The sequence below is a fragment of the Ensifer sp. GW823-FHT05D09 genome (genome assembly GCF_058795755.1).
In genome coordinates, this window is record NZ_JBXAIA010000009.1 from 110,916 (window position 1) to 166,899 (window position 55,984).

A 55,984-nucleotide genomic window follows, 5' to 3' on the forward strand; every position below is an offset into this window, starting at 1 on the left:
ACGAGGCCGGAGACGCCGCGCGGCAGCTGGCGGGCAAAGTCACGCGTGAGCAGGGACGGGGCTTTCACATGCAAGGCGAAATGCCGATCCCATACCTTTTCGTCGAAAGCATCGAGGCTGTCCTTCTTGAACAACGAGGCATTGTTGACGATCAGGTCGATCGGTCCGAGCGCACCGTTGACTTGCGCCATCAACGCGGACGTTTCCTGGGTGTCCGTAAGATCTGCCTTCACTGCAACGGCGCCGACGTCTTCTTTCGACAGTGAGGCCGCAAGTGCCTCGGCCTCATCGAGCGAGTCGTTCGCGTGGATAGCGACCGCGAAGCCGTGCGCCGCGAGGTCTTCAACTATAGCCTTGCCGATCCGTTTGGCGCCACCTGTTACGAGTGCCACCTTCAGTGCTTTCTTCAACGTTTCATCCCGCTTTTCGAATCTTCGTGCCAGCGGACGAAGATATAGGCAAGAAACGCCGCCCTGAAACTCTCCCTGATCAATCATTTCGCAAAAATTAATGGAATTCGCGTAAATTGTATTATTTTGAAGTTATATAGTATAGCTTTCGTTAATCTTGAATTATGGTTAATAAAATCCCTGTGGCGTGAAAGCAACATCAAACTTTGGACGTGATTGTGCCACTAAAATTTCACATTTTGGCTCTTGTGAATCCTCATTTGCTGGCCAATTTCAGCTCAACCGGGCGGGTTAATTGAAAGTTGTCCGATGTTTCATTGAGGGATCCCAACCCTTGGGGCATCGGTTCGTAAAGGAGAATATTTATGCGTACGCTCATCACCACCCTCATGGCTTCGGCCGTATCCCTCATCGCCTTCCAGGCCGCCCAGGCTGCAGACGCGATCGACGAAGTTCCGGCAGCTCCGGCAGCCGAGTACACCGAGCCGGCAGCCAAGAACTGGTCGGGCGCCTATGTCGGTGGTACCGCTGATTGGCACCATGGTCAGGCCGACGCGACCGGCAACAACACCGCAGCTGGTTTCGGTGGCGGTCTCTACGGCGGTTACAACATGCAGAGCGGCCAGATCGTATACGGCGGTGAAGCTGACGTCGGTTACTCCGGTCAGGACTCCACCAGCGGCGACCTGCGCATGAAGCAGGGCGTCAACGGCTCGCTGCGCGCTCGCGTCGGTGTCGATCTGAACCCGGTTCTGCTCTACGGTACGGCAGGTCTCGCCGTTGGCCAGGCAAAGGCATCGAACTCGGCTGGCTCGGACAAGAACACCATGGTCGGCTGGACCGCTGGTGCTGGTGCCGAAACTTTCGTCACCGACAACATCACCGCACGCGTCGAATACCGTTACACCGACTACGGCTCGAAGGACTTCAACGTTGGCGGTACCAACGTATCGTCCGGCTACGACGAGCACAGCGTCCGCGTTGGTATGGGCGTCAAGTTCTGATCGGCTTCTGCCGGATCAAGGAAAAGGCCGGGGAGACCCGGCCTTTTTTTATGCCTTGAATTTGGAATATTCAGGAAAGTGCTTCTCGAATTTGCTCGGCCAGTTCTTCAGCTTGGCGCGTCCCCGCTGCCATTCTCCGCTGAAGCGCAGCTCGACGTAGCGAAGCAATGCCGCGAGCGCGAAATGCCCGGCATGCAGCTTGGCTCCCGTCTTGGGCAGGTTTTCGTTCAGGTGGTCGAGGCCGCGTTCGACCTTGGTCCACTGCATGTCGATCCAGGGCTGATGCACCTTTTCCGGCGGGTGGATGCGCTTCTCGTAGACGATGGCCAGCAGGCAGTCACAGATGCCGTCACACAGCGCCTCGAGAATGTCGACGTCGGTGCGTTTCCCGCCATTCTTCGGGTAGAGCTTGCCCTTCGTTTCCCGGTCAATGAAGTTCATGATCGCACGGCTGTCGTAGATCGATTTGCCGTCGCCGGTGATCAGCGTCGGAATCTTGCCGAGCGGATTGCTGCCGATAAGCTCAGGCGAGTTGGCATTGGTGTCGGTCAGGGCGCTCTCCACCGCAAATCCGGCATAATGCGCAGCCATGCGGACCTTGTTGGAGTAGGGGGACGTGGGCGAGTAGAGTATTTTCATCGAGCATCTTTCCCTTTCGCGCATGGCTCCCGCATCGAAAAACGGAAGGCCAGGCGCTGTTTCAAAATAGCAGGCCCCGTATGGTGCCCCCGGCATCGACGTAAAGCGCGTAGCGATCTTTCAGATCCGCTTGGCGCGCTTTAAGTTCTTGTCTTTACGCATGTCGCTATCGCAAAACCGCGGCACACTTTTGCGCGACATGCTTTAGGATGCCGACGGCAGGATAACGGTGTCCCTTCGGCAGGCCTGGCGATCGACTTCCGGGCAGGGGCGGAAATTCAGCCCCTTGTCGAAGCAGATCCTGATTTCCTCCAGCCGCTTGCCCTCGCAGGTAACAGCGACCGCGTTGGTCGTCATGCCGGGATTTCTGGCCACGAAGCCCGCCTCTATCGCGCTGACGGAAAGCGAATTCTCCCGACGCGGTGTACTGAGTTCCTCCGGCAATACGACGCGCTCACGCGCCGCCCGGGTGACGGCGAAATAGTCCTGCTGGCTGAGACCAGAGCACGTGCCGTGCTTGCGCCATTGGTGCCCGATCAGCCCCATGGACGGGATAAGGTCGAGATACTGGCGGCCAAGTGTCTCCGGTACGCGATCCGATTGCCGCGTCGGGCAGAAATCGGGGTAGCCTCGGTCGTTCTGCGGCCACAGCCCATGCACGATCAGCCCGCGATTGCTGCCTATCTTGCATTGACCGGTTTTGCCGGACGGGTCGTTGTCGTCGCACCATGTTGGCGACCAGGAGAGTGAGAGAACATAGAAATCAAAGCCCTGGCCAACAGGGATGACAGCATCGGCTTTTGCTTGGTCCGGAGCTTGTGCCGGTGGCTTCTTCTGCGCGCTGTCGTCGCTGCAGCCCGCAAGTGCCAGCGCAAAGAAAAGCGCCGGCAGGAGCCGGCGCTGTCGGCAATGCGTTGGCATGATCAGCGAAGCGAAGCGCAATGGGCGCCGTAGACGTACCAGGGATCAAGCCCGCCGACGCAGAATTCGATACTGCGGCCGATACCGGCAAAGCCCCAGTTGCGCTCGATAAGGTAATAGAGCGATCGCTGTTCTCCGTCGGTCATGACGGCTGTTGCGCGGCAGTATTCGCGCTCGACGCGGTGCGTGTAATCCCGCAGCTCAAGCCGGTTCTGGCCCATGTTGCGAATCTCGGCAATCGAGAGATTGGCGTGCAGATAGTTCGCAGCCCTGTACTCGAACCGCGAGGTGATGAAACCGAGAACCGAGGCGTCGCCACAGACGCCTGCGCTATAGGACGTCGGCTGGTCGCGGTAAGTCCCGAGATAGTCGGCCGCCGTGGCGGCGGGCGCCGTCGCGGCGGCGAAGGAAAGCGAGGCCAGAAGCGTTGCGGCGAGCTTGCGAGTCATGGGCGTCTCCCTGGATCGTCTCGCAAGATTGCGGCTTTCTGAGCCTTTCAGTCAAGGGGCCGGGTTGCTGCTTCTTCTCCACGCAGCCAGAAGCAGCGCGATGACGCAAAGCGGTCCTGTCCGAGCCGGGTTTTCAGGAAGGGCAGCAGCACGTCAAGTTCGCCTTTGAGCGTGAACGGCGGGTTGACGATGATCAGGCCCGAACCCGACAATCCGGTGGTTTCGCGGTCGCTGCGCACCGAGAGCTCGGCGCAAAGCATCTTCGGGATTTCGAGCGCCTTGAGCGCCTCATGAAACGCCTTGATCGGGGCGTTCTTCTTCAGCGGATACCACAGGCAGAAGGTGCCGCCGGCAAAACGGCGATAGCCCTTGGCGAGGCCGTCGGCCAACCGCTCGTATTCGCCCTCGATCTCGAAGGGCGGGTCGACGAGGATCAGCCCGCGCTTTTCCTTTGGTGGCAGGTGAGCGCCAAGCGCCAGCCAGCCGTCAAGCTCGGTGACGCGACTCTGGAAGTCGCCGTCAAAGAGCCGGTGCAGCGTTTCATAGTCATCCGGGTGCAACTCCATCGCCGACAGACGGTCCTGAGGGCGAAAGAGCATGCGGACCAGCTTCGGAGAGCCGGGATAACGCGTCAGCTCCGAACCGGGGTTCATCTCGCGAACGGTGGCGAGGTAAGGTTCGAGGATTGCGGCGATCGGTGCCGGAAGGTCGCCCTCGAGCAGCCGGCCGATACCGTCGCGCCATTCACCGGTCTTTTGAGCCTCTTCGCTCGACAGATCATAGAGGCCGATGCCCGCGTGGGTATCGAGGACCCGGAACGCCTTCTCTTTCTGCTGGAGATAGGTGACGAGCCGGGCCAGCACCGCATGCTTGAGAACATCGGCGAAATTGCCCGCGTGGTAGATATGCCGATAGTTCATGAGGGCCGCCGATGGCTGTTATCAATTGTTTCGATGGATGGGCGTTTGGCTCTTTGAGCCCGATTGTCGATGCCATATAGAAAAGCCATGAACGTTGCGACCCCCATCAAAGCAGAAAAGTCGATCGGCCACTCCGTCTGTCCGCACGACTGTCCCTCGGCTTGCGCACTGGAAGTGGATCTGACCGCCGAAGGCCGGATCGGACGCGTGCGCGGCGCCGCCGCCAACACATATACCGCTGGCGTCATCTGCGCCAAGGTCGCGCGCTATTCCGAGCGCATCTATCATCCCGACAGGCTGATGGTGCCACAGCGTCGCGTCGGCCCAAAGGGCGGCGGCAACTGGCAGGAGATTTCCTGGGAGGCGGCTCTCGACGAAATCGCCGACCAATTCGTCAAGGCCGAGCAGAAGCATGGGGCCGAGGCCATCTGGCCCTATTTCTACGCCGGCACCATGGGCCAAGTGCAGCGCGATTCCATTGACCGCCTCCGCCACGCCAAGCGCTATTCCGGCTTCTTCGGCTCGATCTGCACCAACATGGCCTGGACCGGGTTCTCGATGGCGACCGGTTCGCTGCGTGGTCCCGACCCGCGTGAGATGGCGAAATCCGACTGCGTGGTGATCTGGGGGACGAATGCGGTTGCCACCCAGGTCAACGTCATGACCCACGCGGTCAAGGCCCGCAAGGAACGCGGGGCCAAGATCGTTGTCATCGATATCTACGACAATCCCACGGTCAAGCAGGCGGATATGGGCCTGGTGCTGAAGCCGGGCACCGACGCGGCGCTCGCCTGCGCGGTGATGCATGTCGCTTTCCGCGACGGTTACGCCGACCGTCCCTACATGGCGGAATTCGCTGACGATCCGGCCGGGCTCGAAGCACATCTGGCATCGCGCACGCCGGAATGGGCATCGGCGATCACAGGTCTTTCCGTCGAGGAGATCGAGGCGTTCGCCAGACTCGTCGGCACGACGCCGAAAACGTTCTTTCGCCTCGGCTACGGCTTCACTCGCCAGCGCAACGGCTCGGTGGCGATCCACGCGGCCGCCTCCGTCGCCACGGTGCTCGGTTCGTGGAAGCATGAAGGCGGCGGCGCGTTTCATTCCAACAATGACATCTTCAAGCTCGACAAGCGCGAGCTCATCGGGACAGCGTTTCATGACCCTGATGTGCGCATGCTCGACCAGTCGCAGATGGGCCGGGTGCTGACCGGCGATGCCGAGGCGCTGCGCCATGGCGGCCCGGTGACGGCGATGCTGATCCAGAATACCAATCCGGTGAATGTCGCGCCTGAGCAACGGCTGGTGAAACGCGGCTTCCTGCGCGACGACCTCTTTGTCGCGGTGCACGAGCAGTTCATGACCGACACGGCGCAGCTCGCTGATATCGTGCTGCCGGCGACGATGTTCCTGGAACATGACGACCTTTATCGCGGTGGCGGCCACCAGCATATCCTGATCGGGCCGAAGGTTGTGGAGCCGCCATCGACCGTGCGCACCAATCTTTTTGTCATCGAGGAACTGGCCAGGCGCCTCGGCGTGGCAGATCATGCCGGCTTCGGCTTGTCCGAGCGCCAGCATATCGACCTGCTGCTCGCCAACTACGGCATCGGCTACGAAGAGATGAAGCGCGAGAAATGGCTCGACTGTCAGCCAGCGTTCGAGGACGCGCATTACCTCAAAGGCTTTGGCCATCCCGACGGCAAGTTCCGCTTCAAGGCGGACTGGACCGGCACACCGGCGCCGAACCGCCCGCCCAAATCTATGGGCTTGCAGGGGCCGCATGCGGCGCTGCCGGAATTCCCTGACCATGTTGACCTGATCGAGGTTGCGGACGCGGACCATCCCTTTCGTCTGGCCACATCGCCGGCCCGCTCCTTCCTCAACTCGACCTTCGCCGAGACCCCGTCTTCGATCCAGAAGGAAGTCCGTCCGCTCGTGATGATGCATGCGGATGATGCCGCGTCGCTCGGTGTCGGCGACGGTGACATCGTCAAGCTCGGCAATCAACGCGGCGAGGTGCGCCTGCATGTCACAGTCGGTGGCGGCGCGCGCCGCGGTGTGGTGATCGCCGAAGGCCTGTGGCCGAACGGCGCCCATCTCGACGGCGAGGGCATCAACGTGCTGACCGGTGCCGATGCTGTTGCACCCTATGGTGGCGCGGCCTTCCACGACAACAGGGTCTGGGTCCGACCCGCCCCCTAGCCACGGGATGCATCGATGAGCGGCGACCATCAACATGCGGATGTCAGCAACACGCCGGTCTCGCGCCTCTGGGGTGCGCTCGGGCTTACGGGCGGCTTCATGCTGGCCGAGGTCGTCGGCGGCATTCTGACCGGCAGCCTGGCGCTGATCTCGGATGCAATGCATATGCTGACCGACGCGGCCGCTCTTGCGATCGCGCTGGTTGCCATCCATGTCGGCCGCCGGCCTTCCGATCTGCTGCGCACCTATGGATATGCCCGCTTCGAGATTCTCGCGGCGGCCTTCAACGCCTTGCTGCTGCTCGCCGTCGCCTTCTACATTCTCTACGAGGCCTGGCAGCGCCTGTCGCTGCCGCAGGAGATCCAGTCCGGCGGCATGCTGCTGATCGCCGTCGTCGGCCTCGTGGTCAACCTGATTTCGATGCGGCTTCTGACCAGCCACAAGGAAGAGAGCCTCAACGTCAGGGGTGCCTATCTCGAGGTCTGGTCGGACATGCTCGGTTCGGTGGCGGTGATAGCGGGTGCGGCGATCATCTGGTTCACCGGCTGGCAGTGGGTTGATTCGTTGCTCGCCGTCGGAATCGGCTTCATGGTTTTCCCGCGCACCTGGGTGCTCTTGAAGGCGTGCGTCAACATTCTCCTGGAAGGCGTGCCACCGGGCATGCGCCTGGCGGATGTGCATGCAGCGATCACGACCGTGCCGGATGTTGCTTCGGTGCATGATCTGCACCTCTGGGCGATTACCCAGAGGCAGCCGTCTCTGACCGCACATATCGTTCTGGCCGAGGATGCCGACGGCGAGACGGTGCGGCGTGCGATCGAGCAGCGCCTGCGCGACGAGTTCGATCTGCACCACACGACGTTGCAGATGGAGCGCGAAAGCTGCGCACCTTCAGAACATATTCATTGACGGTCGACAGCGACCGCATTCTTCCTCTCCCGATCAAGGACCCCGCCATGACGAAACACAACGATCCACGTGTGAGGATCATCGACCGGCGCACGCTGTCGGACGGTTTCATTCATCTGGAGGAAGTCACGCTCGAGCAGGACATGTCCGACGGGGGGACGGCGACACTGAAGCGTGAAGTGCATGATCACGGCCGCGCCGCGACCATCCTGCTGTTCGATCCCAGGCGTCAGAGCGTCGTATTCGTTCGGCAGTTGCGCGTGCCGGTGCTGCTGCAGGGCGATCCCGCCTATCTGATCGAAGCGCCGGCGGGCCTGCTCGACGACGATACGCCGGAGGTGGCCATCTGCCGCGAAGCAATGGAGGAGACGGGATATCACGTCGATGCGGCCAGGCATCTCTTCGATGCCTATATGAGCCCCGGTTCATTGACGGAGCGAACCAGCTTCTTCGTCGGGCTGATCGACGTGGGGGAAAAGGCCGGTGATGGCGGCGGCCTGGCGCATGAGGGCGAGGATATCGAGGTTCTCGATATTCCCTTTGACGAAGCGGTCGCGATGATTGCCACCGGCGAGATCTGCGATGCCAAAACCATCATGCTGCTACAATGGGCGCAGCTGAACCGTGGCGCGCTTACGGCATAAGATCTTGTTTTGTAAGCAAACAATACATTACGGATATTTCACTTTTTGATCGTTCTCCGGTAGGCTACAGCGCTGATGTCTTCATCAATGACATGGGCAACCCATGACGTCCTCCCTTACGGAACGTGCAGCCAACGACGATCATCAGGTCGAGGCAGGGTGGAGGCCCTTCCTGCGTCGTAACCGGCGCTACCTTCAGGCGCTCGCAACCTTGCTGGTCATCGGCCTCTTCGGCCTTGCGATCTTCCATCTGACCTCCGAGGTCCAATATGACGACGTGGTACAGGCGCTTGCCGATACCAGCTGGACCTCCGTCGTTGCGGCTATTCTCTTCACCGCCCTGAGCTTTTTCGCTCTTACCTTCTACGACGTTGGTGCGCTGGAGTATGTCCGGCGAAAGCTCCCCTATGCCGATGTCGCGTTGACGGCGGCTTGCGCCTATGCGGTCGGCAACACGGCCGGATTTGGTGCCTTGAGCGGTGGCGCCATCCGCTACCGCGCCTATTCGCGTCTGGGCATCGAACCGGAAAACATCGCCCGGATCATCGCCTTTGTCACGCTCGCCTTTGGCCTTGGGCTTCTGACGGTCACATGCCTGAGCCTGCTCGCCGTCGGCGAATATGTGGCGCCGTTGACGGGGCTGGACCCGTTCTGGCTGCGCATGATCGCCGTTGCCATTCTCGGCGTCGTGCTCGCCGTCTTCGTTAAGGGGCGGGACGGACATGAGGTGACCATCGGGCGCTTTGCTCTGCGGATGCCGGATTCGCGCACATCCTCACGCCAGTTCCTCGTCACGGCGCTGGACCTGGCGGCGTCGGCCACCGTGCTCTACGTGCTGCTTCCCGCAGGCACGATCGGATGGCCCGCTTTCCTCGCGATCTATTCGCTGGCCGTCGGCATCGGCGTGCTCAGCCACGTGCCGGCTGGTCTCGGTGTTTTCGAGACGATCATCATCGCCACGCTGGGTCACAACGCCGATGTCGACACCATCCTCGGCGCGCTGGTTCTCTACCGCGTCATCTACCATGTCCTGCCGCTGCTGATCGCGATCGCCGTCGTCGTCGGCATCGAACTCCGCCAATTGTCCGGGCATCCTGTCGCCTCCAGCGTGCGCCGTATCGGCGGCCGCATTACGCCGCTTTTGTTGGCGACGCTCGGCATCGTGCTGGCGATCATGCTGGTGCTCTCGAGCGTCACCCCGACGCCGGACGAAAATCTGGCGTTCCTCGAGGCCTTGCTGCCGCTGCCGATCGTCGAAGGCGCGCATTTTCTGGCAAGCCTGCTCGGTCTGGCGCTGGTCATCGTCTCGCGCGGCCTGGCGCAGCGGCTGGATGGCGCCTGGTGGGCGTCGGTCGCCATCGCCGTTGCCGCACTGCTGCTTTCGCTGATCAAGGCAGTTGCGTTGGTCGAGGCCGGCATGCTGGCCTTCTTCCTTGTCGGCCTCATCGTCAGCCGCCGCCTGTTCGTGCGGCCGGCTTCGCTCTTCGGTCAGGCGCTGACGCTGCCGTGGCTGACTGCGCTCGGCGTCATCTGCCTCGGCGGATTTGTCGTTCTCATGTTCGTCTATCGCGACGTCGACTACAGCCACGAACTCTGGTGGCAGTTCGAATTCTCCGCTGAAGCGCCGCGCGGTCTGCGTGCGCTGCTCGGCGTCACCATCGGCGCCAGCGCCATTGCCATCTGGAGCCTGATGCGCCCGGCGGCCTCGGGTGCCGCGCCGGCAAGCGACGACGCCATGGAGCGGGCCCTGGCAATCGTCGATGCGCAGGACATGTCCGATGCCAATCTGGTGCGCATGGGCGACAAGAGCCTGATGTTTTCCGCCGACGGCCGCGCTTTCATCATGTATGGCCAACGCGCCCGCTCGTGGATCGCGCTGTTCGATCCGGTGGGTCCTGTCGACGCCTGGCCGGAACTGATCTGGCAATTCATCGAGACGGCCCGCGCCAGCGGCTGCCGCGCGGTGTTCTACCAGGTTTCGCCGCTCGGGCTTGCTTACTATGCCGATGCGGGGCTTCGCGCCTTCCGGCTTGGTGAACTCGCCCATGTCGATCTCGCGCGGTTCGAGATGAAGGGCGGGAAATGGGCCAATCTTCGCCAGCAGGTCAGCCGCGCCCAGCGCGACGGGCTCGAATTCAGGATGGTGGCGCCGGCGGACGTTCCGGCGATCATGGGCGAACTGACCGCGATTTCCGATGCCTGGCTCGCCCACCACAACGCCAAGGAGAAGGGGTTTTCCCTCGGTGCCTTCGACCCTGACTATCTGGTCGAACAACCGGTGGCCGTCCTGACCTACGAGGGACGGATCGTCGCCTTTGCCAATATCCTGGTGACCGCGACGAAGCAGGAGGGCACCGTCGATCTCATGCGCTTTGCGCCGGATGCACCCAAGGGATCGATGGATTTCCTCTTCGCCCAGGTGATGGAATACTTGAAGGCGGAAGGGTACCGCACCTTCAATCTCGGCATGGCGCCGCTGTCGGGCATGTCTTCGCGCCAGATCGCGCCGGTCTGGGACCGGGCAGGGCGGACGTTCTTCGAACACGGCGAACGCTTCTACAACTTCAAGGGCCTCCGCGCCTTCAAGTCTAAATTCCACCCGCACTGGCAGCCGCGCTACCTCGTGGCGAGTGGCGGCATCAATCCGATCCTTGCCTTGATGGATGCAACATTCCTGATCGGCGGCGGCCTCAAGGGAGTGATGAAAAGATGATGCGGATCTCTGATCTCTGGAAGCCTCTGGTAGGCGCCGCCCTTCTGGCGACCACGGCGATTGCACCGGTCTCGGCGCAGGAGAAGCCGGCGACCTACGATACGGGCATGATCCCGGCACCCCACGTCCTCGTCCCGCAGGACACGGCGTCCGCCCTCGTTGTCCTGTTGTCCGGCGCCGAGGGCTGGAGCGACAAGGAAGACGCGGTGGCGCGCGACCTCGTCGATGACAAGGCCGTTGTGATCGGCATCGATCTCAAGGCCTATCTGACCGCTCTCGGCAAGGATGACGGCGACTGCATCTATATGGTCTCGGATATCGAAGCGCTGAGCCAGCAGGTTCAGCGGTCTCTCAAGAGCGATGCCTATCTGCCGCCGATCGTTGCCGGCGTCGGCGCAGGCGGGGCCATGGCGCTGGCAATGGCCGCCCAGACGCCCGCCGCGACCATCGGCCAGACGCTCGCCGTCGATCCTGAGGAAGGCATCGCGTTGACGAAACAGCTCTGCACGCCGGCAGAAAAGGTGCGCAAGGGCGACCGCATGGTGTACGGCCTGACGGACGGCCCCCTTCCTGATCCGATCTCCGTCGCCTTTACGCCGACGGCATCCGACGACGGCCGAAATCACGTGGCAGCGCTCGCAGAAAAACACCCCGATATCACACAGGAAGAGACTGATGGCGAAGCCTATGCGACCCTTTCCAGCCATCTGACGGATCTGATCGACAACGAGGCCGCGTCCGACAACCCATTCGGCTTGCCTTTGACTGTGCTCGATACCAAGCCCACCCGCGATACGATGGCCGTGATCTATTCTGGCGATGGCGGCTGGCGCGATATCGACAAGCAAGTCGGCGACGTGCTGCAGCAACAGGGCGTCCCTGTCGTCGGCATCGATTCCCTGCGCTATTTCTGGTCCGAGCGCGATCCGCAGGCGACCGCCGACGATCTCGCCAAGGTGATGGATTATTATCGGAAGCGCTGGAATGTCAGAAACGTCTTGCTGATCGGCTATTCCTTCGGTGCCGATATCCTGCCACGCACGTTCAACCTGCTCCCGCCGGCCGAGCGCGCCCGCGTGCGGCAGGTCACGCTGATGGCGTTGTCGCATCGGGTCGACTACAAGATCTCGGTGCTTGGCTGGCTCGGCGCATCCGGGCAGGGCGATGCGGGCGATCCTATCGACGATATCAAGCGCATCGACCCATCGCTGGTGCAATGCATCCATGGCACGGAGGAAGAGGACGATGCCTGCCCTGACCTGAAGGGCACCGGTGTCGATGTCGTCGCCATCGAAGGCGGGCACCATTTCGACGAGGACTATCCGGCGCTGACCCGTCGCGTGCTCGACGCGCTCGACCGGCGGCTGGCTTCCGCGAAGTAGTCCGGTCTCAGGCGGCCGGCGAGATCAGGATGGAGGATGCGGGCGACGGATCGACGTTCTCAGTGACGACCCGCCCGTCATCCATACGAACCTTGCCTTCGGCCAGCAGCCGGAGCGCCATCGGGTACGTCCTGTGCTCGACCGTCAGCACGCGGGCGGCAAGCGTGTCGGCCGTGTCGCCGTCGACGACGGGCACCACCGCCTGCGCGACGATCGGGCCTTCGTCCATGCCTTCGGTGACGAAATGCACGGTGCACCCCGCAACCTTCATGCCGGCGTCGATGGCACGCTGATGAGTGTGGAGGCCGGGAAAAAGCGGCAGAAGCGACGGATGGATGTTGATGATCCGGCCTTCGTGGCGCTGGATAATGGTCGCCGACAGCAGCCGCATATAGCCTGCAAGGCAGATGATATCAGGAGACAGCCGATCGAGTTCGGCAAGGATCGCCGCTTCGTGCGCGTCCTTGCTGTCGAAATCCTTGCGCAGGAACGCATAGGTCGGGATGCCGAGCGCTTCCGCCTTGGCAAGCCCACCGGCGTCTGCCTTGTCAGCGATCACTGCAACGATCTCGGCTGGAAAACCAGGCTCAGCCGCGGCCTTGGCCAGCGCGAGCATGTTGGAGCCGCCGCCCGAAATGAAGACGACGACTTTTTTCCGGCCTGCCGTCACGTCCTTGATCATAGGGCGAGGCTGCCCTTGTAGATCGTGCCATGGGCGCCTTCGGTGCGGGCGACCATGCGACCGAGCGTGAAGACGGTTTCGCCTTCGGTCTCAAGCACGGCGGCCACTGCCTGCGCCTTGTCTGCCGGAACGACTGCGATCATGCCGACGCCGCAGTTGAAGGTCCGCAGCATTTCGTTGGCCGCGACGCCGCCGGTCTGGGCAAGCCAGGAGAAGACCTTCGGTGCCTTGATGGCATCGAGGTCGATTTCGGCGGCAAGATGCTTAGGCAGCACGCGCGGAATGTTTTCAGGGAAGCCACCGCCGGTGATGTGCGCCAGCGCCTTGATCGAGCCGGTTTCGCGGATCGCCTTCAGGAGCGGCTTCACATAGATGCGCGTCGGCGTCATCAGCAGGTCTGCGAGTGTGCCTTCGCCGAAGGGGGCAGGCGCATCCCAGGCAAGACCCGACAGTCCGACGATCTTGCGCACGAGAGAATAACCGTTGGAGTGAACACCCGACGAGGCGAGACCGAGAATGACGTCGCCTTCACTGATGTCGCCGGCGGGAAGCAACTGCCCGCGCTCGGCCGCACCGACGGCAAAGCCGGCAAGGTCATAGTCGCCGCCGGAGTACATGCCCGGCATTTCCGCAGTTTCGCCGCCGATCAGCGCGCAACCGGACTGGCGGCAGCCGTCGGCAATACCGGCGACGATTGCGGCACCCTGATCCGGGTCGAGCTTGCCCGTGGCGAAGTAGTCGAGGAAGAACAGCGGTTCCGCACCCTGGACCACCAGATCGTTGACGCACATGGCAACGAGGTCGATGCCAACCGTATCGTGCTTGTTGGCATCGATGGCGATCTTGAGCTTGGTGCCAACACCGTCATTGGCGGCAACGAGCACGGGGTCGGTGAAGCCTGCAGCCTTCAGGTCGAAAAGGCCGCCGAAGCCGCCGATCTCGCCGTCGGCACCCGGGCGCCGGGTCGAGCGCACATGTGGCTTGATTTTCTCCACCATCAGATTGCCGGCATCGATATCCACGCCCGCATCACTGTAGGTGAGGCCGTTCTTTCCCGACTGGCTCATGCTGGTTCTCCAAGGCTGGTCGCGCGACAGGTATTTTGCGGATGCGAATTGCACGGCGGGCAAGGGAGTGCAAGCCGACAGCCTGTCTTCTCGGCCTTTTTTCACCATTTTGCCCATATCCCACCGGCAAGACGGCGGTCGAGAGTTCAATTTGGGGGCCTGGGAGGCGCGCGGACTTGACCGCCGCGCCGCCGGCCCCCTATCTCCACAACGAGAATATGATGCGGCAACGGCATGCTTGGCGTGTTACGGGGAACACCATGGACATAAAAGTCAGCGGTTCGGGACTTCAGCGCCAGGTTATTTTCTGGCTGCTGGTGCTTGCCGCCTTCATCGCCTTCCTGATGGTTTTCAGCTCGATCCTGCTGCCGTTCCTGGCCGGCATGGCGCTGGCCTATTTCCTCGATCCGGTCGCTGACCGCCTTGAACGCCTCGGCCTTAGCCGCCTGATGGCGACAGTCGTGATTCTCATCGGCTTCGTGGTCATCTTTGCCCTGTCTTTGATGATCATCATTCCCGTGATCTTCACGCAGGCCGCCGATTTCATCCAGAAGATGCCCGGCTATATCGCCAAGCTGCAGGAACTGTTGACCGACAGCCAGTCGACCTTGTTGCCGGACTGGCTTGCGGACCAGATGACGGCGATCAAGCAGAATTCGGCCAAACTGCTGGAGCAGGGCGCCAGCTTCCTCGGCACGCTCTTCCAGCAGCTCTGGAATTCCGGCATGGCGCTGCTCGACATCCTGTCGCTCTTCGTCATCACGCCTGTTGTCGCCTTCTATCTGCTGCTCGACTGGGACCGGATGGTCGATAGGGTCGACAGCTGGGTGCCGCGCGACTATGTCGGCGTCGTCCGCCAGATCGCCCGCGACATGAACACGACGATCGCTGGCTTCGTTCGCGGTCAGGGCTCGCTCTGCATCATCCTTGGCCTTTACTATGGCATCGGCCTATCTCTCGTGGGTCTCAATTTCGGCCTGCTCATCGGCCTGTTTGCCGGCATGATCAGCTTCGTCCCCTATGTCGGCTCGATGGTGGGGCTGGTGCTGGCGGTCGGCGTGGCGCTGGTGCAGTTCTGGCCGGATTATCTCTGGATCGGGCTTGTCGCCGCCATCTTCTTCAGCGGCCAGTTTCTGGAAGGCAACATCCTGCAGCCCAAGCTGGTCGGCAAGAGCGTCGGCCTGCATCCGGTCTGGCTGATGTTCGCGCTGCTTGCCTTCGGCGCCCTCTTCGGTTTCGTCGGGCTGCTCGTTGCCGTTCCCGCGGCGGCGGCCATCGGCGTGCTTGTTCGCTTCGGCATCCAGCGATACCTTGATAGTGACCTCTACCATGGACATGGGAAGGTCGCGGTGAAGAAGACAAAGGGCAATCAGCCCGGGTGATGGCGATCAGCCCGGCTGATCGTCCCCTCCTTGTCCCGAGTACAGCATGACAAAACGTCCCTTCGAACAACTGCCATTGGCATTCGACCACGACCCGGCAACGGGTCGTGAAGATCTGCTCGTTTCTGATCGGTTGAGCGCGGCGATCGCCATCGTCGACCACTGGCCCGACTGGCCGTCGCCTGTTGTCATCATCGCGGGGCCGGTCGGTTCCGGAAAATCGCATCTCGCCAGCATCTGGAAGGAGAGGGCGGGCGCGCGGACGATCCACCCGGTCGCGGACAGTGATGCGGCGTTGATCGCCGCGGAAGGGCCCGTTCTGTTCGAGGACGCCGACCGCCAGGGTTTTGACGACACCACGCTGTTTCATGTCATCAACAGCGTCCGCCAGCATGGCACCGGTCTGTTGATGACCTCGCGGCTCTGGCCGATGTCCTGGCCGGTCGTTCTTCCCGATCTGCGCTCGCGCCTGAAGGCGGCAACGGTCGTCGAGATCGGCGAGCCTGATGACGAACTGTTGACGCAGGTGCTGATCAAGCTCTTTGCCGATCGCCAGCTTTTGATCGATGAACGGCTCGTCGGCTATATCGTCCAGCGCATGGAGCGCTCGCTCGAGGCGGCCCAGACGATCGTTGAGCGCATCGACCGGCTGGCACTTGCCCGAGGCGTCAGGCTGACCCGGTCGCTTGCGGCCGAAGTCCTGGAAGAGCTTGGAAATCAACGCCATTCCGATTGACTGTCACAGTTCCGTCGTCAAACTGTTATAGTTCCTGCCTGCGGAGAAATGGGGTCTGATCGGCAATGGATAATGCGACGTCTGCGGTGAACGAGAACAAACAGACGGTGGAGGAAGTCGATCTGCTCTCCAGTCCGGAGCGGTTCATCAATCGCGAATTTTCCTGGCTGCAGTTCAATCGACGCGTGCTTGAAGAGACGCTCAACACGGCGCATCCGCTGTTGGAGCGGGTTCGCTTCCTGTCGATTTCGGCCGCCAACCTCGACGAATTCTTCATGGTGCGTGTCGCCGGCCTTGAAGGCCAGGTGCGCCAGGGGCTCGCCATGCGGTCGCCTGACGGTAAGACACCGGCCGAGCAGCTCGAAGACATCCTGAAGGAAATCGATAACCTGCAAATGGAGCAGCAGGCCTCGCTTGCTGTGTTGCAGCAATATCTTGCCAAGGAAGACATCCTGATCGTCCGGCCGGCGTCCTTGTCCGCACAGGACAAGAGCTGGCTTGCCAACGAGTTCGACCAGCTGATCTTTCCGGTGCTGACGCCGCTGTCGATCGATCCGGCGCACCCATTCCCATTCATCCCGAACCTCGGTTTCTCGATGGGCCTTCAGCTCGTCAGCAAGAACGGCCGCGAGCCGATGACGGCGCTGTTGCGCCTGCCGGTGGCGCTCGACCGCTTCATCCGCCTGCCTGATGTCAAGAACGTCATCCGCTACATCACGCTGGAAGACATGGTCAGTCAGTTCATCGACAGGCTGTTCCCGGGCTATGAGGTCAATGGTTCCGGCACGTTCCGCATCATCCGAGACAGCGACATCGAAGTCGAGGAAGAGGCGGAAGATCTGGTGCGCTTCTTTGAAACCGCGCTGAAGCGCCGGCGCCGCGGCTCGGTGATCCGCATCGAACTCGATTCGGAAATGCCTGCTTCGCTGCGCCAGTTCGTCGTTCAGGAATTGAGCGTTCCGGAAAACCGCGTTGCCGTGCTGCCCGGTCTTCTGGCATTGAACACGCTGTCGGAGATCACCAAGGCGCCGCGCGACGATCTGCGCTTCGAGCCCTATAATCCGCGCTTCCCGGAGCGCGTGCGCGAGCACGCCGGCGATTGTTTTGCCGCGATCCGCGAAAAGGACATGGTGGTCCACCACCCCTACGAATCCTTCGACGTCGTCGTGCAGTTCCTGCTGCAGGCGGCTCGCGATCCGGAAGTGGTGGCGATCAAGCAGACGCTCTACCGCACCTCGAACGACAGCCCGATCGTGCGCGCGCTTGTCGACGCGGCCGAAGCGGGAAAGTCGGTGACGGCGCTGGTTGAGCTGAAGGCGCGCTTCGACGAGGAAGCCAACATCCGCTGGGCGCGTGACCTGGAGCGCGCCGGTGTGCAGGTCGTCTTCGGCTTCATCGAGCTCAAGACCCATGCCAAGATGTCGATGGTCGTGCGCCGCGAGGAGGGCCGGTTGCGCACCTATTGCCACCTCGGCACCGGCAACTATCACCCGGTCACGGCGAAGATCTACACCGACCTGTCCTTCTTCACGTGCAATCCCGTCATGGCCCACGACATGGCGAACATCTTCAATTTCATCACCGGCTACGGCGAGCCGGAAGCCGGCATGAAGCTGGCGGTTTCACCGCACACGCTGCGCCCTCGCATCCTCAAGCATATCGAGGAGGAGATCGAGCACGCCAAGGCCGGCCGGCCCGCCGCGATCTGGATGAAGATGAATTCGCTCGTCGACCCCGACATCATCGATGCCCTCTACAAGGCCAGCCGTGCAGGCGTCGAAATCGACCTCGTCGTGCGCGGCATCTGCTGCTTGCGACCGCAGGTTCCCGGCCTTTCCGACAATATTCGTGTCAAGTCCATCGTCGGCAGATTCCTCGAACACTCCCGCATATTTTGTTTCGGCAACGGTCATGGCCTTCCATCGGAGAATGCGCTTGTCTATATCGGCTCGGCGGATATGATGCCGCGCAATCTGGACCGGCGGGTTGAGACGCTTGTGCCTCTTATCAACCGGACTGTGCACGAACAGGTTCTTTCGCAGATCATGCTGGGCAATCTCATCGACAACCAGCAGAGCTACGAAATTCTTCCCGACGGCACGTCTCGCCGGATGGAAGTCGGCAAGGACGCCGAGCCGTTCAACGCGCAGCATTATTTCATGACCAACCCCAGCCTCTCCGGCCGGGGTGAAGCCCTGAAGTCCAGCGCACCGAAGCTGATTGCCGGCTGGAAGAGCAGCTGGCGCAAGTAAACTGGTTTTGCATGGTCGAATCTGAAGCGCAGGGGCGTCTGCCCGGCATCCGCCCGGTTTCCGTTGTGGATATCGGCTCGAACTCCATTCGCCTTGTCGTCTACGAAGGCCTGAGCCGCGCCCCGGCCATGCTGTTCAACGAAAAGGTCATGTGCGGTCTGGGCAAGGGCATCGATGCCACGGGCCGCATGGACGAAGAGAGCGTCGAGCGCGCTCTGCGGGCGTTGCATCGCTTTAACGCGCTGTCGCAGCAGGCGCGCGCGACGTCCATGTATGTGCTGGCCACAGCGGCTGCCCGCGAGGCGAGCAACGGTCCGGCCTTCATTGCCAAGGCCGAGGCCATCCTCGGTCACAAGGTGCGCATCCTCACTGGCGAGGAAGAAGCCTATTTCTCCGCCATGGGCATCGTCAGCGGCTATCATGATCCCGATGGCGTGGTCGGCGACCTCGGAGGCGGTTCGCTGGAACTCGATGAGGTCAGCGGCACGACGATTGGCAAGGGCATCACGCTCCCGCTCGGCGGTATCCGCCTCTTCGAGCACAGCGGCGGCTCGCTGCCAAGGGCACGCACCTGGGTGCGCAAATTCATGAAAAGCACCCCGGTGCTGAAAGCCGGCGCCGGCCGCACTTTTTATGCCGTCGGTGGCACCTGGCGCTCGATCGCCAAGCTGCACATGGAAATCCGGAACTATCCCCTGCATATGATGCAGGGCTACGAGATTTCCTACGACGAGGCGATGGCGCTGCTACCGGAAGTGATCGAGCCGAAGAACATCAAGCCGTCGGCCTACGCGACGATCTCCAAGAGCCGTCGCAGCCTGCTTCCTTTCGGCGCCATCGTGATGCAGGAGGCGCTGTCTATTATGAGGCCGGAACGGATTTCGTTCTCGGCGCTCGGCGTTCGCGAAGGCTATCTCTTCTCCCTCCTGAACGAGAACGAGCGGGCGCAGGATCCGCTGCTGACCGCTGCCGGCGAAATCGCCATCCTGCGGGCGCGTTCGCCCGAACATGCCCGTGAGCTTGCCGACTGGACCGGCCGCATGGTGCCGTTCTTCGGCGTCGAGGAAACCGAAGAGGAGAGCCGCTATCGCCAGGCGGCCTGCCTTCTTGCCGATATCAGCTGGCGAGCCCACCCGGATTATCGAGGCCTGCAGGCGCTGAACATCATCGCCCACTCGACTTTCTCCGGCATCACCCATGCGGGACGGGCCTATATCGCGCTTGCCAATTACTATCGCTTCGAAGGGCTGAACGATGATGGCGCGACCGGCGCCCTGACCGGGATTACCACGCCGCGGCTGCTGGAACTGGCAAAGCTGCTCGGCGGCCTTTTGCGCGTCGCCTATCTCTTCTCTGCTTCGATGCCGGGTGTGGCGAAGAACCTGACGTTCCGCAAATCGTCATTGCCGGATATCGATCTGGAGATCGTCGTGCCCGCGGCCTATTCTGAGTTTGCCGGCGAGCGCCTCGACGGGCGGCTGCAGCAGCTCGGCAAGCTGACCGGCAGAAGACTGGCATTCCATTTCGAGAGCTGAACGCTTCTCGATCTCAGTTGAAGGGCGCGCGGACTGAAATCCGCGCGCCCTTTTGTTTATTCGGCTTTCAGGAAGTCGCCGACTTCGAGCAGGACGAACTCGTTGTCGTCGGCCTTGTCGAGCGCGCGGCCGGCCGAGAACGGCAGGTTGTTGTCGTTACCAACGATGATGTGCGTGGCATCGACGCGATCGACGTTTTCGATCGTCACGAACGGCATGTCGTAATAGCCGTCGCCGCCGCCCTGTCGCTTCTTGTTGTCAGGATCGGCGATCTTCAAGAGGTCGATGTAACCGATCTTGCGTACGGCCTTGCCGACATTGCTGTCGTCGAAGGCGATCTTGTAGACGCGCTTCACCTTCGATCCGACGGCAAAGCAATCCGGCTTCGGATCTTTCGGGTCGGCGCAGGCCCTGTCGAGCGTGCCGGCACCGTTGTCGCGTTCGATTACCAGGGCTGTTCTGTCGTCAAGCATGTTGAAGTCGCCGATGGCTTCGCCGCCTTCCGCAAGCGGATAGAGCCAGCTGCGGCCCGTCCAGGCCTTGGTGGCGACGTCGAGTTCGATGACGCGCAGCGCCGGACGGCCTTCCGCCTGTTCGACGGTTTCGCTGTCGGTCCAGATCGGGCCTTCGAGCAGGCCGTAAAGCTTGGCTCCGTCCTTCGAAAGGGCCATGCCTTCATAGCCACCGGAGCGCTTCAGGTTGAAGGCTGGCGTCTTCTTCGAGGGGTCGCCCTGCAGCGTCAGGGTCGGGTTGTCGGGCGACATTACCGGCTTTTCATTGACCGTCGTCGCGATGACGTCGGTCAGCTTACCGTCGACGTCGAACTTCAGGATATAAGGACCGAATTCCTCGCCGACCCAGAAGCCGTCTGCGACAGGCTGGATCGATTCGACGTCGAAGTCGGCGCCTGTCAGGTAGCGCTTGTCGGAGCCTTCCATGACGATCGGGAAGGGGGCCTTGCGGTCGGGATCCGTGAGAAACACTGTCTTCAGCGCCTCGACCTTGCCGGCATCCCAGTCCATCTTCACGTGGTGCAGCATCAGCATGGCATCGGTGGAGTTCAGCTTGCTGCCGAAGCCGTTGTCGGACAGGCTCCAGAAGGTGCCGTCTTCCATCGCCTTGATGCCGGAGAAGCCCTGCATCGGCTGGCCGTTGAACGGCAGCGACAGGCCGGTCGGGCGCACGCCGTCCTTGCCGGGCACGGTGCCGAGCGCGTCAGCGCGCTTGCGGTCGGCGGTGGTGAACTTGCCCGAGGTCTTGAGATATTCCGGTGCGTCCGACGGTGCGGCCAGAATCGTGTTTGCCGGCAGGATCGCATGCGCCTTGAGGGTTGCGGGAAAGGCTTTTTCCTCAGCCAGGGCGGTCGTCGTCATCAAAAGGGAGAGCGCCGCGGTGGCGAGAAGCGTTTTGGTCATGAAAGTCACCATCGGTTGGATGCCAGAGTACGCAAACCCGATAGGCGGCTTTGATGACGGTTGGGTGATATCTGGCTTACAGCGCGGTGAAGCTTTGATGACAGGGCATCGGCGTCAGCCGGCAAGGGCAAGCGTTGCCCATCGCCCAGGTGTGACGCCATAGGCGCGCTTGAAGTGGCGGGTGAAATGAGCCTGGTCGGCAAAGCCGGTGTCGAGCGCCGCACCCGCCAGGCTGTGGCCGGTGGCGATCATCCGGCGCGCCTGCTCCAGCCGCCGCATCAGCAGGTAGCGGTGCGGGCTGGTGCCGAGTACCTTGCGGAACTGGCGGGCGAGCGTGAAGCGATCAAGGCCGCTGATGGTCTCGAGTTCCTGCGACCCGACAGGGCGATCGAGGTTGGCTCTGAGGTAATCCGTCGCCTCGAACACTGCCCGTTTCGCAGACCTGCCGGCAGCCTTGCCCGTTGTTCCGGCATGGCGGCACAGGCCCTCGGCGATGCGGGTGAGAATGTCGTCCAGCGCCAGTTCGTCGATGCCGCAGTCGAGATCCATGACGGCTTCGCTGATGGCCTGGCGCAGGGCGACATCGCCGACCACCGGCGCGGCGATGAAAGGCAGGGCTGCGCCGGTGTCGCCAAGCGCTGCGATCAACCGTTCCGGCCGCAGATACATCATCCGGTAGCGAAGGGTCGCCTCCGTACCGGCGCCACCGTCGTGCATCTCGTCCGGATGAATGATGATGATGCTTCCGGGCGTGCTGTAGCGGCTCTCGCCGCGATATTGGAAGGTCTGGATGCCGCCGAGCGTGACGCCGAGCGCATAGGTGTCGTGACGATGCGGCTCGAACACCTTTCCATGCAGCCGAGCTTCAATCCGCTCTATGCCGTCCACTGGCGCAGCGACGCGGATGCCGTCACCCGGCGATCCGCACAATCGTTCAAGATCGACCGACGCGTCTTCGGCTAGTGCCTTCTCGGGCACGCCCTGATGTCCTGAAATGGAGATACCCGTCATGTTCGACACCAAGTTCGCGATCGTGTTGCGCGAGGATCTGGCCACCTGGCAGAAGCTGAACGTCACCGCATTTCTGGCCACCGGCATCGCCGGACAGAAGCCGGCAATCATCGGTGAAGCCTATCGCGATGGCGCCGGCAATGTCTACAACGCGTTGAGCGTCCAGCCGATCATCGTGTTATCGGCAGATGGTGCGACGCTCGGACAGATTCAACGGCGCGCGATCGAAAGAGAGATTCGCACCTCTGTTTATGTCGATGCCATGTTCTCGACCGGCCATGATAGCGCCAATCGTGCGGTCTTTGCTGAGACGCGGCCTGGTGACGCGAAGGTCGCCGGCATCGCCGTTCATGCCGACAAGAAGCTGGTCGACAAGATCACCAAGGGGGCAAAGCTGCACGGATGAAGGCTAGCTGGCCAGTTGCGGCGCCGGCGCACCCCCGGCGCGAAGCGCCAGCACGCCGAGCTTCTGTCCGCGTCCCTTGACGGCGTGCTCACCGAGATCCTCGACACGCACATAGTGAGGCAGTCGCATCTTGCGAGCAAGGTCGGCGGAAATGAGAACTTGATGGTTCAACGTCTTGCAGAAGCCTTCAAGCCGGGCCGTCGTGTTCACCGTGTCGCCGAAATAGGTGATCTTGTGGCGGTCGAGGCCGATCTCGGCCGCGACGATGGTTCCCCCATGGAGAGCCGCACGCAGACGCGGAACCTCGCCGAATTCCTTCTGCCAGCGGTGCGCGTCCGCGTCGATCATCTCCAGAATGTCGAAGACGCAATGGATGCAAGCTGCGTTGTTTGTGGCCCGGTCGAAGGGCCAGGTGATGACTGCAGCGTCTCCCACATAGTCGTCGATCGATCCGCGATAGCGCAGAACCGGATCTGCGATCGTCGCGAACAGCTTGCCGAGGTATTCCTGCATCCGCAGGTCGCCATTGCGCTCGGCATAGGAGGTCGAACCGGCGAGATCGATGAACAGGAAGACACGCTCTTCCTGGACCGGCCTGCGGTAGCGCCCGGTCAGCAGGCTTAGGAAGACGTCGCGCCCGAGCAGTTCACGGACCCTGAGGATGAAGACGAGCGAGCCCGAGATGGCCAATGCAAAGAGCAGAACCGTCTTGGACGGCAGCATCGCCTCCATCCAGTGATCGTTCATCACACCGCTCATCCCCATGATCAGGCCGGCGGCTGCGTAACCGATATCGAGCAGCACGAAATAGATTGCGAGCGAGGCGACGAAGAAGACCGGTGTCGAGAAGGTATGGATCCGTCGATTGAGACGCCGGAAAATGATGCGGCGCTCGAATGCAATGATCGGCGTGCACATGAACAGTGCATAGGTCGCGCCGATCAGCCAACCTGTCCCATAAACAATCCACGCGTAGACGGCGCCGGCCGCAGCAACGACCAGCAGCAGGAGAAGTCCTTCGAAAGTGGAGAAACGCCAGCGCATGCGGAAAGGCCTCGGAACCCGATAACGGAAGAAGGGGCACGTCGGCCAACGTGGTTGTACCGTGTCGCGTCAGCGCGCCGATTCGCGATCCCTAGGATTGCGAATCGGTGGCGCCAAGGGGCCTTGGCTAGAGCCGGATTCGGGCGGAAGATTGTTGTCCGCCCGCGCGCCTTCAGTCGCCGATTTCCATCGCTTCGATCTTCTTGTCGACGAAGCGCAGAGCCACTTCGCCGTTGATCAATTTCAGCGCCGTATCGCCGAACAGCTCACGCCGCCAACCTTTCAGCGCGCCGACGTCGGCCTTCTCGCCCTCGGCGGCGATCTTGTCGAGATCGTCGCTGTTGGCGATGATCTTGGCAGCCACACCCTGTTTCTCGGCGATCAGCTTCAACAGCACCTTGAGCATTTCGGTGGCGGCGGCAGCACCTTCGGGCGTGTGGTTCTGTCGCGGCAAGCGTGGCAGGTCGGTCTTGGGAATAGCAAGCGCTTCGTTGACCGCCTCGGTCAGCGCTGCTCCCGCGCTCGAGCGCTCCCAGCCCTTCGGGATCGTTCGCAGCCGCGCCAGTGCCTCGGAATCCTTCGGCTGCTGTTGTGCCACTTCATAGATCGCATCGTCCTTGAGGATGCGACCGCGGGGAACGTTGCGATTGCGCGCCTCACGCTCGCGCCAGGCCGCAACCTTCTGCAGAACGGCAAGTTCGATGGGCTTCTTGACGCGCATCTTCAGGCGTTGCCAGGCGTCATCGGGATGCAGGTCGTAGGTGTCTTTGGCTTCGAGGATGGCCATTTCCTCCGACAGCCACAGCGAACGGCCTTCGCGCTCGAGCTGCGCGTTCAGGTGCTGATAGACGTCGCGCAGATGCGTGACGTCGGCCAGCGCGTAATCGAGCTGTTTCTCGGTCAGCGGGCGTCGGCTCCAGTCGGTAAAGCGCGAGGACTTGTCGATCTGCTCGCCCTTGATCCGGTTGACGAGCTGGTCGTAGGAGACGCTGTCGCCGAAGCCGCAGACCATGGCGGCGACCTGGGTGTCGAAAATCGGGTGCGGGATCAGGTTGCCGAGATGGAAAATGATCTCGATATCCTGGCGCGCGGCATGGAACACCTTGATCACGTCAGGGTTGGCCATCAGCGCAAAGAACGGCGCGAGGTCGATGCCCTTGGCCATCGGATCGACGATGACGGCCATATCCGGGTTCGCCATCTGGATCAGGCAAAGCTCCGGCCAGAAGGTGGTCTCACGCAGGAATTCCGTGTCGATCGTAATATAACTTGAGCGGGCCAGCTGCTGGCAGGCGGCCTCTAGATCTGCGGTTGTTTCAATCATCGGATTTAAATCACTGTGGCAAAAATGCGGCTAGGTTTTTCGTGTAGCCCTTCGTGCCATCCGTCACAATCGAAATTCTCAGACCACCTTGAAATAACCGGTCATGCCGGTCTTCTGATGCTCGATGATGTGGCAGTGGAACACCCAGTCGCCAAGATTGTCGGCAACAAGCGCAATTTCCGCCTGTTCGTCGGGCAAAAGCAGGATGGTGTCGGTCGGCGGCGGCAGGAATGTCCGCTTGTTCGAGCTTAGAATGCGGAAGCTCATGCCGTGCAGATGGATCGGATGGGCATGTGGCGTCCGGTTGGCGATCTGCATCACATAGCTCTTGCCGAGCTTCATCTCCTCGATCGGCGCGATCGGATCGGGCGTGTCGCCCGGCCACGGCACCTTGTTGATCGCCCAGAAGGTGTAGCCGAGCGAGCCGCAGATCGAGGGTGTCGCCTTGTGTTCGGCGGTGGCCGTCAGGTCGATCGGAATGCGCGTGGCAACCGACAGGTCCGCCTCGGCGATCGGATTGGCGGGCAGGGCTGAGACATCGCGGATATCGCGTTTCAAGGATGGCCCCGCCGCGCGGAAGCTTGCGATCGTCCAGGGATGCGAGCCGCGCAGATTGCCGAGCTTCACCGTGGCGCCCTCGCTGTCCGGCATCCTGACGACGAGGTCGATGCGCTGACCGGGGCCGACGTTGTAGCGGTCGAGAGGGAAGGGCTTGTCGAGCGGGTTGGCGTCCAGCGCCACGACCATGGCGTCCGCGCCCTCCAGCCCGAGCGTATAGATCCGCGTGACGTCCGTTGCGGCAATCCGGACCCTGACGAGGCCGCCGGCCGGCGCGTCATAGCTCGGCTCCTGCTGCCAGTTGGTGGTGCGCACCGTGCCGTAGGTGCCGCCGCGCGCGGCATCGCGCGGCTTGAACGGGTCGATGAATGCGCCGCCCTTGCCGAGCCGCCAGTCGCGCAGGTTCAAGACGATCTCGGCGTCGAACACGGGATCGTCAGGGTTTTCGACGACGATGACACCGGTGAGCCCGCTTCCCATCTGGGTCAGCGTGTTGCAGTGCGGGTGGTACCAGAACGTGCCGGCGTCCGGCGGCGTGAAGACGTAGTCGAAGGGATCGCCCGGATAGACATAAGGCTGGGTCATCTCCGGGACGCCGTCCATGGCGTTGGGGATGCGAAGCCCGTGCCAATGCACGGTCGTCGGCTCGTCGAGCCTGTTCATCAGTCTTGCCGCGTAGGGTTCGCCCATGCGCATCCTCAGCACGGGCGGCATGCCGTTGCTGACAGAGTCCCCGAGCCCATAGGTCATGACCTTGGGCGTAACGCCGTCTGCGGCGATCTGCGCCTCGGTCAATTGCGCCGTCAGGATCTGCGGATCGGGCGCAGCGCCGGCGCGTGCCGCCATGCCCGCGCCGAGCGCGAAGGCGCCACCCAAAGCGGCGGAGCCCTGGAGGAACGTGCGGCGGCTGATCAGGGACATTCTGGCAATCTCGGCAACTGGATGGGACGACAGGTCAGGTTCTAAACCTGATCGTCGCAATCAGCAATTCGCTCGCGCAGGCACATCTTGCCGCAGGGGTTCAGTCGTCCTTGCGCGGTTGGCTTCCACCCGCGAGCTTGTTGAAGAAGGACGACGTCCGCAGCAGGTTGCGAAACGGCATGGCTCGGGCTTCCGTCGGCACGCCGCTGCGGGCCGTCATGCGCCTGATTGTATAGAGCATGAAGAGGAAGAGGATGGCGGCGGTATAGATGAACAGCGCCTGCGGGCCGAAGATTTCGAGCAGGAAGGAGGCAAACAGCGGGCCGATGATCGCACCGAGCGACCAGAAGAACAGCATGCCCGCGGAGACCAGCGCATGCTGGCCTTCCGCCGCGTGGTCGTTGGCATGAGCCGAGCACAGCGAATAGAGCGGCATGGCGAAAGCGCCGAACAGGAAGATGCCGGCGAAGTTCAGCAACTCGTCGTTGCCGGCGCCGAAGGCGAGGAAAAGCCCAGCGAGCAAGGACCCGAAGGTGGCAATCAGGATGATCAGGCGCCGGTCGATCTGATCGGAGTAGTGGCCGAGCGGGTATTGCAAGACGACGCCACCGATGATGCCGGCGCTCATGAAGGTGGCGATCGCCGTGACGGACAGCCCGATCCCTTGCGCGTAGATCGGGCCAAGGGAGCGGAAGGCGGCATTGGTCAGGCCGACGACGATGCACCCGACGGTCGCGAGCGGTGAGATGTTCCAGAGCGCCCTGACGTCGAAGCGGATCGCCTCCGGCGCTACCGGGCTCGACCGGTCGGCAAAGGAAATAGGCACGAGCGACAGGGTCAATGCCATCGAGATGATGGCAAAGAGTTCGAAGCCGCCGATCCCGATGCCAGGAATGATGTATTGGGCCGCGGTAACCGAGCCGAGATCGACCAGGCGATAGACGGACAGCGTCCGCGCGCGATTCGTATTGGTGACGCTGGCGTTCAGCCAGCTCTCAACGGTCGCAAAAAGACAGGCGAAGGCGATACCGGCGACCAGCCGCATCAGGAACCACATGAACGGGTTGATGACGAGCACCATGGCGATCGCCGCCGCCGATGCGATTGCTGCCATCGCCGAGAACGTGCGGATATGCCCGATCGAGCGCAGGATGCGGGTGACATAGATGCAGCCAAGCGCGAAGCCGATATTGTAGCCGGCGCCGATGACACCGATCAGCGATGTCGAGAAGCCTTCTTCCAGCGCTCTGAGCGAGATGAACGTGCCTTGCAGTCCGTTGCCACCGATGAGGATGCCTGCGGTGACAAGAAGCGGAATGAGCGGACGAATTTGCGACATGGGGCAGGCGACTTCCGAAGGGCTCGCGAGTCGGGATAAAGGCGGACGCAATATGTGTAACGGCGCATTCGGATGGCGCACAGTCGCGAATTGTGACGATATCCGTTCTTTTCGCGCCGTTTGAGCGAAAGCCTTGTCTTCAGCCCGTGAACAGGGGCGAATTTGTCCGCCGTCGGCGACGCTTCCCGAAGGGAACGCAGACGTCTCGGCTTGACAAAGCCGGCGCATCATGCGCTTTTCCGCCCGATTTTGATCATGTTGCCGCGCGCCGTTCCGGCCTGCGCGGCGCTTTGCAATTCCGGGATAACACGATGCACCGCTACCGCAGCCACACCTGTGCCGCCCTCCGCAAGTCGGATGTCGGCTCCACCGTTCGCCTCTCCGGTTGGGTCCACCGCGTCCGCGACCATGGCGGCTTGCTTTTCATCGATCTGCGTGACCACTACGGCATCACCCAGGTCGTCGCCGATCCCGACAGCCCCGCCTTCAAGGCGGCCGAAACGGTTCGTGGCGAATGGGTCGTGCGCATCGACGGCCTCGTCAAGGCCCGCATGGACGACACCGTCAACAAGGGCATGCCGACGGGCGAAATCGAGCTCTACGCCCAGGAGATCGAGGTTCTTTCTGCCGCCAAGGAATTGCCGCTGCCGGTCTTCGGCGAGCCGGATTATCCGGAAGATGTGCGCCTGAAGTACCGCTTCCTCGACCTGCGCCGCGACACGCTGCACAAGAACATCGTCAAGCGCACGCAGATCATCTCGTCGATGCGCCGCCACATGGGCGAAGTCGGCTTCACCGAATACACCACCCCGATCCTGACGGCCTCGTCGCCGGAAGGCGCACGCGACTTCCTCGTGCCGTCGCGCATCCATCCCGGCAGCTTCTACGCCCTGCCGCAGGCGCCGCAGCAGTACAAGCAGCTCCTGATGGTTGCCGGTTTCGACCGCTATTTCCAGATCGCGCCGTGCTTCCGCGATGAAGACCCGCGCGCCGACCGCCTGCCGGGCGAGTTCTACCAGCTCGACCTCGAAATGAGCTTCGTCGAGCAGGAAGACGTCTGGACGACGATGGAGCCTGTCATCCGCGACATCTTCGTCGAGTTTGCCGACGGCAAGCCGGTGACGAAAAAGTTCCCGCGGATTCCTTACGACACGGCGATCCGCAAATACGGCTCCGACAAGCCGGACCTGCGCAACCCGATCGAGATGCAGGCCGTTACCGAGCACTTCGCCGGCTCGGGCTTCAAGGTCTTCGCCAACATGATCGCGTCGAACCCGAAGGTCGAAGTCTGGGCAATCCCGGCCAAGACCGGTGGTTCGCGCGCCTTCTGCGACCGCATGAATGCCTGGGCGCAGAGCCAGGGCCAGCCAGGCCTCGGCTACATCTTCTGGCGCAAGGAAGGCGAAAAGCTCGAAGGCGCTGGCCCGCTTGCCAAGAATATCGGCGAGGAGCGCACCGATGCGATCCGCACGCAGCTCGGTCTCGATGACGGCGATGCCTGCTTCTTCGTCGCCGGCGATCCGTCGAAGTTCTACAAGTTTGCGGGTGAGGCCCGCACGCGGGCAGGCGAGGAGCTGAACCTCGTCGACCGTGATCGCTTTGAATTCTGCTGGATCGTCGACTTCCCGTTCTACGAATGGCTGGAAGACGAAAAGAAGATCGATTTCGCCCACAACCCCTTCTCGATGCCGCAGGGTGGCCTCGAGGCGCTGAACAGCGAAGATCCGCTGTCGCTCAAGGCCTACCAGTACGACATGGTCTGCAACGGCTTCGAGATCGCGTCCGGTTCGATCCGTAACCAGCTGCCGGAAGTCATGGTCAAGGCGTTCGAGCTGACCGGCAAGTCGCAGCAGGAAGTCGAAGAGCAGTTCGGTGGTCTCTACCGTGCGTTCCAGTACGGCGCGCCGCCGCATGGCGGCATGGCCTTCGGCATCGACCGCGTCGTCATGCTCTTGGTCGGTGCCAAGAACCTGCGCGAGATCTCGATCTTCCCGATGAACCAGCAGGCCGTCGACCTCCTGATGGGCGCGCCGTCCGAGGCGACGCCGGCGCAGCTGCGTGAACTGGCGCTTCGCCCGATCCCGCAGAAGAAGGACTAAGGTCTTCACAGACTGAGAAACAAAAGACCCGGCGGTTGCCTTCACCGCCGGGTCTTTTCATTTCTACCTGGGTGCAAGCTCAGGGCTTGGCGTAGACGGCGTCGCGCACATCCCGGGTAAACTGGCCCCACATGCCTTCGAACGCCGTGTTGGTCAGCGCCACCACCGTGATGTTTTCGACCGGGTCGACGAACCAGTTGTGGCCATAGGCGCCGCCCCACTGGATCGTGCCCTTGGACTGCGGCGTGCCGGCCGCCGCGGGATCGACGAGCACGGCCCAGCCGTAGCCAAAGCCCCAGCCGGGACCCTGTGTTTCCGCCTTGGGGCCGGTGTGGTCCTGCATCATAGTGCTGACCGTTTCCGGCGAGAGCAGTGGCCCGCCGCCCTTGCGGATCGTTTCCAGGAACGTCAGCAGGTCGTTCGCGGTCCCCGCCATGCCGGCGCCGCCAGAGGGGAAGGCATGGGCGTCGAGGATGCGGTCGGGCGAGAAGAGCACCTTGCCCTCGCCGATCGGTACGGCCACGTTACCCTCCATTCGGGCCGGCGCGGGCGAGCCATCGAAGTAGGCTGCGGTCAGCCTGTCCGTCTGTTTCACCGAAAACCCGGTGTCGGCCAGTGCCAGCGGCGTCACGACCAGTTCGTCGACAGCCTTGTCCAGCGTCTTGCCTGTGGCTTTCTCGATGACGGCGCCGAGCACGTCGATCGCCACGGAATAGCGCCAGGTCTCGCCCGGTCGCGATGCGAGCGGAACGGTGGCGATACGCTTCAGATTCTCGTCCAGGGTGATGCCGGAGAGATCGAGCCCATCGGAAACGCCGGCCTTCAAGTAGGAACCGCCTGGCGGCTGGAAGAAGCCGTACTCGAGCCCGGCGGTATGGTTGAGGAGGTGGCGCACCAGGATCGGCGCCTCGCTGCCCTCGAAGTTGGGCCGGAAATCCGGAAGCCATTTGCTGACGGGATCGTCCAGTTTGATGCGTCCCTGTTCGACAAGCCGCATCGCTGTCACCGTTACCAACGGCTTGGTCACCGAGGCAAAGCGGAAGATATCGTTCTGGTGCGCGGCACGGTTCGCTTCCCGGTCGGCAAGGCCCGCAGCTCTGGCATAAACAAGTTCGCCATCGCGAGCGACGAGAACGACGGTGCCGACAATGCGCTTTTCGGCAATCGCTCGATCGATCACCGGGTCGAGCTGCGCTTTGAGTGCCGATTGGCCGTGATCGTCGGCAAGTGCCGGAAAGGCGAGCAGCGCGGAGACCAGGGCAGCACTCTTGAGGTGGAGACTCATCGTGGAAAACCTCCTATAATCACAATGACCGTTCCTGAATATGTCAGATGCGATTCTAATTCTAGAGTGATCGTTGTGAAAAATAGCAGTTTGTTGGAATCATCTACCCGCCGGCGTGGACGACCACGTGCTTTCGACCGCGATGTTGCGCTTGCGGCCGCCGGAGAAACCTTTTGGCGACTGGGATACGAGGGGGCATCGATTGCCGATCTGACCGCAGCCATGGGGATTACGCCGCAGAGCCTCTATGCGGCCTTCGTCTCCAAGGCGGAGCTCTATCGCGAGGCGCTTGAGCGCTATCGGCAGGAGGAAGGGGCGGCGGCCGGCCGGAGCCTGAACCGTGAAGGGCACGTGGTCGATGCTATTGCGAGGCTTCTTCGGATTTCAGCCCATGAGTTTTCGCTTCCCGGTCGGCCGAAAGGCTGCATGATCTCGACCGCCGTTTTGACATGCGCTGTCGAAAATGACGCGATCGCCCGCCACGTGACCGCTCTTCGCAGTCAGACACTCGCGGCGCTCGAAGCGCGGCTTCGCCGCGGCATCGAAGTAGGCGAATTGCAAGAGCATACGGATGCGGCCGGGCTTGCTCGCTTTATCGGCGCCATCCTGCAAGGAATGACGGTGCAGGCTCAGGACGGAGCCGGAGAGGCGGATCTCTTGCCGATTGCCGATTTTGCCATTGCCGAGGTCGCGCGTCACTGCCGGGGCGCGGCCTGAGTTCACGGCAGTCCCGCTCCTCGGCCTGAGCTGGCCGGTCCGCAACCTATGGCACTCGGCCCCGCTTCTCAGAAATCCATGCCCGCACCGTTGGGCGGTTGTGCGGCGCCATCCTTCTTCGGCTTCTCGGCGATCATCGCTTCGGTGGTCACAAGAAGCCCGGCAACGGAGGCAGCGTCCTGAAGCGCTGCGCGCACCACCTTGGCCGGATCGATGACGCCCATCTTGAAGAGATCACCGTATTCGCCCGTCTGTGCATTCCAGCCATAGGCGAAGTCGGTTTTCTCACGCAGCCTGCCGACGATGATCGAACCTTCGGCGCCGGCATTCTCGGCAATCTGGCGCACCGGCATCTCCACCGCGCGCCGGACGATCTCTATGCCGACCCGCTGATCCTGGTTGGCAACCTTGATGCCGTCCAGCGCACCGACCACCCGAAGCAGGGCGACACCGCCGCCTGGCAGGATGCCCTCTTCGACGGCCGCACGGGTGGCATGCAACGCGTCGTCCACCCGGTCCTTCTTTTCCTTCACCTCCAGTTCGCTGGAGCCTCCGACCCGGATGACGGCCACGCCGCCCGAAAGCTTGGCAAGTCGTTCCTGCAGTTTTTCCCGATCGTAGTCGGAGGTTGTTTCCTCGATCTGCGCTTTGATCTGGCTGACCCGTGCGCCGATGTCGGCCTTGCTGCCGGCACCGTCGACGATGGTGGTGTTTTCCTTCTCGATCATCACCCGTTTGGCACGACCGAGCGTTTCAAGCGTGACATTCTCAAGCTTGATGCCGACATCTTCGGAAACGACCGTACCGCCGGTCAGCACCGCGATATCCTCGAGGATCGCCTTGCGCCGGTCGCCGAAACCCGGCGCCTTGACGGCAGCGATCTTGAGGCCGCCACGCAGCTTGTTGACGACAAGTGTTGCCAAGGCCTCGCCTTCGACATCCTCTGCAATGATGAGAAGCGGGCGGCTCGCCTGGATCACCGATTCGAGAATCGGGATCATCGCCTGCAGGTTGGAAAGCTTCTTTTCGTAGATGAGGATGTAGGGATCTTCGAATTCGACCCGCATCTTCTGCTGGTCGGTGATGAAATAGGGCGAGAGATAGCCTCGGTCGAACTGCATGCCCTCGACGATCTCCAGCTCGATCTCGGCAGTCTTGGCCTCTTCTACGGTAATGACTCCTTCATTGCCGACCTTCTCCATCGCCTCGGCGAGGTAACGGCCGATCTCCGTGTCGCCGTTGGCGGATATGGTGCCGACCTGCGCGATCTCCTCGTTATTGGCGATCTTGCGGGCGCGGACTTTGAGCTCGGTGACGATTGCGTCTACGGCCAGGTCAATGCCGCGCTTCAGGTCCATCGGATTCATCCCGGAAGCGATCGCCTTGACCCCCTCCTTGACGATCGCCTGCGCGAGGACTGTTGCCGTCGTCGTTCCGTCGCCCGCAACATCACTGGTGCGCGATGCCACCTCGCGCAGCATCTGTGCGCCCATGTTTTCGAACTTGTCTTCGAGTTCGATTTCCTTGGCGACGGAAACGCCGTCCTTGGTGATCCGGGGGGGGCCATAGGACTTTTCGATGACGACGTTTCGTCCCTTCGGTCCGAGCGTCACTTTCACGGCATTGGCAAGGATATCGACGCCGCGCAGCATGCGGTCGCGCGCGTCGCTACTGAATTTGACTTCCTTGGCTGTCATTGTCGGCCTCCCTCAACACGAAACTCGCAGTCACGTGGCCCGCGATCGAAAAGGGCCCTGACGCTACCGATCGTCAATGTGGCGCCCTCATCGGAAGCGCTGCCGCTCAACACGTTACTCTTCGCCATCATCAGGCGTCAGGATGTCGATCAACGCAGCGACGCGTCCAGCCGGCAGATGCCGTCCTTCGCCGATCAGCGCCTCGTCGTTGTTGACCCAGGCGATTGCTTCGGCGAGTTCTGCCGCACTGGCTCCCGTCGCCAGCAGCTCCGCCATCAGCGTTTCGTCGACCGGGCCAAGAATGGCGGTGATATCCGCATGTTTCAGTCCCATGACGTTCTCCTTCCGTGTGATCGGTCAGGAATGCCGGATGAAGTCTTGTCTTCAGAGAAATGTAGATAGGCGACGGCGCTCGTGCATCAAGCAGAGGCCATCATAACATGGAACGTGTTCGCGCGAAAAAGCCCGGCTTGAGGACGGGCTTGCCAGGTTCCGATCGGATCACTCGGGTCGAAGGCTATTGTCGAGAAAGTACCACTGGTCGAGATTGGCCCGGATAATCGGTTCGATCGCGTTGTTCAACATCAGGATGTCATCCAGCTGCCGGGCGCCGGGGCGGTCCTCGGGCGGAAGCTTTATCGGGGGCAGTGCCCGGCATTCGAAGCGGAAGCCGTCGGCGCGCAGGTTGTACCACGGGCAGATGGTGGCGCCGGTCATGCGGGCGAGGCGGATGGCAATGGCGAGGTTGCCTTCGAGATGTGGCTTGCGGTCGAAGAACGGACCACGGATCAAGCCGCCAAAACCTTCGTCGCAGAAGGTGCTGACGACGCCGCCGCTCTTCAGGATCTTGATCGCGGGGCGAATGCCTTCGGCGCCGGGCGGCAGGAACCGCAAACCCGCCTTGCTGCGAACGCGCTCGGCGATCCAGGCTTTGGCCCGGCCCTTGGGCGGGAGGTAGAAGGCATAGGGGTGGACGTTGATCCTCTGAAGAACGGTTGGCCCAACTTCCCAGTTGCCGAGATGCATGCCGACGATGATGACCGGGCCGGCCTTGACGGCATCATCGATGATGTCGAGACCGTGGAATATCAGCCGATCGCGATTGTTCTGCAACCGGTTCACCACGGAGAACTCGGTCATCAGCCGGCCCTGCGCTCGGCAGTTTTCGCGAAACAGTTCCTGCTGCTCGGTCTCGTTGAGGTCCGGCCGCAATGCGCGGATGGTTTCCTGCGCTCGGCGCGACGCCACCTTGTGGAAGCGCGGCATGGCAAACAAACCGAGCGCTGCACCCAGCTTGGAACAGGCATCCATCGGCAGGAGCTTCATGCCGAAATGCCCGCTGAGGTGCGCGAGGTTCCAGAGATTATCGGTTACCCAGTAGCGCCAGAAGGCACGCAAGCCCTCCCGGCCGGAAAGCGCATCCGCAAGGGAGGGGCGCTCTTGGCTGGCGAATGTCCATGCCTTGCGCTTGGCAATTCTTTCGGCCCGTTGCGGTTCTTCAATGGTCATGGGATGGCCTCTGCCGTCGATGGAGGGTGACCGGAAGCCCGCCCTTTGGTCGCAGCGTCAGGCGGCAGATGGGCTCCACCGTGTGGCCGTCGACGACCGCTACCCGAAACTGCTGCGCGATGATCGCCAGGCACAGAATTGCTTCCGTGAGCCCGAAATGCAAGCCGGGGCAGACGCGCGGCCCACTGGCAAATGGAATGAAACTATAGGGCTTTGGGCGACGCCCCCCCATGAACCGGTCAGGGCGGAAATGATGCGGGTCCTCGAACAGGCTTTCCGTCCGGTGGAGAAGCCAAGGCACGATCAGCACGAGCGAGCCGCGTTCCGCGGCGATATCGCCGATCATTTCTGCCTGACGGGTTTGTCTCGCCAGAATGGGAACGGGCGGGTAGAGGCGAAGCGTCTCCTCGATGATGGCCTTGCACAATTCGAGCTGCGGCACGTCGTCGATCGTCGGCACCCGATTGCCGCAGACGCGGCCAATCTCGTCATGGAGCGCCTTTTCCACCCATTTGGCGCGGGACAGGAGGTACCAGGCCCAGGTGAGCGTGGCGGCCGTCGTCTCATGACCCGCCATGAAAATCGTCGCCGCTTCGTTGCGCAGGGCAACCAGGTCGAGCTTGAGTTCAGGATTTCGCTGCTGGCGACGGATCAACAGCTCAACCATGGAGTTGTGGTCGCCGCGGCCTTCGAGGTGATCCTCGACCACCTTGTCGATGATACGGTGGATACGCTTGACCGAGCGGCGAAGTGTCGGTGTTCGCAAGATCGGGAGCCCATCGTCGAAGCCGAGGAAGTAGCCGAGATTGATCGAATCGACCAGCGACTGGTAGCTGGTGAAGCTGTCGGTGACTGCCGCCGCGCTGTCGTCCCCGAGCTGGTTTCCAAAGACGCTGCGCGCAATGATCTCGGCGGTCAGGCCAGCCATTTCGTGCAGGGCGTTGACCTGCGCACCGTCCGGCATCCCGTTCCAGCGCGCGACCAGTTCGCTGGTCGTGCGCTCCATGACTGGACCGAAGGCAGGCACCCTTTTGGCATGGACGATATCGGCGACCAGGGGACGTCGCTGTTTCCAGATGTCGCCGTCCGAGATGAAAAGGCCGTCGCCCAGCAGGAATTCGAGTGCGCGGCGCATCTGCGGGCTCTTGCGCTCGAAGTTCTCATGACGTTTGACGACAACCTGGCGGATGAGGTCGGGCGAGTTGACCAGAATGACCTGCCGCCCGATCAGCCGGATCTGGGAAACCTTCTCCGTAAAGTCGTTGTTCCGCCAGATCGACAGAAAATCAGTTCGTGCCTGAAGCAGAAGCCGCAGGGGCTTGCCCGGTGGTCCCGAATAATAGTCGGCGCGCGCAGGCTCAAATCTTTCTTCCGACAGCTCTTCTCTGAACTTTACCGATTGATGGAACCATCCAGCCATTGACGCCCGATCTGTCGAAAAGAAACGAATAAATGCACTTGCGTTTCGGCGTTCAGAACAATGTTCGCGAGAGTGTGGCTCTCGATATCGGTCTTCTGTTCTCTATCTTGCGCCTGTTCTACAAAACGACAGTTTTCACGGTTGCCGGATCTGAATTGTTCTTCATCCGGGATTACAGCGTGGTCGAAAAATGCGTGCAGTACGGAATGGTCAGGCAAAACGCCGTTGACGTTTCATGCGAATGGGGCATGCGAGAAAAAGCTGCGGTCGTTCGAAGCAGATCAGGGGATAATACTGGCGGTGCAGTCTTCGAGGCGCAAGGCGGCGCAAGTAAAACAGGCCGTCGAAACAAGGGTTTTCAACCGAAAACGGCCACTCGGCAAGAATATGACACGGCTGCGAGGAGGCAATCCGAAACGCGATTGGCTGCTCGGCCCGAATGAGACGGGTGCTTGGGTATCGTGGCCGTCGAACGCCGTATCTGCGGCCCTTGTTTCATGCGTGTCGTGAAGCCGGGCTGTGTGCTGGATACGGAAACGCCGGCGACTTCGACGACCGACAGGTCATGCGAAGTCACCGGCGCTGATTTTCAGGCCGGAGCTTTACCGATCAATCGTTTGCCGTCACCTTGACGCCGAGAACCGAAGGGATCGTGTTCGGCGCACCCATTGCTGCGCCCATGATCATCGGGAACGGAACCGGCTTTTCCGGTGCTGCGCTGATCGTCAGGCTCTTCGGGCCGTCGAGGTAGGTGTTGACTGCGGACGATACCTGGTTTTGCAGTTCCGGCACGTTGAGCTGCGCCATCATCAACGGAACGAGGCCCTTCAGCGACTGCGCCAGCTGATCGCCCGTCACACCCTGCTGCGAACCCGCGTAGTCGAGTGCCTTTTTGGTGATCGAGGCGTCGTCGAAGCGGATTTCGGCGCTGTTGAAGGTCAGCTGCTGCATCAGCCCCATCATGGCGAGACCCATCGCCTGATTGGCCTCTTCCTTGTTGGGGTTCGCTTCGGCGGACTTCATGGCTTCCTGAAGCGACTTCATGAAGGCAAGCGTGTAGCCAGAGATGTCAACAGCGAGGTTCAGCCGGCCGACATTCTTGAAGTCGAAGGCGTATTCCTCGAGCGCGACGTTGCCGCTTTCGACTTCCCAGCTGCCCTTCATCGTCACCGCGCCATCCAGCTTGGTCAGGCCAAGCTTTTCGATGGCCTCCTTGGTCTTGGGGTCTTCGATTTGCGAAAGGTCTGCCCTGAGGCCGGCAGCGGTTGCATCGAAGTCAAAGCCGGCATCGTTTTCCTGGCGGGCGAGGTTTGCTTCACTGCTTTCCAGCGAAAAGACTTCCTTGCCCTTGGCGCTGACCGTGATCGGGCCGGTGCTCGCGCTTTCGTAAAGCAGGATATCGTCGAGCGTGCCGCCTGCCGGGTTGGCCGGAATGGACAGGCCCGAAACGAGAATGTCCTTGACGGCGAGGCTGCCCTCATCCTGTGCGACGTTGACGTCAGGGAAGGAAACGGTCTCGGCATAGTAGCCGCCGCCTTCGGTTTCCTCGACGCCTTCGAAGGTGATGTCACCGATCTTCAACGCGTCGCCGGGCTGGCCCGCGAGCTTGATCTGGACGCCCGAGGCCGTCACGGTGTCGCCGCTGACTTCGGCCTTGTCGAAGGTGAGCGTGGTGCCGTTCGAACTCATCGCCGCATCGAGCTTCTTCATCAGGTCCGCGCCGTCCAGCGCAAAGGCCGGGCCGGTGAGGGTCAGGAGTGCGGCGCTGGCCATCATCAGGCGGATCTTGCGCGTATGCATCATTGTGGAGTTCCTTCGTGAAAATATCTGATTGTTTAGCTGTGTCGAGGATGCGGCATCGCTAGTCTGGTTCATGTCGGCAAGCTGCGTCAACTGAGGCAGATAGCCGTATCGGCCGGCGAAATATGCCATGCCTGAGGCCCGTCCTCCCGTCAGTTCGCGTCCCGCAATGTCCCCCTCGCAAATCATCCAAATCAACAGCAGCCGAACCTAATACGAAACAGGGCGAAATTATATTCGCTCGATGAAATCACGCGCGCTTCCTCGCCCGGATGCTTTCCAGGACGTTACCGACGGCGCTCGCTCACCCATGCCATAACCGTCTGGACGTTGCACGAACATTGCAGGACCGGGTCTGCGCCCTTCAATAGCGCATAGGTGGCGCCATGTGGTTCTCCACAGCGCGATCCCCTGAAATCCTTGATGTTCCGGGTTTGTTGCGCTAGCAAGAACATATGGGACAAAGCCTTACTCCCCCGTCTGGCGGGGACGATCATATTCAGCCGGTTGACCTGAAGGCGGCGCTGGAAGAGCGTTACCTGGCCTATGCCTTGTCGACCATCATGCATCGCGCGCTTCCTGATGTCCGCGACGGCCTGAAGCCGGTGCATCGTCGCATCGTTCATGCCATGAGCGAGATGGGGCTGAGGCCGAACACGTCGTTCAAGAAATGCGCCCGCATCGTCGGCGACGTCATGGGTAAGTTCCACCCCCATGGCGACGCCTCGATCTACGACGCACTGGTGCGGCTTTCCCAGGAATTTGCCATCCGTTATCCGCTGGTCGATGGCCAGGGTAACTTCGGCAATATCGACGGCGATAACGCTGCCGCCATGCGTTACACCGAAGCGAAGATGACCGATGTCGCCTCGCTTCTACTTGAGGGTATCGATCAGGACGCGGTGGACTTTCGACCCACCTACAACGAGGAAGACCAGGAGCCGACCGTGCTCCCGGGAGCCTTCCCCAACCTGCTTGCCAATGGTGCGACCGGCATTGCCGTCGGCATGGCAACGTCGATCCCGCCGCACAACGCCCATGAGCTTTGCGATGCGGCGCTGCACCTGATCCGCCATCCGGAGGCGACCGTCGAAGACCTTCTCTACGATCCGGCCAATCCGCAGAAGGGTGGGATCGAGGGGCCGGACTTCCCGACTGGCGGCGTCATCGTCGAAAGCCGCGCGAGCATGGCGGAAGCCTATCGCACCGGCCGCGGCGGTTTTCGCGTGCGGGCGCGCTGGGCGTCCGAGGAGCTCGGGCGGGGCGGCTATCAGATCGTCATCACCGAGATCCCCTACCAGGTCCAGAAGTCGCGGCTGATCGAGAAGATCGCCGAGCTTCTCGTCGCGCGCAAACTGCCACTACTGGAAGACATCCGCGACGAATCGGCCGAAGACATCCGTATCGTGCTGGTGCCGAAGAGCCGTTCTGTCGATGCCGGCATCCTGATGGAATCTCTCTTTAAGCTCACCGAGCTCGAAAGCCGTATTCCGCTGAACATGAACGTGCTGTCGATGGGGCGCGTGCCGCGCGTCATGGCGGTCAACGAAGTGCTTTCGGAGTGGCTCGCCCACCGCCGCGATGTCCTGCAGCGACGTTCGCGTCACCGTCTGGCCGCGATCGATCGCCGCCTGGAAATCCTCGGTGGTTACCTCGTCGCCTATCTCAATATCGACGAGGTCATTCGCATCATCCGCGAGGACGACGAGCCGAAGGCCGTGATGATGGAGCGGTTTTCGCTCACGGACCTTCAGGCCGAGTCGATCCTCAATATGCGGCTGCGCTCCTTGCGCAAGCTGGAAGAGTTCGAGATCCGCACCGAGTTCGACGCGCTGTCGAAGGAAAAGGCGGAGATCGAGGCATTGCTCGCTTCCGAGGAGAAGCAGTGGCAGACCGTCGCCTGGGAAATTGGCGAGGTGAAGAAGAAGTTCGCCAAGGCGACCGAGATCGGCAAGCGTCGCAGCACCTTTGCCGATGCGCCGGAGGCCGATATTGAAGCCATCCAGCAGGCGATGATCGAGAAGGAGCCGATCACCGTCGTCATCTCGGAAAAGGGCTGGATCCGCGCGCTGAAGGGCCACATCTCCGATACCTCGACGCTGCAGTTCAAGGAAGGCGATGCGCTGAAGGTCGCATTCCCGGCCCAGACCACCGACAAGATCCTGGTCTTCACCACCGGCGGCAAGGTCTACACGCTCGGCGGCGACAAGCTGCCAGGCGGTCGCGGTCATGGCGAACCGTTGCGCATCATTGTCGATATGGAAAACGATCAGGACGTTCTGACGGCGTTCGTGCACGATCCTGTCCGAAAGCTGATCGTTTCGTCGGCGGCCGGTAATGGCTTCGTGGTTGCAGAAGGCGAGATCGTTGCCAACACCCGCAAGGGCAAGCAGGTGATGAACGTCGCCATGCCCGATGAAACCAAGCTGGTCATTCCGGTCAAGGGCGACCACGTTGCGGTCGTCGGTGAAAACCGCAAGATGCTCGTCTTCCCGCTGGTGCAGATCCCTGAGATGGCACGTGGCAAAGGCGTCCGGCTGCAACGCTACAAGGATGGCGGCATTTCCGATATCCGTTGCTTTGCGATCGCAGACGGCCTCGTCTGGGAAGACAGTGCCGGCCGCGTCTTTACCAAGAGCAAGGACGAGCTGATCGAGTGGCTGGCTGATCGTGCCTCCGCTGGCCGCGTGGTGCCGAAGGGCTTCCCGCGCAGCGGAAAGTTCAGCGGCTGATCCATCGCTGCCTGCGCGGCTTCGCTGCGCGGGCAGGTCTCGTCGACTTCGTAAGCAATGCGAAATTTAGAGGAATGCCCCGTTTTCGGCGCTTGAAAGCAACGTGCGGTCGTGGATCAATACCCATCCCAACAGGATGAAGACCATGCCGAATTCCGCTGCCCTCGACGATATTCTCCTCGCCCTGGCAAATCCGATTCGCCGTCGCATCTTCGAACTATTGCTCGGGGGGGAAACTCGGGTTGTCGAGGTTGCGGCCGCCGTTGCCGTGACGCCTGATGCGCTTGAGCAGCATCTGCGCATCCTGGAGGAGGCCTGCCTGGTTTCGCGGCTGCCTGCCGGCGGCGGGGAGGTCGTGTGCGGCAATCCCGCGCCTCTGGACATCGCTGCCGCGTGGATCGAGATGAACCGCGAACTCTGGTCGATGCACATCCATGCGCCGAAATCCCTGGAGGCCGGCGTGACGCCAACCTGACGACCTCAGTTGTCCAATACCAGCGCTGCCTCGAGGTGTCGGCAGTCTATTCCGGGCAGGGCTGTGCCGCGCCGCGGGCCGCCCGGCTGCGCATCTGCCAAAGTGAATGACCGATGAGCGCGAAGATCAGGATCGCGCCGCCCGCAAGCGTTTGCGCCGTCGGGCTTTCCGCAAAGACCAGCCAGACCCAGATTGGCGCCAGGATGGTCTCGAGCAGATAGAACATGCCCACTTCCGGTGCCGACAGGAACCGCGGGCCCGTGGCCAGGCAGAAGAACGCCAGCGGGATCATCACCAAACCGTTGAAGAAGATGTATTGCGGAGCTGCGATCGCAAAACCACCGGCAGGTAGCATCAGAAGTGCCACTGCGGCTGGAAAGATGGCAGTCACCAGCGGAACCAAAGCCATGTCGCGGCCGCTTGCCCGGCTGATGGTGATGGCGCTGGCCAAGAGGAAGGCGGAACTTGCCGCCATCGCATCGCCGAAGAGATGACCGCTCTCAAGTCCGTCCTGCACGATCAGCCCGACGCCGAGCACCATTGCTCCCATTGTCACAAGTGTTGCGTTGGAGGGGCGCTCCTTCAGAAATATCCAGGAGAGCAGGGCCGCAAACATCGATGTAAACGCAAGGATGAAGACGACGTTCGCCGTCGACGTATTGAAGACGGCGAGCAGGAACGTGCACGAGTTGATGCCGTAAAAGAGGCCGACAATCAGTCCGGCCTTGCCCGGCATGAGCGAGATCTTGCGACCAAGTACCTTGTTGATCACGAACCATGCCAGGAGCCCGATCACGAAAGTCGAAAGACTGCGCACGGCGAGCAGCGACCAGACTTCGCCACCGGCGGATCGGATGAGCGGAATGTCGAAGGAGAGAGCAAGGCCGCCAAGGCCGGTGATGGCAAGTCCACGCCGGTGCAGCGCGGCATCAGAGGAAGGGCTCAATTTTCAATCCGTTTCGGTGGGGGGCGTTTCTGAAACAGGCTCAGGACCATCGTAACGCTCCCAGCCACGCGGCATAAGGTGCTCCTGTGGCAAAAATTTCGTCTTGTACCCCATCTTGCGCGACCCCTTGACCCAATAGCCGAGATAAACGTGTGGGAGGCCCCGTTCCTTGGCGCGGCGGATGTGGTCGAGAATCATGAAGGTGCCGAGCGAGCGGTCTTCGTAGGCCGGGTCGAAGAAGGAGTAGACCATCGAAAGCCCGTCACCCATCCGGTCGGTCAGCGCGGTTGCGATCAACGGCCCGCGAGCCCTCTCGCTGATACCGTCGCCTTCGACCCTTAGGCGATATTCGATGATCTTGGTGTGCACATGGGTGTCCTCGACCATCATCGCATAGTCGAGAACCGACATGTCGGACATGCCGCCTTTCTGATGCCGTTGGTCGAGATAGCGGCGGAAGAGATTGTATTGCTCGCTCGATGGTTCGGCCGGATACTCCGACGAAATCACATCGCTATTGGCGGCAAGCACCCGGCGCATCGATCGGGTGGGCGAGAATTCGTTCGCAAGGATGCGAACGGAAACGCAGGCGCGACAGGTTTCGCACGCCGGCCGATACGCAATGTTCTGCGAGCGACGGAAGCCACCCTGGGTCAGGAGGTCGTTGAGCTCCGGTGCGCGCTCCCCCACCATGTGGGTAAACACCTTTCGCTCCATCTCGTTCGGCAGATAAGGGCAGGCTGCCGGCGCAGTGAGATAAAATTGCGGAGACGGTGTGGTCTGTGTGTTCATCGAGTGCGGCGGTCACTCTTGGCGCGGTTGTTCATGACAGTAGCATGGCGGAAGAATGAAAAACGTCAACTCACACGTTTGGGGCGGTTGCCCCTGGCGCGCGGATTGTTCGTCGTTGATTGTTTCGGCGGGGATCAGTAGCTGTCGCGACGGACCGTCACGGTGCCGATCAAGAGATCGTGCAGCAGACGGCTGCGATCCGTGAACAGCCCGATCAGCAGAATGAGGGGCGTCAGCAGCGCGTTGGCGATCCAGAAGATGACGAGATGCACGATCGCCGTCAGGAAATCCATCGGGCGCCCGTCCGTGCGCGCAATCGCCAGTCCCATCATCCGCATGCCGGGCGATGCCTGCTCACGGCCGCCGACCGTCACGCCGAAATAGAGCATCGCCACCAGTGCAAAGAGCACGGGATAGAGCAGGAAGCCGAGGCCGAGCGTCAGAATGCCGAGGAAGAACACCACCACGGCGGCCGGGATCCACAACAGCGCGATGATGACATAATCGAGAATGAAGGCGAACACCCGCCGCGACAGCACACCCTGGTAGGCGCGCCAGTCATTGCTCGGCAGCCGCAGTTCATCGTTGTGCATCGTCATCTCTCGTGGCCTCGCATGGTTTCAAGCTGGATATGGGTTAGCATTGCCGGCAAAACAAGGATTGCCCACCACGGTCCGCCTGTCGTTTGCAAGGTGTGTTACCGCCCCTTGGCCAGGATTCTGGCGACTTCAACGGCGAAATAGCTGAGGATGCCGTCGCAGCCGGCCCGCTTGAAGGCGAGCAGCGTCTCGAGCATCACCTTGTCGCCGTCGATCCAGCCGTTGGCGGCGGCGGCCTTGATCTGAGAGTACTCTCCCGAAACCTGATAGGCGAAGACCGGAAGGCCGAAAGCTTCCTTCATACGCCAGCAGATATCGAGGTACGGAAGGCCGGGCTTGACCATCAGCATGTCGGCACCTTCCTCGACGTCGAGTGCGGCGTCGCGGATCGCCTCGGTGCCGTTGGCCGGGTCGATGTAATAGGTCTTCTTGTCGCCTTTGAGCAGGCCACCGGTGCCGATCGCCTCGCGATATGGCCCATAGAAGCCGGAAGCGAATTTCGTCGCGTAGGCCATGATGCCAACATTCTGGTGGCCCGCGGCGTCCAGCGCCTGACGGATCGCGCCGATGCGGCCATCCATCATGTCCGAGGGGGCGATGATATCGGAACCGGCGTCCGCCTGGGCGACGGCTGCCCTGGCGATCATCTCGACCGTCTCGTCGTTGACGATTTCGCCGTTGCGCAGGATGCCGTCATGGCCGTGGCTGGTGAAGGGATCGAGCGCCACGTCGGTGATGACGCCGATCTCGGGCACGGCCTTCTTGAAGGCGCGCGTTGCCTGGTTGATGAGATTGTCGGCGGCAAGGCTGTTGGAGCCGGTCTCGTCGCGCAGCGACAGATCGATGTTGGGAAAGGTGGCGATTGCCGGGATGCCGAGATCAGCGGCTTCCTTCACCGCTTCGACAGCCTTGTCGATGCTCATGCGGTTGACGCCCGGCATGGCATCGATCGGCTGGACGATGTTCTCGCCCGGCACGATGAAGATCGGCCAGATCAGGTCGTCGACCGTCAGGCGGTTCTCCTGCACAAGCCGGCGCGTCCAGTCGGCCTTGCGGTTGCGGCGCATGCGGCGGTGGCCCGTGATCCTGTCCACAAGATTCGTCCTGTCGTTCATCGCGCCGCGCCTTTCCCTGAAAACTGTGAGCTGGGATGCGCTTTATCATGTGGGGGCCGCGCTTGGGAACGGTGCCGCCGACAACGGGCCTGCGGCATTTCTTCCTTTTGCTGGACCGCGGCGGGGGAGGGGGCTTCCTTCGTGCTGGCGGATGGCGCCGACCCGCCCTATCTTGCCGCCCATGCTTCATGATTCTGCCCATGTTCCGAAACCATCGCTGACCGAGATCCTTTTCGGTCTGTTCCTGCGGCTGGTATCGGCGTCGTGCTTCTGGTTCGCGCTGAACTATTGGGCAATGCTGATCGGCTTTTCCCATGGCGGTGCCGGCCGCTTCGATCTCCTGACGCCGGAATGGCGGGCAGCGGCAACCGCGCTTGCCGTCGTCTACCCGGTTGCAGCCCTTGGGCTGTGGCTGCTGGTCTCTTGGGGGCCTGTTGTATGGGTGGTGGCGGCAGCGATCGAAATCGCGATGTACGAGTTCTATCCCGTCAGTTTCGGCCACCGTCCGATGCTGGTTGTCTTGCACGTCGCGGTCGCCGTCACATTCATCCTTTTCAGGGCAGCACTCTTCTATCAGCGCTTCCGGCAGGCAAGACAGGTAAGGGTTGATTCACCCTGAGACAGGGTCGCCGATTGGTAAGCTCATGTTAAGGCTGCGGTTTAAGTAGAATTTTAGACGTATTCGTTAGGTTCTCACTCAAGGCGGGAAGACAAACAGACACCGCCAAGCAAAACAGTGAGGCAGTCAAATGAACACGAAGATGAAGCCGCAGGTCACTGCGCCCCGAGACCCTCAGGAAGAAGCCGTCCGTGGTCTCTACATGGAATCCCTCCACCTCGTCGAGCGCCTGCACCGCCGTCTGCTCGACGTCATCAAGGACGAGTTCGACCGTCAGGGTCGCGACGATGTCAACGCCGTCCAGGCCCTGTTGCTCTTCAACATCGGCACCTCCGAACTGACCGCCGGCGAGCTTCGCTCGCGTGGCTACTACCTCGGCTCCAACGTTTCCTACAACGTCAAGAAGCTCGTCGATCTCGGCCTGATCAACCACCAGCGCTCGCGTGTCGACCGTCGCGCAGTCCGCATCAGCCTGACGGAAGACGGCCAGGAAATCGCCGAAACCGTCGCCAAGCTCTACGAGCGTCATATCGGCTCGATCCAGAAGGTCGGCGGCATCGGTTCGGACGAATTCACCCAGATGAACAAGCTGCTGCAGCGCCTTGATCGCTTCTGGAACGACTCGATCATGTACCGCCTGTAACAGGCGTCGCACACCTCCAGTTCAAAGAGCCGGACGCAATCCCTGCGTGTCCGGCCTTTGCCGTTTTTCCACGCCGGCGATGTTGCAGAAAGGCCGCAGCGGCTTGAAGCAAGAGGCGTGCCACATGTCTTCGGCGGCAGTCCGAGACACGAATTGGCCATATTGCTGTGACAGCGACGAGGGTATGCGGTAGGTGCGGCCACGTGTTTTCATCGACGTGGATTCGTTTTGCGTTCGCCTGCCGGATGAGGGTCCTCGCTCGCGGTATCGTGAAATCATGTGAGGGCAGGGTGGCTCGTTGGTTGACCTTTGTTAACCACGATCGTGTTAGGGCTCCGGCAACATGCGTGCCTGCGCATAGGGCGCGTGCCAACGCATTGGGATGGTAGGAATATGTCAAAAAAGAATGGAATTGATGCATTCTCGCGCCGCGCATTTCTGCGTTCGGCCGCAACCTTCGGTGCCGTCGCTTGGGCGGGAGCCGCAGGCGCTCAGGACGCCCTGAACGAGATCATCAATTCGCCTCGCCGCGGCTCCTGGGACGACCAGTACGACGCAAAGGCGTCGCGCACGGCGACGACGGTCGTGTCCAATACGCCGGTCTTCGGCCCGGAGACGATCAACCATGTCCAGCAGGCGATCTTCGATTATCAGAACATCGTTTCGTCGGGCGGTTGGCCAATGGTGGAAACCAGCGTCAAGCTCGAACTCGGTGTTACGGACCCTTCGGTGCAGCAACTGCGTCAGCGCCTGATGGTTTCCGGCGATCTGCCGCGTTCCGCCGGCATCTCGTCGTCCTTTGATTCCTACGTCGATGGCGCGGTCAAGCATTTCCAGGCACGCCATGGTCTGCCGGCAGACGGCGTCATTGGCGAATACACGCTGAAGGCAATCAACGTTCCAGCGACCACCCGTCTCGGCCAGCTGCAGACCAACCTCGTGCGCCTGCAGTCGATGTCCGGCGATCTCGGTCGCCGCTATGTGATGGTGAACATTCCGGCCGCTTACATCGAAGCGGTGGAGAACGGCCGCGTCGCGCTGCGCCACACCGCTATTGTCGGCAAGATCGACCGCCAGTCGCCGATCCTCAACTCCAAGATCTATGAGGTCATCCTCAATCCCTATTGGACTGCGCCGCGCTCGATCATCCAGAAGGATATCATGCCGCTGATGCGCAAGGACCCGACCTACCTGAAGCGCAACGCCATCCGCCTGTTCGACGGCAGCGGTGGCGAAGTGTCGCCGGAAACGGTTGACTGGAATGCCGAGAAGGCGCCGAACCTGATGTTCCGTCAGGATCCGGGCAAGATCAATGCGATGTCTTCGACGAAGATCAACTTCCACAACGAGCATCAGGTCTACATGCACGACACGCCCCAGCAGGGCCTGTTCAACAAGCTGATGCGTTTCGAATCGTCCGGCTGCGTTCGCGTCCAGAACGTTCGCGACCTTTCGAGCTGGCTTTTGAAGGAAACCCCCGGCTGGTCGCGCCAGCAGATGGAGGCCACGATCAAGACCGGTGTCAACACGCCGATCACGCTGGCCGAAGAGGTCCCGGTTTTCTTCACCTACATCACCGCCTGGTCGGCGAAGGATGGTGTCGTGCAGTTCCGCGACGACATCTATCAGCGGGATGGGGCGACCGAACTGGCGCTGCAGACGCCTTACGGCGTCGAGCAATCGGCCGGCTCGGTCGAGTCGGATGCTCTGCCGCAATAAGCAAAGTCGGGCAATTCATTGCAAAAGCCGCGCTTCCCCTGGCAGCGCGGCTTTTTCGTTGGTCCGCGGCTGCGATGTTTAGGCGCGGCAGATGGGGGAAATGACGCAAACCGCACAGCGGATATTGCTCTCGCCGTGCGAGGAAGCTAAAGAACTGCCACCTTTGAGAGGAGCCTCGCGCCGATGCTTGCACAGAACAATGATGCCTTCTTCACCCGCTCTCTCGCCGACAGCGATCCGGAAATCTTCGGTTCGATCGAAAAGGAGCTGGGTCGTCAGCGCCACGAGATCGAACTGATCGCGTCCGAGAACATCGTTTCGCGCGCCGTGCTCGAAGCTCAGGGCTCGATCATGACCAACAAATATGCCGAGGGCTACCCGGGTAAGCGCTATTATGGCGGCTGCCAGTTCGTCGATATCGCCGAGGAATTGGCGATCGAGCGTGCCAAGAAGCTGTTCGGCGCTAAGTTCGTCAACGTGCAGCCGAACTCCGGCTCGCAGATGAACCAGGCTGTGTTCCTCGCGCTCCTGCAGCCGGGCGACACCTTCATGGGCCTCGACCTCAATTCCGGCGGTCACCTGACGCATGGTTCGCCGGTCAACATGTCCGGCAAGTGGTTCAACGTGGTTTCCTACGGCGTTCGCGAGAGCGATCACCTGCTCGACATGGACGATGTCGCCGAGAAGGCACGCCAGCACAAGCCGAAGCTGATCATTGCCGGTGGCACCGCCTATTCCCGCATCTGGGACTGGAAGCGCTTCCGCGAGATCGCCGATGAAGTTGGCGCGTACCTGATGGTCGACATGGCGCACATCGCCGGCCTCGTTGCCGGTGACCAGCATCCGTCGCCGGTTCCCCATTGCCACGTTGCCACGACGACGACGCACAAGTCGCTGCGCGGTCCGCGCGGCGGCATGATCCTCACCAACGACGAGGATATCGCCAAGAAGATCAACTCGGCGGTCTTCCCGGGCCTCCAGGGCGGCCCGTTGATGCACGTCATCGCCGCCAAGGCCGTTGCCTTCGGTGAGGCACTGCAGCCGTCCTTCAAGGACTATGCGGCTCAGGTCGTCAAGAACGCCCGCACGCTTGCCGAGACGCTCAAGGCCAACGGTCTCGATATCGTATCCGGCGGCACGGACAACCACCTGATGCTCGTCGACCTGCGCAAGAAGAACGCGACCGGCAAGCGCGCCGAGGCAGCCCTCGGCCGTGCCTACGTCACCTGCAACAAGAACGGCATCCCGTTCGATCCTGAAAAGCCGTTCGTCACGTCGGGCGTCCGTCTCGGTACCCCGGCGGGCACCACCCGTGGCTTCAAGGAAGCCGAATTCAAGGAAATCGGCGAATTGATCGTCGAAGTCCTCGACGGCCTCAAGGTCGCCAACTCCGACGAAGGCAATGCCGCCGTCGAAGCGGGCGTGCGCGAAAAGGTGATGACGCTCACCGGCCGCTTCCCGATGTACGGCTACATGTGATCGGCTCATCATGCGCTGCCCCTATTGCGGTTCCGAAGACAGCCAGGTGAAGGACAGCCGTCCGGCAGAGGACGGCAACGCCATTCGCCGCCGCCGTATCTGCCCGGATTGCGGTGGTCGCTTCACGACCTTCGAACGGGTGCAGCTGCGTGAGCTGATGATCATCAAGAAGACCGGTCGGAAGGTGCCTTTCGACCGGGACAAGCTGCTGCGGTCCTTCGAGATCGCGCTCAGAAAACGCCCTGTTGATCGTGACCGCATCGAGCGGGCGGTCTCCGGCATCGTGCGTCGGCTCGAAAGCTCCGGCGAGACTGAAATCCCTTCGGAGGAGATCGGCTTGCAGGTGCTGGAAGCACTGAAGAGCCTCGACGATGTCGCCTTCGTCCGCTACGCGTCGGTCTATCGGGACTTCTCCCACGCCGAAGATTTCGAAAAGGTCATCGCCGAGATCAGCGCCAAGATTGCGCGCGACCCCGGCGAATAGGAAGGCGCACCGGACCGCCATGGCCAACCCCACCCGTAAGGACGAGAGGTTCATGGCGGCGGCGCTGCGGCTGGCACGCCAGCATCTCGGCCAGACATCCACCAATCCCTCCGTCGCCTGCTTGATCGTCCAGGATGGTGTCATCGTCGGACGTGCGGTGACGGCAAGAAGCGGCCGGCCCCATGCCGAAGCTCAGGCACTTGCCGAAGCGGGCGAGCGGGCACGCGGCGCAACTGCTTATGTCACCCTTGAACCCTGCTCTCATCACGGCAAGACGCCGCCCTGCGCCGATGCGCTGGTCGCCTCCGGCGTTGCCCGCGTCGTCATTTCGATCCTCGATCCCGATGAACGCGTCGCCGGGCGCGGCGTGGTGCGTTTGCGTGAAGCCGGCATCGCGGTCGATATCGGCGTTTTGCCGCTGGAGGGACATGGCGCGCTCGAAGCCTATCTCACGCGACAGGTCAGCAAGCGCCCACATGTGACTCTCAAACTTGCAGTTTCTGCCGACGGCATGATCGGCCGAACAGGTGCCGGACAGGTCCGTATTACAGGCCCGATTTCCAGGGCGCAGGTCCAGATCCTCAGGGCGCAGACCGACGCGATCCTCGTGGGCATTGGTACCGCGACTGCGGATGATCCGGAATTGACCGTGCGTTTGCCAGGTCTTGAAGACTGCTCGCCCATCCGCATCGTCCTCGATCGGCGACTGGATCTTTCGCTAGGCTCGAAGCTCGTGCGGTCGGCGGCGCAAACCCCTGTCATCGTGGTGTCGGGAGAGCCATCGACACAATCGGAACTGGAGCAGGCCAGCGAACGGGCTGGCCGGCGCGCTGCGCTGGAGGCCGCCGGTGTCGAGGTGCTGGAAACCGGAACGGTTGCCGATCTGCTGACGGCACTGGGCTCGCGCGGCATTTCCTCTTTGCTCGTCGAGGGTGGTGCAGTTGCCGCTCGCGCTTTCCTGGACGCTGGGCTGGTCGATCGCATTCAGATCTATACCGGCCCGCAAACCATTGGCGAAAACGGCATCGCATCCCCATTTGATCGGAAATCCGTGCCCCCTGGCTTTAAGCTCGTTCGCTCCGCGCAATACGGCGACGATCTTTTCGAAGAATACGAAAGAGAGAACTGATGTTCACAGGCATTGTCACTGACATCGGCACCGTTGATGCCGTCACGCCGCTGAAGGAAGGCGTGAAGCTACGCGTCGCCACCACATACGATCCGAAGACCATCGATATGGGGGCGTCCATCGCCCATTCCGGTGTTTGCCTGACGGTGACGGCCCTGCCGGACGGCGGCAGCAACGAACGCTGGTTCGAGGTCGAGGCGTGGGAAGAGGCTTTGCGCCTGACGACCATCGCTGGCTGGAAAAAGGGGACGCGGATCAATCTCGAGCGGTCATTGAAGATCGGCGATGAACTCGGTGGACATCTCGTTTCCGGTCATATCGACGACAAGGCGGAGATTCTATCGGTCGAACCCGAGGGCGACGCCGTGCGGTTCAGGCTGCGTGCGCCCGCGCATTTGGCCAAGTTCGTCGCGCCGAAGGGATCCGTTGCGCTCGACGGCACATCGCTGACAGTCAACAAAGTCGATGCAGCCGACTTTGACGTCCTCTTGATCCGCCATTCGCTTGAGGTGACGACCTGGGGCGAACGCCGGGCGGGCGATTTCGTCAATTTCGAAGTCGACACGATGGCGCGCTACGCCGCTCGCCTTGCGGAGTTTCCGGCCCCGAAGGCCGAATAGACGGCCGCCGCCGCCAGAAACCGACTAAGCGCACCATCTCGCGTGTGGAGATGGTGCGCTTCTTATTCGTTGACTGAACGCGTATTCAACGCATGTAGATGGTGAGGCTTCCGTCGGCACCCTGCTGAGCGCCTCCGATATTACCCATTTCGACGTTCTTGGCCTTTAGCTGCGCGGCCAATTCCGCGTTGCCGTTGACCGCAGCTTGCAGGGCTGCGCGTTGTTCGGCCGTCGCATGCTCGACCCACAGGCGGGTCTGATCCTGCTCGCTCAGCGTGGAGATATCGACGATGTTGAACTTGTCCCCCTTGAAGTCGCGCACCGTCTGCTCGATTTCAGCCGGCCATTCCATTTTGGCGTCCTGAGCGTGCGGTATAGCAGCGAAGGCGAGGGACGAGAACGCAGCAATGACTGATAGCTTTGCAATGCGATTCATGATCATGCTCCTTGGTTGTCTGCGGCGCAGTGACCAGTAACCTGATACCCGAACACAATACCCGATGCGGGTTTCCGGAAGGCCTGCTGAGATGCGTGTCGCAGTCGTCAGCAGGCTGCATTACGGGCGACTTACCCGCAGCAAAATGTGTTGGATTCCCTTGTCTGATCGGGTGGTGTTGCCTGTTGTAGTTCGCCTGCACCCGATGCCAGGCAATCTTGCCTGCAATATAGACGTTTCGATGGCGTTTTCATCAAAACGACAATTGAGGATTGTTTACGTCTCCAAATGCGCGGGCATTGGCGCCTTACGGGCCGTGGCACCAGCAAACGTTCGCTGCCGTTCAAACATGATGACATGCGTGCCGTGATAGCGCGTGCGCCAGAATTCCTTGAAGCCCTGCTTTTCGGCGACACGGACCGAGGCACGGTTGCCGACATCGATGATGCAGGTTTTTCGCACTTGGGGAAACTGCCGATCGGCCCATTCGAGCGCGGCGCTGACGGCCTCGGTTGCAAGCCCCTGTCCGTGTGCTTTTGGGGAGAGCGCCCAACCGGTCTCCATCGTCCCCTCAAGCGACGGCGTGATCAGCCGATGCACGTCGTGAAATCCGGCCTCTCCGAGAAAGGTGCCGGTCGTACGATCCTGGATGGCGAAGAAACCGAAGCCGAAATAATGCCACATGCCGACCTGGCGCAGGAAACGTGTCCAGGATTGCTCGCGCGTATAGGGAACGCCGCCGACGAAACGCGTAACCTCGCTGTCGGCAAACAGGGCGGCATAGGCCGTGAAGTCGTCGCGTCTATAGGGGCGCAGGACCAGGCGTTCGGTCTCGATGATAGGAACACTGTGCATGTTTTATCCGCTGCTATGGGTTTGGTAGGTGGGATGATCAGATGCCGGGCTCGCCGTCCCAGTAGTCGGCAGCACTTTCAGGCCTGCCGGTAAACTGGAACCGGCGTTCGCCGGCGGCCGTGCGCGTCCTGGCGTGAAACTTGCCGCTATCCGGATATTCGCAGATCTCGGTGGCGGCCATCGTCGAGATGGAGAGATATTTGAGCGGCACTGTTCCGGTGTTGATCAGGTGATGCGCCGTCTCCGCCCCGCCTGCCGGTGCGCCAAGGATGTCGCCCGGTCCAACGGCATAGCGCTCTGTTCCGAACCGATAGGTGCCTTCACCTTCGAGAATGATGAAGAGTTCCTCTTCCACGTGGTGGTTGTGGAAGGGGCAACCGGATTTGCCCGGCGGCACTTCGCCATAGCCGACGCCGAGGTCTTTCAGGCCAAGCCGGCTGCCGAATGACGTGTCGCTGGATTCGAAGAACGTGCCTTCCGACCAATGGTCGAGGGCAAGGTCCCTTGGGTTGATGATGGGTTTGTTGCTGTCCGCCATATATATTCCTCCCCGGCGTTATCGTCTCCGAACGGAGAACCGCTCCCGGTCATCCGTGTCGGGCGTTTGACTTTCCGTCAATTGCCAAACTTTCACGTGTCCGGTGGCGGCCGTCCATTCCCGCGGAAGCGTTTGCGGATCGATTGCGGCCAAGGGGCCGTGGCAGGGCCGCGGTCAGGCGGGGACATGGGCGCCCCGCGCATGGTGGAGGAGGGCAGCGTGAACGTCACCAAGATTGCCTGCGACGCCGACGCAGAGGCTTCGGATCTCCTCCGTTGCCGCGAGAAGGTCCGGCACCATAATCGTCATCATGCCGGCTGATGACGCCGAACGCACGCCGTTATGGCTATCCTCCAGCGCCAGGCAAAGCTCGGGCGCGACATCGAGCCGCCGGGCAGCTGTCAGGAAAGGTTCGGGATGCGGCTTGCCCAGTTGGTAGTCGCCTTGAGCGACGACGACCGGAAAGCGATCGAACAACCCGTAGAGGCCCAGGTTTCGCTCGACATCGTGATGCCCGGACGATGTTGCGATAGCAAAGGGAATGCCGAGCTCCTCCAGGGAGCCGACGAGCTCGACCACGCCCGGCTTCAACTGGAGTTCGGTCGTTGTCCGAGCATGGAAGGCGGTCGCCGCTTGATTCCAGAAGCGATCGAGGTCGAAATCCGGCCCGAAATATTCGCCGAGCGATTGTCGTGTCGCTTCGCCCGAAAGGCCGATCGATGCATGGTAAAGCGAAAGCGGCATGGTCCGGCCGAGCACCTGCGCAGCGGCGAGCATGGCATCGCGATAGAGCGCCTCGGTATCGAACAACAGGCCATCCATGTCGAAGACGACGGCCTGAGGCATACGGGGCAGGCGGATCGACATCGACGGATCGACATCATGCATCGGAGACAACTTTCGCTCGATTTCCTTTGCCTAAGCGGCGTTGTCCCCGATCAGGCGTTGTGTCTGTCCTGATTATTGTCATTGTCGGAAACGCCTGGCTACCCCCTCAAGCGTGACATGAGCGTTCCACGCCGTCTGTCACGGGCTCTGCTGGAGGGCGCGCAACGCGGCAAAAGGGCGCCAACAGCGGAATTTGCTTGCCATTCGACGCCGGTCATGGTTTGACCGCCGCCTCAGCCGGTCGCACCGGCGCGGAAATCTCAAGACAGGTGATCCATGGCGAAGACCAAGGCTGCCCACATCCTGATTGTGGAAGCACGCTTCTATGACGATATGGCCGACGCATTGCTCGATGGCGCCAAACATGCACTGGATGCAGCCGGCGCGACCTATGATATCGTAACGGTACCCGGTGCCCTCGAAATCCCACCGGCAATCGCAATGGCGCTCGATGGCGCAGACGAGGGCGCCGTCGAATATGACGGCTTCGTCGCGCTCGGTATGGTCATTCGCGGCGAGACCTATCATTTCGATATCGTTGCGAACGAATCCTCGCGCGCGATCATGGACCTCGCCGTCAGCGAAAGCCTTGCCATCGGTAATGGCATCCTGACGGTCGAAAACGACGATCAGGCCTGGGCGCGTGCGCGCCGGTCGGAAGGCGACAAGGGCGGTTTTGCCGCGCGTGCTGCGCTGACCATGATTGAACTGAAGAAGAAATTGGGCACAGAACAGTGACGAACACCCCCTCGGATCAGCCGTTGAAGCAGGCTAACCAACGCGGCGCGGCGCGTCTTGCAGCCGTGCAGGCGCTCTACCAGATGGATATCGGCGGTACCGGCGTACTCGAAGTCGTCGCGGAATACGAAATGCATCGCCTCGGCCAGGAGCTGGACGGCGATACCTATCTCAAGGCCGATGCCTCGTGGTTTCGCTCGATCGTTGCCGGCGTCGTACGCGATCAGCGCAAACTCGATCCTTTGATCGGCTCGGCATTGCAGGACGACTGGGCGCTGTCGCGGCTCGACTCCACCGTTCGTGCCATTTTGCGCGCCGGCACCTTCGAGATGCTGGAGCGCAAGGATGTGCCTGTTGCGGTGATCGTCACCGAATATGTCGAAATCGCCAAGGCTTTCTTCGGCGACGACGAGCCGAAGCTCGTCAATGCCGTTCTTGACCGGATTGCCCGGCAGGTTCGCGGCGAGCCCAAGAAGTAGCGCGGCCATGGTTGCGGCTGCCGTCGATGATATGGGCTCTGCCCTTCGAGAAGCGCGCCGCAATGTTTTCCTTCTGACGGCGGCGCAGGCGATCCTTGGTGTCGTCGGCCCGATCTGCTTTGCAGTCGGCGGCGTTGCCGGCTACCAGCTGCTCGCGGACGGCAAGTCGCTGGCGACGGCGCCGCTGACCGCCTACAATGTCGGTATGGCGCTCGGCGTGATTCTCGTCGCAACGCTCTCACGCCTTATCGGCCGGCGGTTCGCCTTCATGGTCGGTACCGGGATTGCGTCTGTCGGCGCCGC

Annotated in this window: 53 protein-coding genes (2 of these 53 only partly in view); 26 read left to right on the forward strand and 27 right to left on the reverse strand. The window is 61.7% G+C overall.

The genetic code is table 11. From position 1 onward, the window contains the following. On the reverse strand, positions 1–410 hold the 5' portion of the coding sequence (locus AC1Q80_RS23265; protein ID WP_492361996.1) for an SDR family oxidoreductase. The gene continues 355 nt to the left of window position 1, outside the view; the window shows 410 of its 765 coding nt (coding positions 1–410); its start codon is at positions 408–410; its stop codon lies beyond the left edge, outside the window. Between the two features lie 365 nt (positions 411–775). Here AC1Q80_RS23265 and AC1Q80_RS23270 point away from each other — a divergent pair, with 365 nt between their 5' ends. Next, on the forward strand, positions 776–1,414 hold the full coding sequence (locus tag AC1Q80_RS23270) for an outer membrane protein (RefSeq protein WP_173419590.1): 639 nt from the start codon (positions 776–778) through the stop codon (positions 1,412–1,414). Positions 1,415–1,462: 48 nt separating this feature from the next. Here the strand turns inward: AC1Q80_RS23270 and AC1Q80_RS23275 are convergent, their stop codons facing one another. The 4 genes from AC1Q80_RS23275 to AC1Q80_RS23290 form a co-directional block, all read right to left on the reverse strand. Continuing rightward, positions 1,463–2,053, reverse strand: coding sequence for a glutathione S-transferase (locus tag AC1Q80_RS23275; RefSeq protein WP_077498620.1), 591 nt, complete (start codon positions 2,051–2,053; stop codon positions 1,463–1,465). Positions 2,054–2,257: 204 nt separating this feature from the next. Beyond that, a complete protein-coding gene (locus AC1Q80_RS23280) occupies positions 2,258–2,974 on the reverse strand; it encodes a ribonuclease T2 family protein (protein ID WP_492361997.1) in 717 nt (238 codons plus the stop codon). Positions 2,975–2,976: 2 nt separating this feature from the next. After that, a complete protein-coding gene (locus tag AC1Q80_RS23285) occupies positions 2,977–3,423 on the reverse strand; it encodes a hypothetical protein (RefSeq protein ID WP_492361998.1) in 447 nt (148 codons plus the stop codon). A gap of 47 nt (positions 3,424–3,470) precedes the next feature. After that, positions 3,471–4,343, reverse strand: coding sequence for a 23S rRNA (adenine(2030)-N(6))-methyltransferase RlmJ (locus tag AC1Q80_RS23290; RefSeq protein WP_492361999.1), 873 nt, complete (start codon positions 4,341–4,343; stop codon positions 3,471–3,473). Between the two features lie 69 nt (positions 4,344–4,412). Between AC1Q80_RS23290 and AC1Q80_RS23295 the strand changes: the two genes are divergently transcribed. The 5 genes from AC1Q80_RS23295 (at position 4,413) to AC1Q80_RS23315 (ending at position 12,196) form a co-directional block, all read left to right on the forward strand. Beyond that, positions 4,413–6,548, forward strand: a complete 2,136-nt coding sequence (locus AC1Q80_RS23295) for a molybdopterin-containing oxidoreductase family protein (RefSeq protein WP_492362000.1) — start codon at positions 4,413–4,415, stop codon at positions 6,546–6,548. A 15-nt stretch (positions 6,549–6,563) separates the two neighbouring features. Next, on the forward strand, positions 6,564–7,457 hold the full coding sequence (locus tag AC1Q80_RS23300; protein WP_492362001.1) for a cation diffusion facilitator family transporter: 894 nt from the start codon (positions 6,564–6,566) through the stop codon (positions 7,455–7,457). 47 nt (positions 7,458–7,504) lie between these two features. Beyond that, complete coding sequence (locus AC1Q80_RS23305; protein ID WP_492362002.1) at positions 7,505–8,101, forward strand: NUDIX domain-containing protein; 597 nt, start codon at positions 7,505–7,507, stop codon at positions 8,099–8,101. A gap of 103 nt (positions 8,102–8,204) precedes the next feature. Next, on the forward strand, positions 8,205–10,814 hold the full coding sequence (mprF, locus tag AC1Q80_RS23310; RefSeq protein ID WP_492362003.1) for a bifunctional lysylphosphatidylglycerol flippase/synthetase MprF: 2,610 nt from the start codon (positions 8,205–8,207) through the stop codon (positions 10,812–10,814). Continuing rightward, entirely contained in the window at positions 10,811–12,196 is a 1,386-nt protein-coding gene (locus tag AC1Q80_RS23315; RefSeq protein WP_492362004.1) for a virulence factor family protein, read from the forward strand. Before mprF ends, AC1Q80_RS23315 begins: the two co-directional genes overlap by 4 nt. Before the next feature lie 7 nt (positions 12,197–12,203). On the opposite strand, the gene purN is transcribed toward AC1Q80_RS23315, so the two are convergent. Together purN and purM are read right to left on the reverse strand one after the other, a co-directional pair. Beyond that, positions 12,204–12,878: a phosphoribosylglycinamide formyltransferase gene (gene purN / locus AC1Q80_RS23320; RefSeq protein ID WP_492362005.1), complete on the reverse strand. Its 675-nt coding sequence runs from the start codon at positions 12,876–12,878 to the stop codon at positions 12,204–12,206. Further along, entirely contained in the window at positions 12,875–13,945 is a 1,071-nt protein-coding gene (gene purM, locus AC1Q80_RS23325) for a phosphoribosylformylglycinamidine cyclo-ligase (protein ID WP_492362006.1), read from the reverse strand. Before purM ends, purN begins: the two co-directional genes overlap by 4 nt. 260 nt (positions 13,946–14,205) lie before the next feature. On the opposite strand from purM, the gene AC1Q80_RS23330 reads away from it, so the two are divergent. The 4 genes from AC1Q80_RS23330 (at position 14,206) to ppx (ending at position 19,850) form a co-directional block, all read left to right on the forward strand. Continuing rightward, positions 14,206–15,327 (forward strand): AI-2E family transporter, encoded by a 1,122-nt coding sequence (locus AC1Q80_RS23330; protein ID WP_173419601.1) that lies wholly within the window; start codon positions 14,206–14,208, stop codon positions 15,325–15,327. Positions 15,328–15,373: 46 nt separating this feature from the next. Next, positions 15,374–16,063, forward strand: coding sequence for a DnaA regulatory inactivator HdaA (hdaA, locus tag AC1Q80_RS23335; protein ID WP_173419602.1), 690 nt, complete (start codon positions 15,374–15,376; stop codon positions 16,061–16,063). A 65-nt stretch (positions 16,064–16,128) separates the two neighbouring features. Then, positions 16,129–18,315: an RNA degradosome polyphosphate kinase gene (locus tag AC1Q80_RS23340; protein ID WP_492362007.1), complete on the forward strand. Its 2,187-nt coding sequence runs from the start codon at positions 16,129–16,131 to the stop codon at positions 18,313–18,315. An 11-nt stretch (positions 18,316–18,326) separates the two neighbouring features. Then, positions 18,327–19,850, forward strand: coding sequence for an exopolyphosphatase (ppx, locus tag AC1Q80_RS23345; RefSeq protein WP_492362008.1), 1,524 nt, complete (start codon positions 18,327–18,329; stop codon positions 19,848–19,850). A gap of 56 nt (positions 19,851–19,906) precedes the next feature. Here ppx and AC1Q80_RS23350 read toward each other — a convergent pair whose 3' ends face one another. Both AC1Q80_RS23350 and AC1Q80_RS23355 read right to left on the reverse strand, forming a co-directional pair. Continuing rightward, complete coding sequence (locus AC1Q80_RS23350) at positions 19,907–21,265, reverse strand: esterase-like activity of phytase family protein (RefSeq protein WP_492362009.1); 1,359 nt, start codon at positions 21,263–21,265, stop codon at positions 19,907–19,909. A gap of 114 nt (positions 21,266–21,379) precedes the next feature. Further along, the gene (locus AC1Q80_RS23355) at positions 21,380–22,276 is read right to left on the reverse strand and encodes an AraC family transcriptional regulator (protein WP_492362010.1); all 897 of its coding nucleotides are present in this window, start codon (positions 22,274–22,276) and stop codon (positions 21,380–21,382) included. Here AC1Q80_RS23355 and AC1Q80_RS23360 point away from each other — a divergent pair. After that, positions 22,275–22,682 carry a DUF2000 family protein gene (locus AC1Q80_RS23360; protein WP_173419607.1) on the forward strand — a complete coding sequence of 136 codons (408 nt, stop codon included), beginning with the start codon at positions 22,275–22,277 and terminating at the stop codon, positions 22,680–22,682. The two genes, AC1Q80_RS23355 and AC1Q80_RS23360, sit on opposite strands and share 2 nt — an antisense overlap. A gap of 3 nt (positions 22,683–22,685) precedes the next feature. Here the strand turns inward: AC1Q80_RS23360 and AC1Q80_RS23365 are convergent, their stop codons facing one another. The 4 genes from AC1Q80_RS23365 to AC1Q80_RS23380 all read right to left on the reverse strand — a co-directional run bounded on the left by AC1Q80_RS23365 (position 22,686) and on the right by AC1Q80_RS23380 (position 27,868). Next, positions 22,686–23,726: an adenylate/guanylate cyclase domain-containing protein gene (locus AC1Q80_RS23365; RefSeq protein ID WP_209791209.1), complete on the reverse strand. Its 1,041-nt coding sequence runs from the start codon at positions 23,724–23,726 to the stop codon at positions 22,686–22,688. Positions 23,727–23,898: 172 nt separating this feature from the next. Further along, the gene (gene rnd / locus AC1Q80_RS23370) at positions 23,899–25,050 is read right to left on the reverse strand and encodes a ribonuclease D (protein WP_173419609.1); all 1,152 of its coding nucleotides are present in this window, start codon (positions 25,048–25,050) and stop codon (positions 23,899–23,901) included. Between the two features lie 78 nt (positions 25,051–25,128). After that, positions 25,129–26,529, reverse strand: a complete 1,401-nt coding sequence (locus tag AC1Q80_RS23375; RefSeq protein WP_492362011.1) for a multicopper oxidase family protein — start codon at positions 26,527–26,529, stop codon at positions 25,129–25,131. 100 nt (positions 26,530–26,629) lie between these two features. After that, positions 26,630–27,868, reverse strand: a complete 1,239-nt coding sequence (locus tag AC1Q80_RS23380; protein ID WP_173419611.1) for an MFS transporter — start codon at positions 27,866–27,868, stop codon at positions 26,630–26,632. A 311-nt stretch (positions 27,869–28,179) separates the two neighbouring features. On the opposite strand from AC1Q80_RS23380, the gene aspS reads away from it, so the two are divergent. Beyond that, the gene (gene aspS / locus AC1Q80_RS23385) at positions 28,180–29,967 is read left to right on the forward strand and encodes an aspartate--tRNA ligase (RefSeq protein WP_492362012.1); all 1,788 of its coding nucleotides are present in this window, start codon (positions 28,180–28,182) and stop codon (positions 29,965–29,967) included. 79 nt (positions 29,968–30,046) lie between these two features. On the opposite strand, the gene AC1Q80_RS23390 is transcribed toward aspS, so the two are convergent. Next, positions 30,047–31,252, reverse strand: a complete 1,206-nt coding sequence (locus tag AC1Q80_RS23390; RefSeq protein WP_492362013.1) for a serine hydrolase domain-containing protein — start codon at positions 31,250–31,252, stop codon at positions 30,047–30,049. A 66-nt stretch (positions 31,253–31,318) separates the two neighbouring features. Between AC1Q80_RS23390 and AC1Q80_RS23395 the strand changes: the two genes are divergently transcribed. Continuing rightward, entirely contained in the window at positions 31,319–31,969 is a 651-nt protein-coding gene (locus tag AC1Q80_RS23395) for a TetR/AcrR family transcriptional regulator (RefSeq protein WP_492362014.1), read from the forward strand. A 68-nt stretch (positions 31,970–32,037) separates the two neighbouring features. Here the strand turns inward: AC1Q80_RS23395 and groL are convergent, their stop codons facing one another. From groL to AC1Q80_RS23415, 4 genes are all read right to left on the reverse strand, one after another. Continuing rightward, the gene (groL, locus tag AC1Q80_RS23400; protein ID WP_173419615.1) at positions 32,038–33,666 is read right to left on the reverse strand and encodes a chaperonin GroEL; all 1,629 of its coding nucleotides are present in this window, start codon (positions 33,664–33,666) and stop codon (positions 32,038–32,040) included. Positions 33,667–33,780: 114 nt separating this feature from the next. After that, positions 33,781–33,999 carry a hypothetical protein gene (locus AC1Q80_RS23405; RefSeq protein ID WP_025426507.1) on the reverse strand — a complete coding sequence of 73 codons (219 nt, stop codon included), beginning with the start codon at positions 33,997–33,999 and terminating at the stop codon, positions 33,781–33,783. A gap of 168 nt (positions 34,000–34,167) precedes the next feature. Then, entirely contained in the window at positions 34,168–35,175 is a 1,008-nt protein-coding gene (locus tag AC1Q80_RS23410) for a lysophospholipid acyltransferase family protein (RefSeq protein WP_209791215.1), read from the reverse strand. Next, positions 35,165–36,595 (reverse strand): cytochrome P450, encoded by a 1,431-nt coding sequence (locus tag AC1Q80_RS23415; RefSeq protein WP_492362015.1) that lies wholly within the window; start codon positions 36,593–36,595, stop codon positions 35,165–35,167. Before AC1Q80_RS23415 ends, AC1Q80_RS23410 begins: the two co-directional genes overlap by 11 nt. 32 nt (positions 36,596–36,627) lie before the next feature. On the opposite strand from AC1Q80_RS23415, the gene AC1Q80_RS23420 reads away from it, so the two are divergent. Then, positions 36,628–37,038: a hypothetical protein gene (locus tag AC1Q80_RS23420; protein ID WP_492362016.1), complete on the forward strand. Its 411-nt coding sequence runs from the start codon at positions 36,628–36,630 to the stop codon at positions 37,036–37,038. Positions 37,039–37,204: 166 nt separating this feature from the next. Here AC1Q80_RS23420 and AC1Q80_RS23425 read toward each other — a convergent pair whose 3' ends face one another. Then, positions 37,205–38,398 carry an aq_1923 C-terminal domain gene (locus AC1Q80_RS23425; RefSeq protein ID WP_209791218.1) on the reverse strand — a complete coding sequence of 398 codons (1,194 nt, stop codon included), beginning with the start codon at positions 38,396–38,398 and terminating at the stop codon, positions 37,205–37,207. 452 nt (positions 38,399–38,850) lie between these two features. On the opposite strand from AC1Q80_RS23425, the gene parC reads away from it, so the two are divergent. Beyond that, entirely contained in the window at positions 38,851–41,127 is a 2,277-nt protein-coding gene (parC, locus tag AC1Q80_RS23430) for a DNA topoisomerase IV subunit A (protein WP_173419620.1), read from the forward strand. Between the two features lie 136 nt (positions 41,128–41,263). Further along, positions 41,264–41,602 carry a helix-turn-helix domain-containing protein gene (locus AC1Q80_RS23435; protein WP_492362017.1) on the forward strand — a complete coding sequence of 113 codons (339 nt, stop codon included), beginning with the start codon at positions 41,264–41,266 and terminating at the stop codon, positions 41,600–41,602. A 46-nt stretch (positions 41,603–41,648) separates the two neighbouring features. Here the strand turns inward: AC1Q80_RS23435 and AC1Q80_RS23440 are convergent, their stop codons facing one another. The 4 genes from AC1Q80_RS23440 to hemB form a co-directional block, all read right to left on the reverse strand. After that, a complete protein-coding gene (locus AC1Q80_RS23440; protein ID WP_209791220.1) occupies positions 41,649–42,548 on the reverse strand; it encodes a DMT family transporter in 900 nt (299 codons plus the stop codon). 3 nt (positions 42,549–42,551) lie between these two features. Continuing rightward, positions 42,552–43,340, reverse strand: coding sequence for an arginyltransferase (locus tag AC1Q80_RS23445; RefSeq protein ID WP_209791221.1), 789 nt, complete (start codon positions 43,338–43,340; stop codon positions 42,552–42,554). Between the two features lie 134 nt (positions 43,341–43,474). Then, positions 43,475–43,939, reverse strand: a complete 465-nt coding sequence (locus AC1Q80_RS23450; protein WP_173419624.1) for an RDD family protein — start codon at positions 43,937–43,939, stop codon at positions 43,475–43,477. Between the two features lie 98 nt (positions 43,940–44,037). Further along, positions 44,038–45,054: a porphobilinogen synthase gene (gene hemB, locus AC1Q80_RS23455; protein WP_173419625.1), complete on the reverse strand. Its 1,017-nt coding sequence runs from the start codon at positions 45,052–45,054 to the stop codon at positions 44,038–44,040. A 181-nt stretch (positions 45,055–45,235) separates the two neighbouring features. Between hemB and AC1Q80_RS23460 the strand changes: the two genes are divergently transcribed. The 7 genes from AC1Q80_RS23460 (at position 45,236) to AC1Q80_RS23490 (ending at position 51,747) form a co-directional block, all read left to right on the forward strand. Next, positions 45,236–45,673, forward strand: a complete 438-nt coding sequence (locus AC1Q80_RS23460; protein WP_173419626.1) for a DUF6163 family protein — start codon at positions 45,236–45,238, stop codon at positions 45,671–45,673. Positions 45,674–45,803: 130 nt separating this feature from the next. After that, positions 45,804–46,316, forward strand: a complete 513-nt coding sequence (ldtR, locus tag AC1Q80_RS23465; RefSeq protein ID WP_173419627.1) for a transcriptional regulator LdtR — start codon at positions 45,804–45,806, stop codon at positions 46,314–46,316. 393 nt (positions 46,317–46,709) lie between these two features. Next, positions 46,710–48,035, forward strand: a complete 1,326-nt coding sequence (locus tag AC1Q80_RS23470) for a L,D-transpeptidase family protein (protein ID WP_173419628.1) — start codon at positions 46,710–46,712, stop codon at positions 48,033–48,035. Between the two features lie 183 nt (positions 48,036–48,218). Further along, a complete protein-coding gene (gene glyA, locus AC1Q80_RS23475; protein WP_173419629.1) occupies positions 48,219–49,514 on the forward strand; it encodes a serine hydroxymethyltransferase in 1,296 nt (431 codons plus the stop codon). A 10-nt stretch (positions 49,515–49,524) separates the two neighbouring features. After that, positions 49,525–49,998 carry a transcriptional regulator NrdR gene (nrdR, locus tag AC1Q80_RS23480; protein WP_003529310.1) on the forward strand — a complete coding sequence of 158 codons (474 nt, stop codon included), beginning with the start codon at positions 49,525–49,527 and terminating at the stop codon, positions 49,996–49,998. A gap of 19 nt (positions 49,999–50,017) precedes the next feature. Beyond that, on the forward strand, positions 50,018–51,127 hold the full coding sequence (gene ribD / locus AC1Q80_RS23485; protein WP_209791223.1) for a bifunctional diaminohydroxyphosphoribosylaminopyrimidine deaminase/5-amino-6-(5-phosphoribosylamino)uracil reductase RibD: 1,110 nt from the start codon (positions 50,018–50,020) through the stop codon (positions 51,125–51,127). Then, complete coding sequence (locus AC1Q80_RS23490; protein ID WP_077498544.1) at positions 51,127–51,747, forward strand: riboflavin synthase; 621 nt, start codon at positions 51,127–51,129, stop codon at positions 51,745–51,747. The genes ribD and AC1Q80_RS23490 overlap by 1 nt, the downstream gene beginning before the upstream one ends. 85 nt (positions 51,748–51,832) lie before the next feature. Here AC1Q80_RS23490 and AC1Q80_RS23495 read toward each other — a convergent pair whose 3' ends face one another. The 4 genes from AC1Q80_RS23495 to AC1Q80_RS23510 all read right to left on the reverse strand — a co-directional run bounded on the left by AC1Q80_RS23495 (position 51,833) and on the right by AC1Q80_RS23510 (position 54,464). After that, the gene (locus AC1Q80_RS23495) at positions 51,833–52,183 is read right to left on the reverse strand and encodes a hypothetical protein (RefSeq protein ID WP_173419632.1); all 351 of its coding nucleotides are present in this window, start codon (positions 52,181–52,183) and stop codon (positions 51,833–51,835) included. Positions 52,184–52,459: 276 nt separating this feature from the next. Next, the gene (locus AC1Q80_RS23500; protein WP_492362018.1) at positions 52,460–53,038 is read right to left on the reverse strand and encodes a GNAT family N-acetyltransferase; all 579 of its coding nucleotides are present in this window, start codon (positions 53,036–53,038) and stop codon (positions 52,460–52,462) included. Positions 53,039–53,075: 37 nt separating this feature from the next. Next, a complete protein-coding gene (locus tag AC1Q80_RS23505) occupies positions 53,076–53,576 on the reverse strand; it encodes a cupin domain-containing protein (RefSeq protein ID WP_173419634.1) in 501 nt (166 codons plus the stop codon). 174 nt (positions 53,577–53,750) lie between these two features. Beyond that, positions 53,751–54,464, reverse strand: coding sequence for an HAD family hydrolase (locus AC1Q80_RS23510; protein WP_492362090.1), 714 nt, complete (start codon positions 54,462–54,464; stop codon positions 53,751–53,753). Positions 54,465–54,740: 276 nt separating this feature from the next. Here AC1Q80_RS23510 and ribH point away from each other — a divergent pair, with 276 nt between their 5' ends. The 3 genes in view from ribH to AC1Q80_RS23525 are tightly spaced (at most 31 nt apart) and all read left to right on the forward strand, a layout consistent with a single transcriptional unit that may run on beyond the window. After that, positions 54,741–55,202: a 6,7-dimethyl-8-ribityllumazine synthase gene (ribH, locus tag AC1Q80_RS23515; protein ID WP_077498536.1), complete on the forward strand. Its 462-nt coding sequence runs from the start codon at positions 54,741–54,743 to the stop codon at positions 55,200–55,202. Then, positions 55,199–55,681, forward strand: coding sequence for a transcription antitermination factor NusB (gene nusB, locus AC1Q80_RS23520; RefSeq protein WP_025426528.1), 483 nt, complete (start codon positions 55,199–55,201; stop codon positions 55,679–55,681). The genes ribH and nusB overlap by 4 nt, the downstream gene beginning before the upstream one ends. Before the next feature lie 31 nt (positions 55,682–55,712). Continuing rightward, positions 55,713–55,984, forward strand: the start of a protein-coding gene (locus AC1Q80_RS23525; RefSeq protein WP_492362091.1) for an MFS transporter. The gene runs 934 nt beyond the window's last position; 272 of the gene's 1,206 nt are visible here — the first part of the coding sequence; its start codon is at positions 55,713–55,715; its stop codon lies beyond the right edge, outside the window.

Excerpts from the sequence above, each read along its gene's own strand:
- AC1Q80_RS23405 (WP_025426507.1), bottom strand. The coding sequence starts at position 33,999 with ATGGGACTGAAACATGCGGATATCACCGCCATTCTTGGCCCGGTCGAC.
- AC1Q80_RS23305 (WP_492362002.1), top strand. The coding sequence starts at position 7,505 with ATGACGAAACACAACGATCCACGTGTGAGGATCATCGACCGGCGCACG.
- AC1Q80_RS23435 (WP_492362017.1), top strand. The coding sequence starts at position 41,264 with ATGAAGACCATGCCGAATTCCGCTGCCCTCGACGATATTCTCCTCGCC.
- AC1Q80_RS23470 (WP_173419628.1), top strand. The coding sequence starts at position 46,710 with ATGTCAAAAAAGAATGGAATTGATGCATTCTCGCGCCGCGCATTTCTG.
- AC1Q80_RS23390 (WP_492362013.1), bottom strand. The coding sequence starts at position 31,252 with ATGAGTCTCCACCTCAAGAGTGCTGCCCTGGTCTCCGCGCTGCTCGCC.
- AC1Q80_RS23355 (WP_492362010.1), bottom strand. The coding sequence starts at position 22,276 with ATGACGGGTATCTCCATTTCAGGACATCAGGGCGTGCCCGAGAAGGCA.
- AC1Q80_RS23315 (WP_492362004.1), top strand. The coding sequence starts at position 10,811 with ATGATGCGGATCTCTGATCTCTGGAAGCCTCTGGTAGGCGCCGCCCTT.
- ribD (WP_209791223.1), top strand. The coding sequence starts at position 50,018 with ATGGCCAACCCCACCCGTAAGGACGAGAGGTTCATGGCGGCGGCGCTG.
- AC1Q80_RS23275 (WP_077498620.1), bottom strand. The coding sequence starts at position 2,053 with ATGAAAATACTCTACTCGCCCACGTCCCCCTACTCCAACAAGGTCCGC.
- AC1Q80_RS23270 (WP_173419590.1), top strand. The coding sequence starts at position 776 with ATGCGTACGCTCATCACCACCCTCATGGCTTCGGCCGTATCCCTCATC.
- AC1Q80_RS23505 (WP_173419634.1), bottom strand. The coding sequence starts at position 53,576 with ATGGCGGACAGCAACAAACCCATCATCAACCCAAGGGACCTTGCCCTC.
- ldtR (WP_173419627.1), top strand. The coding sequence starts at position 45,804 with ATGAACACGAAGATGAAGCCGCAGGTCACTGCGCCCCGAGACCCTCAG.
- AC1Q80_RS23500 (WP_492362018.1), bottom strand. The coding sequence starts at position 53,038 with ATGCACAGTGTTCCTATCATCGAGACCGAACGCCTGGTCCTGCGCCCC.
- AC1Q80_RS23290 (WP_492361999.1), bottom strand. The coding sequence starts at position 4,343 with ATGAACTATCGGCATATCTACCACGCGGGCAATTTCGCCGATGTTCTC.
- ribH (WP_077498536.1), top strand. The coding sequence starts at position 54,741 with ATGGCGAAGACCAAGGCTGCCCACATCCTGATTGTGGAAGCACGCTTC.
- aspS (WP_492362012.1), top strand. The coding sequence starts at position 28,180 with ATGCACCGCTACCGCAGCCACACCTGTGCCGCCCTCCGCAAGTCGGAT.
- purM (WP_492362006.1), bottom strand. The coding sequence starts at position 13,945 with ATGAGCCAGTCGGGAAAGAACGGCCTCACCTACAGTGATGCGGGCGTG.
- AC1Q80_RS23340 (WP_492362007.1), top strand. The coding sequence starts at position 16,129 with ATGGATAATGCGACGTCTGCGGTGAACGAGAACAAACAGACGGTGGAG.
- ppx (WP_492362008.1), top strand. The coding sequence starts at position 18,327 with ATGGTCGAATCTGAAGCGCAGGGGCGTCTGCCCGGCATCCGCCCGGTT.
- hdaA (WP_173419602.1), top strand. The coding sequence starts at position 15,374 with ATGACAAAACGTCCCTTCGAACAACTGCCATTGGCATTCGACCACGAC.
- glyA (WP_173419629.1), top strand. The coding sequence starts at position 48,219 with ATGCTTGCACAGAACAATGATGCCTTCTTCACCCGCTCTCTCGCCGAC.
- parC (WP_173419620.1), top strand. The coding sequence starts at position 38,851 with ATGGGACAAAGCCTTACTCCCCCGTCTGGCGGGGACGATCATATTCAG.
- AC1Q80_RS23300 (WP_492362001.1), top strand. The coding sequence starts at position 6,564 with ATGAGCGGCGACCATCAACATGCGGATGTCAGCAACACGCCGGTCTCG.
- AC1Q80_RS23445 (WP_209791221.1), bottom strand. The coding sequence starts at position 43,340 with ATGAACACACAGACCACACCGTCTCCGCAATTTTATCTCACTGCGCCG.
- AC1Q80_RS23415 (WP_492362015.1), bottom strand. The coding sequence starts at position 36,595 with ATGGCTGGATGGTTCCATCAATCGGTAAAGTTCAGAGAAGAGCTGTCG.
- AC1Q80_RS23420 (WP_492362016.1), top strand. The coding sequence starts at position 36,628 with ATGCACTTGCGTTTCGGCGTTCAGAACAATGTTCGCGAGAGTGTGGCT.
- AC1Q80_RS23295 (WP_492362000.1), top strand. The coding sequence starts at position 4,413 with ATGCCATATAGAAAAGCCATGAACGTTGCGACCCCCATCAAAGCAGAA.
- AC1Q80_RS23490 (WP_077498544.1), top strand. The coding sequence starts at position 51,127 with ATGTTCACAGGCATTGTCACTGACATCGGCACCGTTGATGCCGTCACG.
- AC1Q80_RS23360 (WP_173419607.1), top strand. The coding sequence starts at position 22,275 with ATGTTCGACACCAAGTTCGCGATCGTGTTGCGCGAGGATCTGGCCACC.
- AC1Q80_RS23410 (WP_209791215.1), bottom strand. The coding sequence starts at position 35,175 with ATGACCATTGAAGAACCGCAACGGGCCGAAAGAATTGCCAAGCGCAAG.
- AC1Q80_RS23510 (WP_492362090.1), bottom strand. The coding sequence starts at position 54,464 with ATGCATGATGTCGATCCGTCGATGTCGATCCGCCTGCCCCGTATGCCT.
- AC1Q80_RS23380 (WP_173419611.1), bottom strand. The coding sequence starts at position 27,868 with ATGTCGCAAATTCGTCCGCTCATTCCGCTTCTTGTCACCGCAGGCATC.
- AC1Q80_RS23280 (WP_492361997.1), bottom strand. The coding sequence starts at position 2,974 with ATGCCAACGCATTGCCGACAGCGCCGGCTCCTGCCGGCGCTTTTCTTT.
- nrdR (WP_003529310.1), top strand. The coding sequence starts at position 49,525 with ATGCGCTGCCCCTATTGCGGTTCCGAAGACAGCCAGGTGAAGGACAGC.
- AC1Q80_RS23495 (WP_173419632.1), bottom strand. The coding sequence starts at position 52,183 with ATGAATCGCATTGCAAAGCTATCAGTCATTGCTGCGTTCTCGTCCCTC.
- hemB (WP_173419625.1), bottom strand. The coding sequence starts at position 45,054 with ATGAACGACAGGACGAATCTTGTGGACAGGATCACGGGCCACCGCCGC.
- groL (WP_173419615.1), bottom strand. The coding sequence starts at position 33,666 with ATGACAGCCAAGGAAGTCAAATTCAGTAGCGACGCGCGCGACCGCATG.
- AC1Q80_RS23330 (WP_173419601.1), top strand. The coding sequence starts at position 14,206 with ATGGACATAAAAGTCAGCGGTTCGGGACTTCAGCGCCAGGTTATTTTC.
- AC1Q80_RS23285 (WP_492361998.1), bottom strand. The coding sequence starts at position 3,423 with ATGACTCGCAAGCTCGCCGCAACGCTTCTGGCCTCGCTTTCCTTCGCC.
- AC1Q80_RS23460 (WP_173419626.1), top strand. The coding sequence starts at position 45,236 with ATGCTTCATGATTCTGCCCATGTTCCGAAACCATCGCTGACCGAGATC.
- AC1Q80_RS23375 (WP_492362011.1), bottom strand. The coding sequence starts at position 26,529 with ATGTCCCTGATCAGCCGCCGCACGTTCCTCCAGGGCTCCGCCGCTTTG.
- AC1Q80_RS23450 (WP_173419624.1), bottom strand. The coding sequence starts at position 43,939 with ATGACGATGCACAACGATGAACTGCGGCTGCCGAGCAATGACTGGCGC.
- AC1Q80_RS23365 (WP_209791209.1), bottom strand. The coding sequence starts at position 23,726 with ATGCGCTGGCGTTTCTCCACTTTCGAAGGACTTCTCCTGCTGCTGGTC.
- AC1Q80_RS23425 (WP_209791218.1), bottom strand. The coding sequence starts at position 38,398 with ATGATGCATACGCGCAAGATCCGCCTGATGATGGCCAGCGCCGCACTC.
- AC1Q80_RS23350 (WP_492362009.1), bottom strand. The coding sequence starts at position 21,265 with ATGACCAAAACGCTTCTCGCCACCGCGGCGCTCTCCCTTTTGATGACG.
- mprF (WP_492362003.1), top strand. The coding sequence starts at position 8,205 with ATGACGTCCTCCCTTACGGAACGTGCAGCCAACGACGATCATCAGGTC.
- purN (WP_492362005.1), bottom strand. The coding sequence starts at position 12,878 with ATGATCAAGGACGTGACGGCAGGCCGGAAAAAAGTCGTCGTCTTCATT.
- rnd (WP_173419609.1), bottom strand. The coding sequence starts at position 25,050 with ATGATTGAAACAACCGCAGATCTAGAGGCCGCCTGCCAGCAGCTGGCC.